General features: G+C 44.2%; 49 protein-coding genes and 1 pseudogene (1 of these 50 running past the window's edge). 29 read left to right on the forward strand and 21 right to left on the reverse strand.

From position 1 onward, the window contains the following. Positions 1 to 104: pseudogene (locus ACHA99_RS10780) on the forward strand (AsnC family transcriptional regulator); the annotation flags it as partial. Between the two features lie 269 nt (positions 105 to 373). Here the strand turns inward: ACHA99_RS10780 and nrfD are convergent. From nrfD to ACHA99_RS10800, 4 genes are all read right to left on the reverse strand, one after another. Next, positions 374 to 1,315 (reverse strand): cytochrome c nitrite reductase subunit NrfD, encoded by a 942-nt coding sequence (gene nrfD, locus ACHA99_RS10785; RefSeq protein ID WP_105250593.1) that lies wholly within the window; start codon positions 1,313 to 1,315, stop codon positions 374 to 376. After that, entirely contained in the window at positions 1,312 to 1,998 is a 687-nt protein-coding gene (locus ACHA99_RS10790) for a 4Fe-4S dicluster domain-containing protein (RefSeq protein WP_105250594.1), read from the reverse strand. The genes nrfD and ACHA99_RS10790 overlap by 4 nt, the downstream gene beginning before the upstream one ends. 4 nt (positions 1,999 to 2,002) lie before the next feature. Further along, entirely contained in the window at positions 2,003 to 2,467 is a 465-nt protein-coding gene (locus ACHA99_RS10795; RefSeq protein WP_105250595.1) for a cytochrome c3 family protein, read from the reverse strand. 76 nt (positions 2,468 to 2,543) lie between these two features. Continuing rightward, a complete protein-coding gene (locus ACHA99_RS10800) occupies positions 2,544 to 3,020 on the reverse strand; it encodes a DUF2726 domain-containing protein (protein ID WP_105250596.1) in 477 nt (158 codons plus the stop codon). Positions 3,021 to 3,429: 409 nt separating this feature from the next. Here ACHA99_RS10800 and ACHA99_RS10805 point away from each other — a divergent pair, with 409 nt between their 5' ends. From ACHA99_RS10805 to menE, 5 genes are all read left to right on the forward strand, one after another. Continuing rightward, a complete protein-coding gene (locus tag ACHA99_RS10805) occupies positions 3,430 to 4,398 on the forward strand; it encodes a LysR family transcriptional regulator (RefSeq protein WP_105250597.1) in 969 nt (322 codons plus the stop codon). 185 nt (positions 4,399 to 4,583) lie between these two features. Further along, positions 4,584 to 6,305, forward strand: coding sequence for a 2-succinyl-5-enolpyruvyl-6-hydroxy-3-cyclohexene-1-carboxylic-acid synthase (menD, locus tag ACHA99_RS10810; RefSeq protein WP_105250598.1), 1,722 nt, complete (start codon positions 4,584 to 4,586; stop codon positions 6,303 to 6,305). Next, positions 6,305 to 7,093, forward strand: a complete 789-nt coding sequence (gene menH, locus ACHA99_RS10815) for a 2-succinyl-6-hydroxy-2,4-cyclohexadiene-1-carboxylate synthase (protein ID WP_198572380.1) — start codon at positions 6,305 to 6,307, stop codon at positions 7,091 to 7,093. Before menD ends, menH begins: the two co-directional genes overlap by 1 nt. Positions 7,094 to 7,119: 26 nt before the next feature. After that, positions 7,120 to 8,220 carry an o-succinylbenzoate synthase gene (menC, locus tag ACHA99_RS10820; protein WP_393942665.1) on the forward strand — a complete coding sequence of 367 codons (1,101 nt, stop codon included), beginning with the start codon at positions 7,120 to 7,122 and terminating at the stop codon, positions 8,218 to 8,220. Beyond that, positions 8,183 to 9,628, forward strand: coding sequence for an o-succinylbenzoate--CoA ligase (gene menE / locus ACHA99_RS10825; protein ID WP_393942667.1), 1,446 nt, complete (start codon positions 8,183 to 8,185; stop codon positions 9,626 to 9,628). The genes menC and menE overlap by 38 nt, the downstream gene beginning before the upstream one ends. 4 nt (positions 9,629 to 9,632) lie before the next feature. Here the strand turns inward: menE and ACHA99_RS10830 are convergent, their stop codons facing one another. After that, positions 9,633 to 10,871, reverse strand: a complete 1,239-nt coding sequence (locus tag ACHA99_RS10830; protein WP_393942669.1) for an EAL domain-containing protein — start codon at positions 10,869 to 10,871, stop codon at positions 9,633 to 9,635. Positions 10,872 to 11,199: 328 nt separating this feature from the next. Between ACHA99_RS10830 and ACHA99_RS10835 the strand changes: the two genes are divergently transcribed. From ACHA99_RS10835 to ACHA99_RS10845, 3 genes are all read left to right on the forward strand, one after another. Continuing rightward, entirely contained in the window at positions 11,200 to 11,826 is a 627-nt protein-coding gene (locus tag ACHA99_RS10835; RefSeq protein ID WP_393942671.1) for a response regulator, read from the forward strand. A 196-nt stretch (positions 11,827 to 12,022) separates the two neighbouring features. Continuing rightward, the gene (locus tag ACHA99_RS10840; RefSeq protein WP_393942673.1) at positions 12,023 to 13,045 is read left to right on the forward strand and encodes a transporter substrate-binding domain-containing protein; all 1,023 of its coding nucleotides are present in this window, start codon (positions 12,023 to 12,025) and stop codon (positions 13,043 to 13,045) included. Continuing rightward, positions 13,024 to 15,399: an ATP-binding protein gene (locus ACHA99_RS10845; protein WP_393942675.1), complete on the forward strand. Its 2,376-nt coding sequence runs from the start codon at positions 13,024 to 13,026 to the stop codon at positions 15,397 to 15,399. The genes ACHA99_RS10840 and ACHA99_RS10845 overlap by 22 nt, the downstream gene beginning before the upstream one ends. Positions 15,400 to 15,419: 20 nt before the next feature. Here the strand turns inward: ACHA99_RS10845 and ACHA99_RS10850 are convergent, their stop codons facing one another. The 9 genes from ACHA99_RS10850 to ftsY form a co-directional block, all read right to left on the reverse strand. Then, positions 15,420 to 16,154 carry a molecular chaperone gene (locus tag ACHA99_RS10850; RefSeq protein WP_393942677.1) on the reverse strand — a complete coding sequence of 245 codons (735 nt, stop codon included), beginning with the start codon at positions 16,152 to 16,154 and terminating at the stop codon, positions 15,420 to 15,422. Further along, positions 16,120 to 17,457, reverse strand: coding sequence for a fimbrial protein (locus tag ACHA99_RS10855; protein ID WP_393942679.1), 1,338 nt, complete (start codon positions 17,455 to 17,457; stop codon positions 16,120 to 16,122). The genes ACHA99_RS10850 and ACHA99_RS10855 overlap by 35 nt, the downstream gene beginning before the upstream one ends. A 9-nt stretch (positions 17,458 to 17,466) precedes the next feature. Further along, complete coding sequence (locus ACHA99_RS10860; RefSeq protein WP_393942681.1) at positions 17,467 to 20,058, reverse strand: fimbria/pilus outer membrane usher protein; 2,592 nt, start codon at positions 20,056 to 20,058, stop codon at positions 17,467 to 17,469. Positions 20,059 to 20,084: 26 nt separating this feature from the next. Continuing rightward, a complete protein-coding gene (locus ACHA99_RS10865) occupies positions 20,085 to 20,825 on the reverse strand; it encodes a molecular chaperone (protein ID WP_393942683.1) in 741 nt (246 codons plus the stop codon). Between the two features lie 67 nt (positions 20,826 to 20,892). Continuing rightward, positions 20,893 to 21,423: a fimbrial protein gene (locus tag ACHA99_RS10870; protein WP_393942685.1), complete on the reverse strand. Its 531-nt coding sequence runs from the start codon at positions 21,421 to 21,423 to the stop codon at positions 20,893 to 20,895. A 1,529-nt stretch (positions 21,424 to 22,952) separates the two neighbouring features. After that, positions 22,953 to 23,810, reverse strand: a complete 858-nt coding sequence (gene rpoH, locus ACHA99_RS10875; protein WP_006079635.1) for an RNA polymerase sigma factor RpoH — start codon at positions 23,808 to 23,810, stop codon at positions 22,953 to 22,955. A 225-nt stretch (positions 23,811 to 24,035) separates the two neighbouring features. Continuing rightward, the gene (ftsX, locus tag ACHA99_RS10880) at positions 24,036 to 25,001 is read right to left on the reverse strand and encodes a permease-like cell division protein FtsX (RefSeq protein WP_393942688.1); all 966 of its coding nucleotides are present in this window, start codon (positions 24,999 to 25,001) and stop codon (positions 24,036 to 24,038) included. After that, positions 24,998 to 25,714: a cell division ATP-binding protein FtsE gene (gene ftsE, locus ACHA99_RS10885; RefSeq protein ID WP_105250626.1), complete on the reverse strand. Its 717-nt coding sequence runs from the start codon at positions 25,712 to 25,714 to the stop codon at positions 24,998 to 25,000. The genes ftsX and ftsE overlap by 4 nt, the downstream gene beginning before the upstream one ends. Before the next feature lie 3 nt (positions 25,715 to 25,717). Continuing rightward, on the reverse strand, positions 25,718 to 27,319 hold the full coding sequence (gene ftsY / locus ACHA99_RS10890) for a signal recognition particle-docking protein FtsY (RefSeq protein WP_393942690.1): 1,602 nt from the start codon (positions 27,317 to 27,319) through the stop codon (positions 25,718 to 25,720). 213 nt (positions 27,320 to 27,532) lie between these two features. Between ftsY and rsmD the strand changes: the two genes are divergently transcribed. Together rsmD and ACHA99_RS10900 are read left to right on the forward strand one after the other, a co-directional pair. Next, complete coding sequence (gene rsmD, locus ACHA99_RS10895) at positions 27,533 to 28,201, forward strand: 16S rRNA (guanine(966)-N(2))-methyltransferase RsmD (RefSeq protein WP_263196370.1); 669 nt, start codon at positions 27,533 to 27,535, stop codon at positions 28,199 to 28,201. After that, the gene (locus ACHA99_RS10900) at positions 28,176 to 28,460 is read left to right on the forward strand and encodes a DUF1145 domain-containing protein (RefSeq protein WP_173248200.1); all 285 of its coding nucleotides are present in this window, start codon (positions 28,176 to 28,178) and stop codon (positions 28,458 to 28,460) included. Before rsmD ends, ACHA99_RS10900 begins: the two co-directional genes overlap by 26 nt. Positions 28,461 to 28,545: 85 nt before the next feature. On the opposite strand, the gene ACHA99_RS10905 is transcribed toward ACHA99_RS10900, so the two are convergent. Then, the gene (locus ACHA99_RS10905) at positions 28,546 to 29,109 is read right to left on the reverse strand and encodes a NapC/NirT family cytochrome c (protein WP_105250630.1); all 564 of its coding nucleotides are present in this window, start codon (positions 29,107 to 29,109) and stop codon (positions 28,546 to 28,548) included. Positions 29,110 to 29,700: 591 nt separating this feature from the next. On the opposite strand from ACHA99_RS10905, the gene ACHA99_RS10910 reads away from it, so the two are divergent. The 4 genes from ACHA99_RS10910 (at position 29,701) to ACHA99_RS10925 (ending at position 35,393) form a co-directional block, all read left to right on the forward strand. Next, positions 29,701 to 30,138 carry a hypothetical protein gene (locus ACHA99_RS10910; RefSeq protein WP_393942693.1) on the forward strand — a complete coding sequence of 146 codons (438 nt, stop codon included), beginning with the start codon at positions 29,701 to 29,703 and terminating at the stop codon, positions 30,136 to 30,138. 278 nt (positions 30,139 to 30,416) lie between these two features. Further along, entirely contained in the window at positions 30,417 to 30,677 is a 261-nt protein-coding gene (locus tag ACHA99_RS10915) for a heavy metal-binding domain-containing protein (RefSeq protein WP_198572393.1), read from the forward strand. Between the two features lie 21 nt (positions 30,678 to 30,698). Further along, positions 30,699 to 32,240: an efflux RND transporter periplasmic adaptor subunit gene (locus ACHA99_RS10920; protein ID WP_393942695.1), complete on the forward strand. Its 1,542-nt coding sequence runs from the start codon at positions 30,699 to 30,701 to the stop codon at positions 32,238 to 32,240. 9 nt (positions 32,241 to 32,249) lie between these two features. Next, entirely contained in the window at positions 32,250 to 35,393 is a 3,144-nt protein-coding gene (locus ACHA99_RS10925) for an efflux RND transporter permease subunit (protein ID WP_393942697.1), read from the forward strand. Positions 35,394 to 35,466: 73 nt separating this feature from the next. Here ACHA99_RS10925 and ACHA99_RS10930 read toward each other — a convergent pair whose 3' ends face one another. Continuing rightward, on the reverse strand, positions 35,467 to 37,041 hold the full coding sequence (locus ACHA99_RS10930; protein WP_393942699.1) for a hypothetical protein: 1,575 nt from the start codon (positions 37,039 to 37,041) through the stop codon (positions 35,467 to 35,469). Between the two features lie 175 nt (positions 37,042 to 37,216). Here ACHA99_RS10930 and ACHA99_RS10935 point away from each other — a divergent pair, with 175 nt between their 5' ends. Further along, complete coding sequence (locus ACHA99_RS10935) at positions 37,217 to 38,383, forward strand: ribonuclease T (RefSeq protein ID WP_393942701.1); 1,167 nt, start codon at positions 37,217 to 37,219, stop codon at positions 38,381 to 38,383. A gap of 76 nt (positions 38,384 to 38,459) precedes the next feature. Here ACHA99_RS10935 and ACHA99_RS10940 read toward each other — a convergent pair whose 3' ends face one another. From ACHA99_RS10940 to plsB, 3 genes are all read right to left on the reverse strand, one after another. Continuing rightward, positions 38,460 to 39,233, reverse strand: coding sequence for a VOC family protein (locus ACHA99_RS10940; RefSeq protein WP_113940260.1), 774 nt, complete (start codon positions 39,231 to 39,233; stop codon positions 38,460 to 38,462). Between the two features lie 148 nt (positions 39,234 to 39,381). Next, on the reverse strand, positions 39,382 to 40,638 hold the full coding sequence (mtr, locus tag ACHA99_RS10945; RefSeq protein ID WP_105250637.1) for a tryptophan permease: 1,257 nt from the start codon (positions 40,636 to 40,638) through the stop codon (positions 39,382 to 39,384). Further along, on the reverse strand, positions 40,638 to 43,061 hold the full coding sequence (gene plsB, locus ACHA99_RS10950; protein ID WP_393942703.1) for a glycerol-3-phosphate 1-O-acyltransferase PlsB: 2,424 nt from the start codon (positions 43,059 to 43,061) through the stop codon (positions 40,638 to 40,640). Before plsB ends, mtr begins: the two co-directional genes overlap by 1 nt. A gap of 160 nt (positions 43,062 to 43,221) precedes the next feature. On the opposite strand from plsB, the gene lexA reads away from it, so the two are divergent. The 6 genes from lexA (at position 43,222) to ACHA99_RS10980 (ending at position 49,347) form a co-directional block, all read left to right on the forward strand. Continuing rightward, positions 43,222 to 43,842 (forward strand): transcriptional repressor LexA, encoded by a 621-nt coding sequence (gene lexA / locus ACHA99_RS10955; RefSeq protein ID WP_105250639.1) that lies wholly within the window; start codon positions 43,222 to 43,224, stop codon positions 43,840 to 43,842. Then, a complete protein-coding gene (locus tag ACHA99_RS10960; protein ID WP_173248214.1) occupies positions 43,839 to 44,351 on the forward strand; it encodes a cell division inhibitor SulA in 513 nt (170 codons plus the stop codon). Before lexA ends, ACHA99_RS10960 begins: the two co-directional genes overlap by 4 nt. A gap of 403 nt (positions 44,352 to 44,754) precedes the next feature. Next, a complete protein-coding gene (gene coxB, locus ACHA99_RS10965; RefSeq protein WP_393942706.1) occupies positions 44,755 to 46,290 on the forward strand; it encodes a cytochrome c oxidase subunit II in 1,536 nt (511 codons plus the stop codon). 9 nt (positions 46,291 to 46,299) lie between these two features. Continuing rightward, positions 46,300 to 47,892 (forward strand): cytochrome c oxidase subunit I, encoded by a 1,593-nt coding sequence (ctaD, locus tag ACHA99_RS10970; protein ID WP_105250642.1) that lies wholly within the window; start codon positions 46,300 to 46,302, stop codon positions 47,890 to 47,892. A gap of 1 nt (position 47,893) precedes the next feature. Further along, entirely contained in the window at positions 47,894 to 48,475 is a 582-nt protein-coding gene (locus tag ACHA99_RS10975; RefSeq protein ID WP_173497972.1) for a cytochrome c oxidase assembly protein, read from the forward strand. Then, positions 48,472 to 49,347 carry a cytochrome c oxidase subunit 3 gene (locus ACHA99_RS10980; RefSeq protein ID WP_105250644.1) on the forward strand — a complete coding sequence of 292 codons (876 nt, stop codon included), beginning with the start codon at positions 48,472 to 48,474 and terminating at the stop codon, positions 49,345 to 49,347. The genes ACHA99_RS10975 and ACHA99_RS10980 overlap by 4 nt, the downstream gene beginning before the upstream one ends. A gap of 4 nt (positions 49,348 to 49,351) precedes the next feature. Here ACHA99_RS10980 and ACHA99_RS10985 read toward each other — a convergent pair whose 3' ends face one another. Continuing rightward, positions 49,352 to 49,570, reverse strand: a complete 219-nt coding sequence (locus tag ACHA99_RS10985) for a DUF2909 family protein (protein ID WP_263182675.1) — start codon at positions 49,568 to 49,570, stop codon at positions 49,352 to 49,354. On the opposite strand from ACHA99_RS10985, the gene ACHA99_RS10990 reads away from it, so the two are divergent. The 5 genes from ACHA99_RS10990 to ACHA99_RS11010 all read left to right on the forward strand — a co-directional run bounded on the left by ACHA99_RS10990 (position 49,569) and on the right by ACHA99_RS11010 (position 53,546). Then, positions 49,569 to 50,333: an SURF1 family protein gene (locus ACHA99_RS10990; protein ID WP_263182724.1), complete on the forward strand. Its 765-nt coding sequence runs from the start codon at positions 49,569 to 49,571 to the stop codon at positions 50,331 to 50,333. The two genes, ACHA99_RS10985 and ACHA99_RS10990, sit on opposite strands and share 2 nt — an antisense overlap. Before the next feature lie 90 nt (positions 50,334 to 50,423). Beyond that, positions 50,424 to 50,969, forward strand: coding sequence for a hypothetical protein (locus ACHA99_RS10995; RefSeq protein WP_219234921.1), 546 nt, complete (start codon positions 50,424 to 50,426; stop codon positions 50,967 to 50,969). Continuing rightward, a complete protein-coding gene (locus tag ACHA99_RS11000) occupies positions 50,969 to 51,946 on the forward strand; it encodes a heme A synthase (protein WP_263201545.1) in 978 nt (325 codons plus the stop codon). Before ACHA99_RS10995 ends, ACHA99_RS11000 begins: the two co-directional genes overlap by 1 nt. Positions 51,947 to 51,960: 14 nt before the next feature. Continuing rightward, positions 51,961 to 52,866 carry a heme o synthase gene (gene cyoE / locus ACHA99_RS11005; RefSeq protein WP_168827217.1) on the forward strand — a complete coding sequence of 302 codons (906 nt, stop codon included), beginning with the start codon at positions 51,961 to 51,963 and terminating at the stop codon, positions 52,864 to 52,866. Between the two features lie 47 nt (positions 52,867 to 52,913). After that, positions 52,914 to 53,546 (forward strand): SCO family protein, encoded by a 633-nt coding sequence (locus ACHA99_RS11010; protein WP_393942711.1) that lies wholly within the window; start codon positions 52,914 to 52,916, stop codon positions 53,544 to 53,546. Here the strand turns inward: ACHA99_RS11010 and ACHA99_RS11015 are convergent, their stop codons facing one another. Continuing rightward, a complete protein-coding gene (locus ACHA99_RS11015; protein WP_393942713.1) occupies positions 53,547 to 54,593 on the reverse strand; it encodes a polysaccharide deacetylase family protein in 1,047 nt (348 codons plus the stop codon). 22 nt (positions 54,594 to 54,615) lie between these two features. Between ACHA99_RS11015 and ACHA99_RS11020 the strand changes: the two genes are divergently transcribed. Next, a complete protein-coding gene (locus tag ACHA99_RS11020) occupies positions 54,616 to 55,983 on the forward strand; it encodes an MATE family efflux transporter (protein ID WP_393942715.1) in 1,368 nt (455 codons plus the stop codon). Between the two features lie 80 nt (positions 55,984 to 56,063). After that, positions 56,064 to 57,671, forward strand: partial view of a S9 family peptidase gene (locus ACHA99_RS11025; RefSeq protein WP_105250652.1) — the 5' portion only. Its footprint extends 330 nt past the window's final position; the window shows 1,608 of its 1,938 coding nt (coding positions 1–1,608); it begins with the start codon at positions 56,064 to 56,066; the stop codon falls past the right edge of the window.

Below are 57,671 nucleotides of genomic sequence, written 5' to 3' on the forward strand. Positions count from 1 at the left end.
GCCGCCTGCATGAGATCCGTGAGTATATCGACACTCACACTGACATCATCAAGATCAAAACCCATGTGGTAATGAGTGAATGGATTAATAACCTCGGCGAGTAAATCGTGCCTCCCTAAAACAAGAAACGCCACCCTTAGGAATAAGGTGGCGAGGCCCGTTTGGAGGCAGGGCAAAATATTGAAGTGTAAAATATGGCATCCTTGCCCAGCGACCTCCCTGTTACACAACCAACCGCGGCTAGACTTAACCCTTGAGAGCTCAGCCAGCGCCGCAAGGGCCTCATCTACAATGTTTTCCTTTGACATTGTTTCCGCGATCCGTCGATTCCATTGATTATTATGATTTTTTCGTCATTAATTAACTGTACGCCTTAAGCGATCGTCATTTGTCCTGTATAGAGTATGAAGTTACGTAGCAGTAATACCCCGATCAAGCTCAAGCAAGCCGTCCCCGCCACGTAGGCCCATTTCCGTTTAGATGTCGCCGTCATAAACAGATTCATCGCCAATGGTCCAGACAAACCGAGTCCAATAATACCAAGCCAGAAAATCCATCCCCAGAAGCCATACCCTAAGGCATTAAAGGCGGCAATTTTACTCTGTCCACCTGTTAGCACTAAGCCCATAAAGAAGGTAAAAATCAGCACGATTTCGACTAAAATCAGTGGGATTTCAACCTTGTGGATAAAGTGCACCTCTTTGTCATTAGGTTTGCCATTCATCAACACGCCACCGAGTAAAGATGATGCCGCACCGGAAGACAAACCAGATGCCAAAAACAGCAGAGGTAACACAGGGTTTTTAAGCATGGGATAGCCTGGCAAGGCCGAGAGCAGGAAGCCTGTATACGCGCCCAATGCCAAGGATAGAATCACGAGCAATCCTGTAATTGTCGCTTCAAATCGAGCCAATAATGCGGTCAACTTAAGCACAATAGGAAAGCGTGTTTCACACCAAGCATCAACAGGTTTACGGAAGGTTAAACCAATCCACATAAACATGAATACTTGGTAAATCAGCAGAATAAGCACGCCCATCGACATGACAGATTTAGGGTTGTAGAACACCAAAATCTTCCAAAAATCGAGAGGTTTAGTTAAGTCTGCGACCAATATCCCTAACCCGGCCATCACAGCTACAGGCGCGACGATACAAGCGGCTCGCACAAAACCAGACTGATAGGCGTTTTGCTTCAAAACAAAATGTTTCAACAGTACGGCGAAGAACATGGCTCCCGCAGATACACCAGCTAAAAACAGGTAAATTGCAATCGGCCAATGCCACACTAAGGTATCAAAATGTAGGGCACTCATAGTATCACCTCCCCTGATTTTGCAACGATACGGAACAATTTAGGTCTCGTTCCAAGATCAACCTTAGTGCGCTGGGTTGGATTAGACCGCAGAACTTGAACAACCTCAGAAGTCGGATCTTTTAAATTACCGAACACGAGTGCCTTTGTTGGGCAAGCAGCAACACAGGCAGGTTGTTTACCTTGAGCTAGGTTAGTTTCTCGGCAGAAATCACACTTATCCGCCGCATGGGTGACAGGATTAATAAAACGGACTTGATAAGGACAAGCTGCAATACAGTATTGGCAACCTACGCATTTCCATGCATCGACAGAAACGATACCCGTTTCTTTATCAATAAATGCAGCTCCCGTTGGACATACATTTACACAGGGCGCGTCTTCACAATGCTGACAAGACTTGCGACTAAAGTGATAAAACTGATTAGGGTATTCGCCAAAGGGACCCGCTTGCTTAATTTGAAGCCTAGAAACACCTTCGGGTACATTATTCACCTCACGACAAGCCACCTCACACGCTTGGCAACCTATACACTTAGTTTCATCATGAATAAGTGCATATTTGACATCAGGTTCTGCTTTAACACTATCCGATGCATTCACTGTGGCGAGTAATGATGCACCTGTAGCGCCGGCAAATAAGGCACAGGTGCCTTTTAGAAATCTTCTTTTTGAATTTTCCATAACCTTACTCCTGCTTGCCAGTGTGGCAACTGCTACATAGCTCACTGCGAACCTTCGGCGTCATATCCGCCATTGGATCCGTTGGGCTATGTAATTTATGGCAGGCGGCACAAGGCACTTTTTGAGCATGTACGTTATGCGTCCAATCTGCTCCACTGAGTTTTTTCTTGGTATGACACTTCTGACACACTCTCAGCTGAACCGTCAGATCCGACGATTCTTCCATACCAAAGACCACCATATCATTCGGTTTCTTAGGGTGATCGCCCTTTTCTCCATGACAGGAAGAACAGCTCATTTTCATCGCATCTTGACCATGATGCCCTAACATTTGACCATTACGCTTGTGACACTTCATACAAGCATCACTGTTAATTTGATTGGCTGGCTCAGCACTCATTGCAGAAAAGCTTAAAAGCAACGCAGCAGCACCTAAGCGTAACGACCACAGCCATTGTCTTTTGGACATAGGAAGTCCTCACATTTATCCGTAGGAAGGTAAAGAAGGGGTCGAGTTCGGATAATTCCGAACCCGACGGTCAAGATCACACAGCCAAGGCTTGCTTAAGACTCTGAGTATCCCACTGTTTATGCTGGTTCATTTCAATGAAACTGATATTGAACTTGCTAAACAGTTTTTTCAGTGGTGAGTTCGTTTCTTTGCCAAAATCACTGATAACCATTTTCACTTCAGATGAATCATGGTCGATCAATACATAATCGAGTCGGCATTCATGATTTAATTCTGTATCATGTTTGTCCATCTCAAATACAGTGTCTAATGGCACGTTACAACAAACATCGTATTTACCTTCAACAACAGTTTTTAATGATTTAAAAAAATTGAAGCTTTGTTTATCAAACAATACTGGTTTAAGTTTCATCTCATGATGTGCGGCTTCATCAGGACCTGCTTTAAAAAACTTAATGCAAGTCATGACAAACATCACAAACACGAATGGTACTGCTACGAATAGTACGAAGTACATAAACGCATAGCTGAGAATGACTGAAGTATTCATACACGCCTCCAAAAACTAATTTATTTTTTGTTATCTCCTTTAAAGCAACTTTAGTATTATTTGAAAACACTTATCTTTTCTTGACGCATGTCACACTTGCAAATAACAACTTAAACATAAACAATGATTTACATGGCTCGTCACATTGCAAAATTATGTAAATCTTAAATACAAATATTGATACTTGATAATTCAGTATTTGTATTTTAAATATGTAAATATCTGTTTTTGAAATTTTAAATTTTATGAAAAACCATTTTAAATATTAAAAATAAAACAAAAAAACCTTTTATACACATAGATAAAATCTAGATCCAAAACTTGGGATTAGTTTCACATTAAAATTATTAATTAGCACCATAATTAGGCATTGATTTAAGTATTTGCTCAATATTAAGGAATATAAAAAATGCACATTAGTAACATGGATGGCCTCGATATTCTGAGTTTAAAAATACTTGTTTCATTATATGAGAACAAGTCAGCAACCTATGTATCGAAAGCGCTAGACATTCCAGCTCCTAAAATCAGCCGTAGCCTTAAAAATCTACGGGAAATTTTTGGTGATGAGTTATTTATTCGTCGTAAATATGGCTTATTCCCAAATGAGTTTGCTACTCATTTATATCCAATTGCAAAAGAAGCAATTGAGTGTACTGATAAGTTTCAAAAAGCCAGAATAGCAAACACTCGCCAAGTTAAGACACATGTCGAAATTGCAGCACCAGGGTTAATTGCCTACACCTTTCCTAAAGCCTTGATGCAGGCTATTAAAGAAGAGCAAAAACCCATGCACATTAATATAAACCCTTGGTCTATGCATACGACTCAAGACATTATTAATGGTGATACAACCCTAGGTATTTGTTGCAATAAAAGTGCTGCCGATGTTGCCGCCTTCGGCGATAAACTGCTAACGACAGAATTGCAACGTATGGACAAACTCTACCTGATTGCTAGCAGGCATCATCCTATTTTTAAACGGGAAATCACCCTAGAAACGATTGCGGAATACCCCTATGTCAATACGGATCTTGGTAATCCCAGCACCAAATTGAGTCCATACCAAGAGTTTTGCATAACGAATGGCATTAAACTCAATACTGAAATTACCATTACCAGTATTTCAAGTTTGTTTGAATATCTAGGCGAAAGTAATGCAGTCTCCCTATTGCCTTATCGGATAGTTTACGAAATGGTGAGCGATATTCCTGAACTGCATACGTGTCAACTATCGCAGTATGAAGCAGAACGTTTATATGCAGATACAGAAACCCCAACGATTTTCTTAGTGCAAAAAAATCAGCCTAATGCAATCAATGAGGACTTGAAATGGTTAAGCGGAGAGATTAAAAAAATCGTCGATCGTATTATCTAGCCAAGCAATAGCTCAACATATCCAAACAACAAACCACCGATACACGAGGTGACAGGCATCCTCTGCCTTAGCTTAGGCTCCACCTCAGCCCCCATGCGATCCACTCGAGAATTGTTAAACCAAGCATACATCTTGGAGCATAAACACGTTACACTAAGCCCATCTTTATCCTAATAGATTCAGCTATGCGGACCGAAAATACAGCCACTCTTAATCTTATTTGGGGCGCCCTTATTCTTGAGGAGTTAGCACGTCTTGGCGTGCAACATGTGTGTATGGCGCCGGGCTCGCGCTCAACACCGCTAACCCTCGCAGCCGCCCAGCAAACTAAACTCCAGCGTCACTTACATTTCGACGAACGTGGGCTCGGCTTTATGGCCTTAGGTCTAGCCAAAGCCAGCCGCGCACCGGTCGCCATCATTACGACCTCAGGCACAGCAGTCGCCAACTTGTACCCTGCCATTGTGGAGGCGTGGCTGACCCATGTACCTTTAATCGTCTTAAGTGGCGATCGTCCGCCCGAACTACTCGGCTGCGGTGCCAATCAAGCCATAGTCCAACCGGGAATTTTTGCGAATTACGCCACTCAAGTGAATTTGCCAACACCGGATACACATATCGCACCGCAGGCGTTGCTTACCACAGTGGATGAAGCGGTGGCGAATCAAACTCGCCCAGTGCACATCAACTGCATGTACCGTGAGCCCTTGTATCCGAGTGAACTCGGTGGCGCGATTCTCGATGCCGAATCACCCTACCTCAAACCATTGCAAACTTGGCTACAGCTCGCACGCCCGTATACCCAATACGGTAAGAGCAAACAGGTGAGCAGCCCAAGTGATGATGCCATTATGCGGTTCGTCCACGGTAAAGGGGTGATCGTTGTCGGTACTCTCACGCCTGAACAAGATCCACAGCAACTAATTGCCCTATCGCAAAAAATCGGCTGGCCATTACTTACCGATGCCCAGTCGCAACTGCGTCAGCATCCCGCGGCAATAGGTAATATTGATCAACTGCTGCAACATCCAAGGGCACGCAATCTATTGCAGGAAGCGGATCGTGTACTCGTATTCGGCGGCCGTTTATTATCAAAACGCTTGATAGGCTATCTCGCCGAGCAAAATTGGCACAGCTATTGGCAGGTTTTACCAGAACAAGACAGGCTTGACCCTAGCCACAATGCTAAACACATTTGGCACGCGAATGCACAGCAGTTTGCGGCCTTAAATTGGTATCGCTCATCCTCGGCAAACTGGGCGAATACCCTAATTACCTATAACGATGAATTGCATAACTTATTTGTGCGCAATATCGACCAAGGGGAATTTGGTGAAGCACAAGTTGTGCGCGCCATCGCCAATACTCGTCCGCTAGAACAGCAGCTTTTTATCGGCAACAGCCTGCCTGTACGCTTGTACGACATGTATGCCCCTGTCAGTTGTTGTACGGCAACCACTTATACTAATCGTGGCGCATCGGGTATTGACGGATTACTCGCCACCGCCTGCGGTATTGCGGCCCATGAAGGCAAACCCACGAGTTTAATCATCGGTGATTTATCACAACTGCACGATCTTAACTCGCTGGCCATCGCTAAAGGCTTAACCAGCCCGCTAGTGATCGTGATCCTCAATAACGATGGCGGTAACATCTTCAACTTATTGCCCGTTCCCAATGAACAAGTCCGTAGCGATTATTATCGACTCAGCCACGGTTTAGAATTTGGCTACGCCGCAGCTATGTTTAATTTGCCCTATAATCAAGTGGATAATTTAGCCGATTTTCAAGATAGCTATAATGAAGCGCTGGATTTTCAGGGGGCTTCGATCATTGAAGTCAATGTAAGTCAAACACAAGCCAGCGACCAAATCGCCGAGCTCAACTTGTGGGTGAAACAAAGCTAATGCCAACCATGGCCCGTTACGGCAACTCTTCACTACCGACCTTAGTGCTACTGCATGGATTTTTAGGCACTAAGACCGACTGGTTGCCGTTAATGCCAGCGCTAAGCCAGCACTTTCACTGTATTTGCTTAGATCTTCCGGGCCACGGGGATAACCAAAGGGAGTTGAAGCCAACCGAATTAGATGGATTTAACCAATGTGTTGAAGATGTGTTGGCACACCTGAATGGCCTTCATATTGGTCAATTCCATCTCTATGGTTATTCTCTAGGTGGCCGTATTGCTCTGCACCTTGCCAAAGCCTATCCAGAAAGACTTCTGAGCCTAAACCTCGAATCCTGCCATCCTGGACTTACAGACCCGCAAGAAAAACTTGCCAGAATCAAAAATGATACTCAGTGGGCCGAGCGTTTACTGCATCTGAATAGCAAAGACTTTTTAAGCTTGTGGTATCAGCAGCCCGTATTTGCCGATATGACGGCTACCAAACGAAAAACCTTAATAGAGCATCGTTCTGCAGCATTAGATCTGCATCCTAAACAGCGGCTTAAAGAGGTATTCATAGCCACCTCACTCGCACACCAAGCATCGATGTGGGATGTACCTTTGCAGCTTACCTGTGAGTGCCATTTCTTTGCGGGCAACCAAGATGCTAAGTTCCACGCCCTCGCCCAAGAGTGGCAATTACACGCGCCCATCCTCGTCCATAGTATTCACGGCGCCGGCCACAACATACACCAAGCCGCTCCCGAGGCATTAACCTCAAAAATAGTGAAGTTGCTAGGGTAATGACAGAATTAAAATGTAGGAAATATATGATATTAACTTCGCTTAACCTGTATCAATATCGACTACCGCTCGACGTATTATTGCCCGTCGGCAAGCAACGTATCGATCACAGAGCGGGATTAGTACTACAAGCCAGTGCTAATGTTGGTGGCGAGCATAGACAAGTCGAAGTTGAAATTGCCCCACTCTCTGGCATAGATGTCGATGAACAAGCCTTGATGGGGTTCAGCCGTGAAACACTCACTCAAGTGCAAACGGCTTTGACTGGATTATTACCCCAACTCTGCGGTCAGCATATTGATACATTGCTGGAATGCGCCGAGCAAAGCCCTTACCCTTCTTTGGCCTTTGGTTTAAGTCTGTTACATGCCAAGTTAATGGGCAAACTCGATGCCATCCGTCCACAAACGGCCACAGTCCCTTTGATTTATCATCCAACGGATGCCAGCAAAGACTTGCTCGATAGCAAAATTGCCGCCCTTGGCAGGAATGTTCGTTCGGTTAAAGTCAAAGTCGCGCAAACTTCAATCGAAGATGAACTAAGCCTGATTTATGGCATTTTACGTACCCGCCCCGATCTGAAATTGCGTTTGGATGCGAACCGAGGGTTTACACTTGAGCAAGCAATCGAATTTGCCGCTTGCTTACCCCTAGATACCATAGAGTACATTGAGGAACCTTGCCTGAATCCTCATGATAATCATGAATTTTATCAAGCAATTGGTATACCCTACGCCCTCGATGAATCGCTCAACGATCCAGAATACCAGTTTGTAATGCAAAATGGCCTGACTGCGCTTGTCATCAAACCTATGCTGCTCGGCAGTATCGAAAAGCTAGCTAATTTAATCGATACGGCGCAAAGCTATGGCGTACGTTGCATTATCAGTTCGAGTCTAGAGAGCAGTTTAGGCATTAATGATCTGGCTCATTTAGCCGCGATTCTCACTCCGGATGAAATCCCTGGGCTCGATACCCTCAGCGCCTTTAGCCAAGATTTAGTCGTGTCATCGGGCAAAAAATACTGCCTCACACTCGCGCAACTTGAGCCAATTGCACTGCACGCCATTGATTCAATGCAACAAAATAATGATACAGCTAAAAGTGAGGGAAACGAGTTTGTCTAATGCCAGCCTATCAAAACCGCTTGCACTGTCACCCGTGCACCAAGCTGCGCTTGCGTTTCCACAGCAGGCAGCCATCAAGTTGGCGGGGCAAGACATTAGCTACTCAGAGCTTAGCCAGCGCGTTATCGCACTGGCTCAGCAGCTAAGCGCTGCGGGGATCTCAAAGGGTGAACCGCTCGCCTGTATTGCTAGCAATAATCTCGAGATCATTTGTCTCTATTGGGCCGGCATCGATATAGGAGTAATCTTTTTTCCTATCTCGCCACGTTTTCCCCTCGCGCAGATCCAAGACTTAATTGATGAACATCAGATCCGCTATGTTTGGAGTGCTGAGGTTTGTGAACTACAGAATTGTCATCACTTGCGCTTAAATTTTAATAGCATTAGCAGTGACTTGGTCCAACCTGTCGACTTTACTCGTCCAGCTAATGTGATTTTAACTTCAGGCTCTAGTGGCTTTCCCAAAGCGGCGGTGCATTGCTTAGCGAATCATATTGCCAATGCCGAAGGTGCCCGCAGCTTAATCCCACTCGAACAAGGTGATGCCTGGCTACTCTCCTTGCCCTTATTCCATATTGGCGGTCTTGCGATATTAAACCGCTGTGCCTTAGTCGGTGCCAGTGTTGTCATACCAGATCAAGCGCTTAGCCTTGGTCAGCAGATTGACCAAGAACAGTTGACTCACATATCTCTCGTTCCCACACAACTGAGCAAGTTACTCGCCGATACGAGCAGCAAGCTTAAAAGTATCAAAGCCTTATTACTTGGTGGCGGCGCAGTCTCAATCGACTTACTCCAACAACTTAAGCAACGCAATATCGCCAGTTACACCAGTTACGGCATGACGGAAATGGGCTCGCAGATCACCACAGGTCACGCTTTAAGCGACGGTAGCAGTGGCAAACTACTCCCCAAACGTGAGCTCAAAATCGAAGACGGTGTAATTTTGGTGCGCGGCGAATGCCTGTTTATGGGCTATCTCACCGCGGATGGAATACAAAAGTGCGTTGAACAAGACGGCTGGTTTTACACCAAAGACAAGGGCGAATGGGACGAAAATGGTAATCTGCACATTCTTGGCCGCGTCGATAATATGTTTATCTGCGGCGGCGAAAACATCCAGCCAGAAGAAATCGAAGCCGCGCTTAAACAACACCCACAAATAGACGATGCAATCGTTTTCGCCATACCAGATGTACAATTTGGCAATCTCCCTGCCGCCATCATTCGCGGCAGTTTAACCCACCACCCAGAGTCGATTGCAAATACGCTTGAACTATTCCTTGCCAACAAAATCGCCCGATTCAAACGTCCAAGACAATATTATTCATGGCCAGAAAATAATGAACAAATAGGACTGAAAGTGAACCGAAAATCCTTGATCAGTGAGCTAACAAAAACAAGTTAGTCCACTAAAACTCAAGGCTAAGCTCCTGTAATTCTTTAAGCTGTAAACTCGCAGGGAAAAAACGTTGGATAAATGTTTGCTCATCAATAGGACGAGAAAAACAAAAGCCCTGTCCAATCGTACAGCCAAGCTGTTGCAGCAATACTAATTGGGAATTTGTTTCAATACCTTCTATCACTAACTCCATATTAAGTGCTTGTGATAACGCTATCACGCTGGAAATTGCGGCTTGGCACCTAGGCTCAACACTAAGTTCACGCACAAAACAACCATCTAATTTAATTTGTGAGAAAGGTAATTCGCATAAACGTGCCAATGAAGAATGTGCAGCACCAAAATCATCAATCGCCAATTCAAATCCTAGCATTCGCAAACGGATTAAATTCTCCATATTCACTGCTGGCGCAGCCAACAAACCCGTCTCAGTAATTTCGAGGGTAATGCACTGAGGAATAATGTTAAATTTCTTTACCATATCGACAATCTGATACACTAATTTAGTCGAATTAAGTTGAGAGATATCGAGATTATAGGCGAGAGAAATTAGGCTTTCATGTTGTTGTAAACGCTGTTGTAAAGCGCAGCCTTGCTCGAATAACTGTAAGAATAAATCGTCAAGTAAGCCATGTGAAATTAACCGGTCAATGAAAGTACTGGGATTTAACAATCCAAAATCAGGATGATGCCAGCGTGCGAGCATTTCTGCCCCTTTCAAGTTAAAGCCTGCAACATCAAACTTGGGCTGATAAAAACCCACGAACTGCCTTTGCTTCAATGCTTGTTCAAAATCCTCAAATACAAAATTTTCGGGGCACCTAGCAGCGATAAAACCCGAAGAAATTTGACTCCTTTGAATGCGACTGTTGGTAAATCTATCTAACATACGCTGCAGATTATCCACTGATGGGCACTTACTTAAATCTCCAAGATATTCAAAATTAAGCATTTTAATCATCTGCGATACAGACCGCCTGAGTTCCTTATCAATACAACTAAATAATGCAACTGAAGCTATATCGTATTTTGCTTTTGCTTTGCGCAAAAACGATAGACCATCAATACCTGCCATCATAAGATCGCATATCACTATGTCCGCACTATGATGCTCATCGAGCCAAACAAGCGCATCTTGTGCTGCCCCAAAAGCAAACACCTCAACGTTGGTAAGAGATGCAAGATTATGCTCAAGTACTGCACGTTGAAAGGGGTGGTCTTCTAAGACAATCACTCTAACCTTACCCATTGAATACCCTTTAAAATTAAAATACTAATAGACAAATGCCTGTTACGCCCTTGTCGCAAAAAAGCTGCAACGCCGAGATATAGATAGTCAGCTATAATTTAAATCGCTAGAAGATCAAACTCGAGATACAAATATACACAGGTGTTTATGAATTAAAAATAATGAGAATGCCTATGATTAAATTTATCTGCCTTCCAATATTTTACGACGATTATTTAAAAGAAATTGCTGAAAAAGATGTAGGAAAAATCTTAATCACGTAGTTTTATTTCACTCTAGTGGCTTACAAAGGATAAAATCTATACTCAATAGTTACGGAGTTGCATGAATGAAAAGAAAAATATTAATTGTAGATGATCATCCGGTTGTTGTTTTAGCACTAAAAATCATTTTAGAACAAAATGGCTTTGAAGTGATGGCAGAAACCAATAATGGTGTAGATGCATTAAAACTCATTAAAGAACTCTCACCCGATGCAGTGATACTCGATATCGGCATACCATTATTAGATGGGTTAGAAGTGATAATAAGATCAAGAAAACTCGTAAAGAGCCCTCCAATTTTAGTATTGACGGCACAACCATCTGATCACTTTGTTTCCCGTTGTATTCAAGCCGGAGCCTCAGGTTTTGTCTCTAAACAAAAGGACATGAATGAAGTCACTGGCGCACTTAGAGCAATTCTCAGTGGCCACTCCTATTTTCCGATTATAAGCAGTAAAAACATGATTGCTAAATCGAGCCAAGACGAGACTGAACTCGTAAAAAAGCTTTCAACTCGCGAAATGGTAGTATTACAACAGTTAGCAGTAGGGCTATCTAATAAAGAAATAGCTGAGCGTATGCTGCTAAGTAACAAAACCATAAGCACATATAAAACAAGAATACTTGAAAAATTAAATGCAAAGAACTTAGTGGACATTGTTGATATTGCAAAAAGGCATAATTTAATATGAAATTTACCCTCTATATCTTTGCAATTATTTTTTTTCTAACAATTTATACTCGCAAGAATTTTCATATTATTATCGGGCAGATTACCCAAAAGAAAAAACCCCAAAGATAACGTTAACACCAGAAGAACAAAAAATAATAAATAATCACAAAGTATTAAATGTCGGGATATCTTCACCAGACTACCCACCTTTTGATATGACAGTTAATGGTGAAAAACTGCTGTACAAAGGAATTAGTGCAGACTACATATTTATGATTGCTAGGATGTTAAATATAGATGTAAAAATTAAGCGTTATATGTCACGAGAAAAAGTGATAACCGCAGTACTCAATGGAGAAGTAGATCTAATCACTACTGCGAATAACTTTGAAAAAATGCATGGAATGATACTTAGTCAGGCATATTCAATTGATAAACCATCTGTATTTAAAAACACAAAAACTGACACTAATGAAAAAATTAAGTCAATGTCTATGGCTTATGAATACCTACCCGACGAAGCAATAAAAAATATTTACCCTGATAGAAATTTAATAAAATTTTCATCAAGACAAGCGGCTGTAGCAGCAGTCCTAGGGCAAGTAGATGCCGTAATAGTCGACCACGTATCAGCTAACTATCTAATAAATAACAATTTTTCTGGCAAGCTAAAATTAGACACTCACTTAGCCATAAATTCATACGGCAATGCATTTGCAGCAAAGGAGCAAGATAAGGCTTTAATTGATATAATAGACAAAGCGATTAGTCATATTACGATTGAACAGAAGAAATTAATTAGAAAACGTTGGAGTGGCGGTGGAAGCACAATTCCATTTCCATCAGAACTTCCAACGTTCACAACAGATGAAATTAATTGGATTGAAAAAAACCAAAAAATAAAAGTAGCCATAAACAAATATGCAGCACCGTTAACATACCTTGATGATACAAATCATGTAGAAGGATTTGGCGTTGAGATTCTAGATTTAGTTCAAATGTATTCAGGGCTAAAGTTTGAATACATTATAAATAATAGATTCTCAGAACAAATAAGCTCAATACTTAACCACAAAGCTCATATGACAATATCCTCACTAAATGACGATATCACTAATATTATTTTCACTAAAGAGTTTTCAAATTCACCTTTTGTTTTTGTGACAAATAAAAATCAAAAAAAATCGATGATAATACAATCGTCATTCCTGATGGAATGTTTAGTGACACGATACTAAAAATTTTTCAAAATACAGAAATAACTATCACTGATAATTATCTAGAAGCTTTAAATGACATTGCGACTGGCGCAGTAAAAACGACTATCGCACCGCTAGCTTTAGCAGATTTCTATGTAAATAGTTATTTTAATGATACATTAGAAGTAAGTAAGATCATAGATGAATTGCCAAGAGCGTCTGTGGCATTCGGAATGGCGAGTTCAAATAAACTACTTAAGAGCATACTGAATAAAACATTGACTGTTATTCCTCCTGACGAGTTACAAATGGCAGAAAATCGTTGGCGTCGAAATGCATTACCCGCCCGTCAAAGCTGGAAGGACTATAAATACACTATTTACACTGCAGTGATTGCCTCAACACTCATTATATTAGTCTCTATTATTTGGTCTCTTTATACACGAACTCATTACCGCAAGCGCCTCTTAGCTAAAAAAGAACTTAATCAGCAACTACAATTCATGCAGTCCATCGTTGATGCAATCCCCCATCCCATCTATGTGAGAAATAAGCATCGTGAGCTTACCATGTGTAACGAGAGTTACCTTAACGTTTTCCAAGCGACAAGAGAAGACCTACTTTATACGACTACAGTTGAAAGTATTCACCGCACTAAAGAAGTATATGACGTTGATAATGAATACATTCAAGCCTTAAAGGATGGTATTCAAGTATTTAAGGATAGAGAACTTCATATATATGGAAAAAAATACAGTATCTACCATTGGTTTAAATCCTATGGTGACGAAACTGGAAATGTCGAGGGAATCATTGGCGGCTGGATAGATATCAGTGATCGAGTCAAGCTTATTGAAGAGTTAGAAAATGCTAAGGAAGCCGCAGACAGTGCAAGCCAAGCAAAGAGTACTTTCTTAGCGACCATGAGCCATGAAATCCGTACACCAATGAATGCCATCATAGGTATGTTAGAACTGGTACTAAAACGTACAAATTCACAACAGTTTGATTTAAATTCAATTAAAGTTGCCTATGATTCCGCTAATGATTTACTTGAACTTATTGGTGATATTTTAGATATTGCTCGTATTGAAGCTGGTCAGCTGTCTCTTTCACCTATTAGAACCAATCTTAGAACTATTGTAACTTCTATAGTAAGAGTCTTTGATGGATTAGCAAGGCAAAAAGGAATCACTTTACAGTTAGATTTCGATCCTGTTATTGCGAATGATGTACTCGTTGACCCTATGAGAATTAAGCAAATACTGTCAAATTTGATTGGCAACGCGATTAAATTTACAGATAGTGGTTCAGTAAGAGTAAAAATTCAATCCGATACTATATCAGGTAATCAACATACTATTCTATTTACGGTAATTGATACTGGAATAGGTATCTCAATAGATGATCAGCAGAGACTATTCACCCCCTTCAGTCAAGCAAAAGGCTCTAATAATACCCATAGGGGAACTGGACTTGGGCTAATGATATGCCGATCCCTGTGTGAAATGATGGATGGAAAATTGACTCTAGAAAGTGTCCCAAATCAGGGGACAAAAATAAGCTTGATGCTAACTTTATTACAATTGGAGGATGACACTTCGACTACGTCAATAGCAACTCAGACAGAGATGAGCACAATTACTCCTTTGGATATACTCATTGTAGATGATCATCCCGCGAATCGTTTATTGCTTGCACAACAATTAAACTATCTTGGTCATAAAGTTGAAGAGGCTAAAAATGGAGTTATAGCATTAGCCATGTTCGAGGATAAAGAATATCAGATGATCATTACAGATTGTAATATGCCAGAAATGGATGGTTATGAGCTATGTCGTAATATCCGAATTTTAGAAAGTAAACTATTACGAACCTCTACCATTATTGGTTACACTGCAAATGCCCAAAAAGAGGCTAAAGAGGCCTGCTTGAATGCAGGCATGAATGATTGTCTCTTTAAGCCAATTAGTCTCGCCGAACTTGATCGAATGATTAAGTGTTTTTCGCCAGACCAAAAAATAATAACCCATCCTCATTTCGAAGCTAAATCTGTTGAAAAACTAACAGGTAATAATGCCGAATTAATAAGTAAGATTCTTAATGAGTTACTCAAGAGTAATCAAATTGACTTTAATTCTATGTGCAGAGCAATTGAAGATAAAGATCTCAGTGCAGTAAAAGATCTTGCCCATAAAATAAAAGGTGCGGCAAGGATAATTGATGCTAATAGACTTGTATCTATATGTGAGAAATTAGAAGATCAAAATAATATTAAAAATATCGAGAAATACACTTCACAGTTAAGCATGGAAATATTTAATTTAGAAAATGAGATTATGGAATATATAACAAAATCAAAAACAAGAAATAACCACAGCGCTTTCATTTAAACAGAAGCGCTGTATGAACCTCAATAAAAATGTGAGCTGAACTTTTGAAAATTACCATCGTCATCAATGTATTCCGCATTAATAATGGCCAAATATTTATTTGAACTTCCTACATCTTTTATTAACGTTTTTTCAACGGAATAAGGGGATATCATGCCATTATAGATTGAACTTTCAACTCCATTAATATTTATGCTAATATTTTTGTAGGTCACAAAATACGGTGTATCATTTTCAATATTTATACTATCTCCTTCAAACGAAAATTTCTGATATTTTGCGATTTCATTAGGCTCGATTGCAAGCTTTTCAGGCCTAATAAACACTTTCATTTGCGTACGCATTGTTACAATCAGTAACTGCCCTTTTTTTATATCAATATTCGTTGATGGTGAAGGTGGAACTTCATATAAATTCAACCAATAGACCTGCTCTTGTTTTTCAGGGGCGTGCTTAGAAATATTAACAAGGCTGATATGTTTATGCTCCTTTGGAGAAAAATGTAATAAACCTGGATGTGGTAAAATCGGCGCATTAGCGATATCAGGACCAGAGTTAACATCGCCTTCATCTACCCATAATTGCATGACCACGGGATATTCATTAGTATTCATTAATGATAGCCCCTGCTCTCTTTGTGAGGCGGCAAATATTATCCGACTTCTATCGGCTACAACACCTGCAACTGCACTCTGAAGCATAATCGATAACAAAAAAAAACTATTGAACACGAATAAGCACTTCTGCTTTAGCATAAAATCTTCCTGTTGTAGGGATCATTCCTGGCAACTTACCAAACGTAACTTGATAGGAATCAGAATATTGAATACTGCCGTCGGCCTCACCGACCTTATTCCCAAATAAATGTCGCCAACCATCTTTTGATGCATTATATTGCGGTGCTAAATTAGTCCTACCTTCAAAGTTTAAAAATGGCTGTTCAATGCCATCGCTACGAACTAGCTTTACACCAACACCTTTTGCTATATCATTACTTCCATAGTTATCACTCAGTAAATATTTCGCGGCATCCAAATCCATAAAACCAAAAGATTTTGCTACTTGATAATTACTAGTGCCTATTTTAAAAGCAACTGCGATACCATTCACCGCGGGGCCCGCATTAATATTTGCAGTTTTTTCACAACGATAATTAATATTAATAGTTGACTCACGGGTAATCCCCTTATGTAACTCATCCATAGTGAGGGGCGCAAAATACACATAAGGAGTGACACGAGTGACAGCACAACCACCGGTTCTTCTGGTATAAAGCTGATTATATAAACTAATGTTTCCAGGCCAATTTTTATAATAACCAGGTCTATGTGTAATATGATATACTCCCTCATCAGGGTAATCTAATCCTGGTCCGCCAAATGCGATATATGCTGATGGCTGATTAAAGCTGTAGGGTTTTAAATGAGACTCAACCTTTCCCCTTTTAGTTCCAATACGAAATAATTCAACGGTTATATCTGTGAAATTTTTTGCTTTAACGAGTATTCGATTCTTTTCATCACGGTCCAATCCCTGCAGAGCACGATATTGCCATGGTCCAGCAAAATATTGTCCAGTCGAGTTATTTTTCACTCTAATCGCCATATTTTGTACATAGGTTGCATACCCCTTTGTAACTCCGAATGCAGCGCCATCTTCATTGTATCCACCATATTGCTCCCCTCCATTTACTGAATAAATTTCGTAAAGCTTGCCATCGTCGGTGGCATCACAACGAAAAAGTACCTGTTCAGGATCATAACCCTTTTCCTGTCCATAGGTAGTGAAGGGGACTGTACTTGACTGCAGCAAGGTACCATTCGGTTGAAAGCTTTCATCGGTAATATTGACTACAGATAGGTTAAGCATTCCTCTGTTAGTCAATGAGGCCCCCTCCCACACTGCAGTTTTACCATACAAGGGATTAACATAAGCGGGATCCCAATCAACCCCTGATGATGTCGATATCCTCTGGCATTTAGCAAACACTGGCTGGCTAATTATAGTTATCAAGCAAAGATATAAAACAACCCACCAATTGAATATTGAATTTCTCATATTTATCTCTTAGCTTTGTTGACCGCATGTGACTTGCAGGCGTTGCAAAAGATCCACTTCAAGCTCTAATTCATAGTCAAAGTAGCACTGTTCAGCATTTTCATCTCCCCATTGAATAATGAGTTTCCCCTCTGCTTTAGATGCTCTGACATATGCTATTCCAGCCTGACCAACCATACCTAATACCGAGCCATTCTCATCAGTAACCTCGGCACCAATTGGAATCACACCACCATCGGCTAGTTGTGTAATAAACAAAACAGGGATGCCAAATCGGGTATCGAACTTCATTTTAACAATAGCCCCTGCATAAGGTATAACCTGTTGCTGCGCATTGAGAAGTTCGGTACTACCTCGCATATTACCAGTATCTAATGTGATGCGATTTGACCGATATGGCGTAAGTGAAGGAATAATGGCATAGCCTCGGTTATCGATTTCTGTCCCCCAGTTATTAGTCACCCTTGCCCCAGTTGCACCATCGGCTTCAACAATTGCGAAAGTGTCACTTAAATTTTGACTCAGAGTCATGCCGCCTGAGTGTGCAACAATGGCACCTGTCATACCTGCACTCACCTGCTGATATGAATCAGCAATAGAGTAACTTCCTGAAACTGCCACTTGGCTAAAACGTTTTTGAGTGTTCAAACTCAAACTCTTACTGGTTTCGTCAAATTGTTGCACTGTAGTATTCAAGCCATATGTCCACGCCTTATCATCTGAAACTATACCAGACAGGCCTAAACTGTAGTTATCGCTCCCTTGGGATGAATGGCTATAGCCTGTGCTCAGCATATTAGTCTGACGGCGACCCAACGGGATGGAAATATTTAAACTTAATAAATCCTCTTTTATTCTGCCAATATCGAAACCACCCTCTCTTGCTAGTCGATAACCCTCAATTCCATTCTGTAATGGTACCTGACTCATATATTGACGCGAAAATGTTAATCCAACGTTCCAATCACCTAATGCCACCGAGTAACCTATTTGTAGCTGATCATCATCACGGCCATCTCGATATTGCCGCTTAGAACCACTCAAGTAAACATATCCAAAATCATCAAAACTCTGATTAAGGCTCAAACTCATTTCTACTCTTTGTCGGTAGGTTTCTGACTCAAAAAAGTTACCATTTTCAAATGCCTTTCTTAAACTCAAAATATCATTTAATTCTCTATAAGATTCTGTTGAGTAATGATAACCAGCAAGTGAAAGAGATGTTCCACTACTAAAAGAACGGCTGTAATTCAACCCTAAACGCCACCCATTCCTCCAATCATTGAAACTCTGTTCATTTAAAGTCCTAGAGATTGAATGTACCGCCATTACACCAAAGGCTCCCCATTCTGTCCCAAGCACAGAACCAATACTCAAAGCTAAGTAGTCATCAGCTAATCGAGCACCACTATTAAGAGTAAGCGCATTACTCAAACCATACTCAAAAATTGCATCTGCAAAATAATCACCAGACCCGAAGTTAGTGGCTTCACCGAACGAAAACGCATATTGGGAGTGGCCCTCACGGAGAGATCCTGGAACAGCACTAAACGGCACAGTAAAATTTGAGACTTTACCATCGGCTTCCGTTATTTCTACTAAAAGATCGCCTTCATAACTTGTAGGATATAAGTCGCTAATGATAAAAGGACCTGACGCAACAGTTGTCTGATATATGTTCACATCATTCTGCTTGATCACCACTTTTGCAGTGGAGTTAGCTAGACCTCTGACCACGGGCGCATATCCTCGCTGAGAGTCTGGTAGCATACGATTATCTGTATATAACTGAACACCTGAAAAACCTAAACTACCAAAAACATTACCACGGGTATAAGTGTCACCCAGCAATAACTCACTGCTTAGCTCGGGTAAAACCCTTATTGCAAATGTTCGTATTGAATTAAAACGGTCCTGTGAGTTATGGTTAACTTCACTATATTGATAATTTGACTGATTTCTTAATCGCCATAACCCCAAATTAATACCAGAGTTGAGTCCAGTATAGAAAGCACTCATATCATGGCCCATACCACGACTGTTAGTTTGATAAAAATTACTGTTATAACTAATAAACCCAGCACTTTCACCTGCATCCCAAGAGGTTGACTCAACAAAGCCACGCGGAGCCTGCTGTAGATAGGCTTGAGGAATAGAAATATCTAATCTCAACTTTTCTGAATTAAATAATGTCGTTACACCATTGACAATTAAGTCAGGTAACTCGCATTGTGCTTTTTCAAGCAACGCTTCATTGATATAGGTTGAAATAACGTTTGCTTTCTTCCAAAATTTAATGTCTAAGCAAGGAAATATTTTTTTTGAGTCGCTAATATAAAAATCTATAATTTGACTATTTAAGTACGTATTATTAATATAAATATCGACTTGATATTGACCTGGAATTTCCTCCGCAGCACTGTTAAAACGAGAAATATAGTTATCACCATAGCCACCGAATAAAAGACTATCATCAAAAGTAAACTCTTGAAAGTCGTCCTCACGTAAGTCATCAGCCAAAAGTAAAAATGGCAAAATGTACATTAAACAGATAAATTTAACGCCAAATGACTTAAAAATAAACTTCATAGAAAACTTCATAACAGACTCTATTCTATTTCTTTAAATTATAGATTTATTTTATATTCACTCTTCTCAAATCCACCGTAATCATTGACAAGGGTAAACTCAATCTTCATAGACTCCACAATAACAAACTGTTTATTAAAAATTTCAATTATTTTACTTGACTTAGGCTCTATCATATCTATTGGTATTATTAGCTCTTGTTTTCCCGCAATAATTTTCGCCTCAATAAATGAGGCAAAGAATGCAGAACTATTATCAACTAACAATTCAATTCCATTACTGTTATATTTTAAAATAAAAGTAATATTTTTTGCTGTATCAAATGAGCTAGTTCTTATTTCAGCGGGCCGATAAAATATTTTCACCCTATTTTTTAACATCAACAACATCTGATTCTCACCAGAATTAGCTTTAGATAATGGTGGGATCTGTAGAAAATTTAAATAAAACAAACTCTCACGGTCTTTTGGCAACTCACCGCCGCTATAAATTAAGCGAATTAACTGCCCTCGCTTAGGCTCCATTCTAAAAATAGCCGGTAACGCCAAAAATGGGCCATCAGCATTCTCAGGTGTTGACTCAGGGTTATTAATATCAGTCCATACTTGAACGATATTTGGAAAATCATCATTATTTGTTAATTGCACACTACGCTCTTTAGCGTCACTAGGATAAATAACCCGAGTATTTGTCACGACTACACTAGCGCTAGCAGAAAAACTTAAAATAAATAGAGAAAACAAAAATAATTGACGAAAAGGCGATGATGAAATGTGCATATAATTTCCGTAAAACAAAAACGCTCACTCAGAATGCTGAGTGAGCTTAAAGCAGCTCAGCTACATATTACTTATAAGCAATCTGATACTGAATAGAACCAATGACTGTACCCGCTGTTGCATTACCTGCTACAGAAACATACTGGACAGCAAAATCATGACTACCAGTAGACTCCCCAGCAGCGACACTTAAGCCAGAAGCAGCAGCACCAGCGCTAACATCTATTGCATTACCACCTACAGCATCTAAAATCTGAAGCTCTACATTATTTGCTGAACCAAAGTTTTTTAAATTACCTTTTGCGGTGACATCATTACCAAAGAACACAGTTTTAATTGGTAATGCTTCAGAACCATTTACGGCGCAGCCACTCACTGAAATAGTGAATGGTGTTTCCCCAGCGACAGATCCGGGGTCCTTTAGATCAGTTTTTGATACCAATGGCAGCAAAACAACTGGTCCATTGACGTTACCACTAAGATCAACTTGACACGTTTGTTCTGTCACTTCCCCACTGAAGCTAATGGTATTGTTAGCCTGTGCATTAGCTCCCAAAAGAGCACTTAAAGCTAAAACTGATAAAGTTAACTTGTTCATCTGAAATCCTATTTCTGTTACTGCATGGAAATATTTATATATTTACTCTTCAAAGCCGAGTACACAATAACAACCACAACAGCAATCAAATATAGGAATAGACTCGCCATCGTGTAGGAAATTTCCGACGAAAGATTTTTAAAGTAAAGAATGGGAAAGGCGATTCTAAATATTAAAATCGCTTTTTAAAAATTAATACTTAATTATAAATAATAGACAGAATTGACGTATTACTATCAAGTCTATAAATAACTAACTTATTGATTTGTGCTAACTTACTAGCAAATACTTTATTGTCATGATTAAGCATATCACTTAGCAATACTTCAAGATGTATATCCTGTGAAATGAATTTCTCACTTTTTTGGTTATAACAAGAAATGGTAGATAGATCGGAGTAGCAACTTGGTTCTGCTATCTCACCTTGAAAAGAAAGAGTTCTAAACTCAGTTTTTGCTATCACGTTACAGCTTATCACCGCGCTCAACATGACTGTAGTTACGCCGAATAACGATACCTTTAACATCTCATCACCCATTTCGATTTGTAGGACACCTCCTAACTATCGACCAAGATTGGATGTTTTGAAGTATATTTACTGGCAATAAATGTACTTATTGATAAGTTAAAAATTTATAACTAACTAATCACACTTATCTAGCTTAAAACACTACTCATTCATATAAAAATGTCATGGCAAGAATAAGCATTTAAAAAAAACAGTAGTCAGCACAGGTTTGGTTAAGGTCAACCGCTATACTATTCTTCCACTGCGCATAGAAGATTGTTGATACATTGCGGGGCAGCAACCATCGCACTTGGCTATCGTCTTGAAAATAATGAATATTATTTTTTAAGCAGCTCTATTAAAACTCTCGTCTCGAATTGACATTGAATAACTTCAGATCCCAATGTGTAGCTGAGTTTTAAGTCAGCATTATCAAAAGCGATACCCTTGCAAACTAACCAAAACAAGCTCTGCTGACATACTTCGACGCCCCCATTGACACGAAATGCAGTACCCCAACCAGATTCTGATGATAGGGCTAACTTAGTGATCATTGAGAACATAACTTCCCACCTTTGTAAGCATTAAAAAAAACGCATAATGAGTATCTATCGTAAATTGGCGGGTATCCCTTCTAACTTAAATGCTTTCCTTGGTACATAATCCATCGCTACCCGACCAAATCTTCCGTGCTCAATATCCATATCAACTTTGCTTAAGGCGATACTCAAAATGCGGAGGAACAAACCGTTCGATAATAAGCATCGAAAATAACTTTCGAATTGAGGCTCAAAAGTTAGCGATATATTAACTATTTATAACGGCTCTAAATGTAGGATAAATCCGATGTCTTGTGGTGAAATCAGCCATAGTCGCGTACGTTTCTATACGATTGAGCTTTATAGCTATAGCGAAATTCACTTTAAATAGCGCGATTAAATCCATTCTTTCTCCCATAAAAAAACCTGCCGCAGCAGGTTTTTTTATGGCTAAGTTAAAATCACTTTACACGTGACGCAACTTAGGCTTCCATACAAGCTTTTAGCTTGTTCATGGCATTTTTCTCAAGTTGGCGAATACGTTCGGCCGACACTTGATAAGTCTCTGCAAGTTCTTGCAGTGTGGTTTTATCGTCATCTAACCAACGGGCGCGCAGAATATGCTGGCTACGTTCATCTAAGGTTTTGATGGCCGATAATAAACGACCTTGAGCATTCGATTCCCAGTTGTCGTTTTCAATATTTTCCGCTAAATCCGATGAATGATCTTCCAAATAATGAACGGGGGCAAAATCATGCTCCTCGTCTTGATCATTGGTTAAATCAAATGCCGGATCTTGCGCTGCCATACGTGATTCCATTTCGGTCACATCGGCCTTAGACACACCTAAATTTTCAGCCACCATAGTGACTTCTGCATCGCTGAACCAACCTAAGCGTTTTTTCGCTTTACGGATATTAAAGAACAACTTACGTTGTGCTTTAGTGGTCGCGACTTTAACAATGCGCCAGTTTTTCAGCACATATTCATGAATTTCAGCTTTGATCCAGTGCACAGCAAAAGACACAAGACGCACGCCAACATCGGGATCGAAGCGTTTAACCGCTTTCATCAAGCCTATGTTGCCCTCTTGGATCAGATCTGCCTGTGGCAAACCATAGCCTGAATAGCCTTTAGCAACGTGCACTACAAAACGTAAGTGCGACATAATCAGTTGCTTCGCAGCTTGTAGATCACCAGTTTCCTGTAAACGCTTGGCTAACTCATACTCAGCCTCAGCGTCCAGCATGCTGATGCTAGTCACTGAATGGATATAAGCTTCTAGACTACTGGCGCCCTGTGGGACTGTCAGTGCCATTGATTGCGTTTGAAAGGTCATTCGCTCTCCTACATTTATCAGACTACTTAACGAGTGCATTCTTAGGTTCAACAACAAAATACCCTAAGAATAAGCTCACGAACTATCGGCTAATTGACAGAGTATGTCAACCTCAGCTCGTTTGCGGATACCCTTTTTACCTCGCTGAAGTAGACATTGCAAGTGAACAAAAGTTCATTCCTCAGCATTTTTTTCGTCACTTTTTTTAGTTTAATCGACTGATTATTATGAAGGTTCAATCGACCGTAAATGCTGACGTACAGACAAATACGAACCTAACCAACCTAAAAATGAGGCAAGTCCAACCAATTGCAGCAGTTCAATAAAAGTGAGTGATTTCATTTCAAGCTGACTGCCATACAAGCCTAAAAGCTCGGCAAGGGCGGAATCGAGATACCACACTAATAAGTTGATGATAAGCCAAGCCAATATGCCGCCAATAACTCCGTACCAAATCCCTGTGTAGAGAAATGGACGCTGGATAAAGGCTTCAGTTGCTCCGACTAGCTTCATCACTTCAATTTCGCTGCGCCGATTCATAATTGCCAAGCGAATCGTATTACCTATCACTAAGACCACTGCCAGCACAAGTAATGCAGCAATCGCCATCACAGTGCGTTCGAGTAGACGCACTACTGCCTGTAACCGTTCTAACCATTCAATATCTAAGCGGCCAAAGCTAATCTCAGGCTCGCGCTCTAGTTTAGTTAAGAGTTCACGGGCGCCCACCGGCGTTGAGTAACGCGGCGTAGGCATGACAGTAATAACCGCTGGCAAAGGATTTTTATCTAAATAGGCCAAGGCCTCACCAAACCCAGATAAGCGTTGGAATTCTTCTAGCGCTTGATTTTTATCAATATATTGCACTTTATCCACTTCGGGATATGTCCGAATGCGAGTCAGCAGGCTCTGAATCGTTTGTTCACTACGATTATCGTCGATAAACAAGGAGATCTCTGCCGCGCTGTTCCAGGAACTGGTAATGGTCTCGGCATTTTTAACTAACACTTGCAATGCTGCAGGCAAACTTAGGCTCACACCTAAGACAGCCATGGTCATCACAGAGGATATTGGGTTGCGCCAGAGCTCTCCCATGCTCGCCATTGCTTGCTGCGCATGGCGAATAAAAAACATCACAATCCGACCAGACAAAGGCAGCTTGCTGCGAGTTAATTTTGCGCTATCGCTCATTGCCCTTCACCTCTGTTCGTCGGTGCACTGCGAGTGTGCACATTAGGATGCAACTCTTGTGCACCTAACATACGGCCCTGTTTGAGGGTAAAAGTGCGATATTTCATTCGTGCGATAAGACCTAAATCATGGGTGGCGATTAATACGCTGGTTCCCGCATCATTAAAGGTTTCAAACAGACGCAAAATATCCATAGATAATTTAGGATCTAAGTTACCCGTAGGCTCATCGGCGAGCAGTAAGGGCGGCTTGTTCACTATCGCACGGGCAATGCCAACACGTTGCTGCTCACCGCCGGACAACATAATCGGGTTATGCCGCTCCTTGCCATATAAACCCACCATGTCGAGGGCACCCGCAACACGCTTACGGATTTCACCGTGTGAGAATCCCTCAATCACCAGTGGTAAAGCCACATTGTCGAACACACTTCGGTCCATCAATAGGTGATGGTTTTGGAAAATCATCCCGATATTGCGGCGCAAATAAGGCACATGTTTAGGGCTGACTTTAGCGATATCGTGACCGTTAATCGCGACGCGCCCCGTTGTTGCCCGCTCGATTACCGTGATTAATTTCAACAGCGTACTTTTACCCGCCCCCGAGTGGCCGGTTAAAAATGCCATTTCACCTTGCTGTAGATGAAAATTCACATCCTCCAGCGCCATTTGGCCGCCAGGATAAATCTTACTGACCTGCTGAAAATCAATCATAAATTAGCTATCCGCTTTTTCTTGAGTGAACAAGGCATCGATAAATTCTTTCGAATTGAAGGTACGCAAATCGTCAATTTGCTCACCCACACCTATGTAACGGATCGGAATATTAAACTTATCAGCAATCGCAAATACCACGCCGCCCTTAGCCGTTCCATCTAACTTGCTGATGGTAATACCCGTTACACCTACGGCTTCCTGGAATAATTGTGCTTGGCTAATCGCGTTTTGCCCCGTGCTCGCATCTAATGTCAGCATGACCTCATGTGGCGTATCTGGGTCGAGTTTCTTCATCACTCGCACGACTTTCTTCAATTCTTCCATCAAGTGCGCTTTATTCTGTAAACGACCAGCAGTGTCGGCAATCAATACATCCACTTTACGCGCCTTGGCTGCTTGCAAAGCATCGAACAACACAGAGGCACTATCAGCACCTGTATGCTGGGCAATCACTGTAATATCATTACGTTGACCCCAAACCTGTAGCTGCTCAACCGCTGCAGCACGGAAGGTATCACCCGCGGCTAACATGACTGACTTACCTTGGCTCTGATATTGTTTGGCCAATTTACCAATAGTGGTAGTTTTACCCACGCCATTAACGCCAACCATTAAGATAACAAATGGGCCATTAGCATTGTCTGGTACTAACGGGATAGCGACGGGATCGAGTGTTTTTTGCAACTCATCCCGCAGCAATTCATATAAAGCTTCGGCATCTTTAAGCTGCTTACGTGAGGCATGCTCTGTCAAATTCTTGATTAATCGCGTAGTGGTTTCGACACCAACGTCGGCGATTAATAATTGTTCTTCGAGTTCTTCAAACAGATCGTCATCGATTTTCTTGCCGCGAAATAGGCCGATAAAACCACTGCCGATATTCTCGCTGGTACGCATTAAGCCACGTTTCAGGCGAGCAAAGAGCCCTTCCTTAACGGGTCTAGCCTGCGGCTCAGGTTGTAATTCAGCAACTGCTACAACAGTTTGCTCAATTTCAGCTTGTTGCTGGACTAAAGCCTCTGCTTGCTCACGTGCTAGTGCTGCGCCAGCAAGTTGTTCTGCCGCTAAGGCTTCAACAGCATGCTGTTCGGCGGCCAAACGGGCAAGTTCCGCTGCGAGTAATTCTGCTTCTAGCTGAGCGGCAACTACACGCGCCGCCTCTGCTTGAGCTAATTGCTCTGCGGCGGCTTGCTCAACCGCTAACTGCTGTTCTGCCAATTGTTCTGCAATGCGTTGCTCTGCTTCTAACTGTGCTTCGGCTAACTTCTCTGCAGCATGCTTTTGTGCACTAAGTTGTTCAGCAGCCAAACGTGTCGCTTCAGCTTGCTGATTAGCAAAATGCAACGATTCAATTCGGGCATGCTCAAGGGCGAATTGCTCGGCTTCGGCTTTTGCCTGTGTTTGTTCGGCCGCTAACTGTTCTGCAGCCTGTTTTTCAGCATGAGCTTCGGCCTCGATGACCCCTTGTGACTCTACTTGTTCCGGCGCTACACACTGTGCTGCATCAGTATCTTGTGTTGGAGTAACAACTGGCGTTTCAGCGACGACCTCATCTTGTGACTTATCTTTACGAAACCAAGAGAAAAAACCTTTCTTTGCCATGTGTGATTCCAGCGCTCTACTTCAGTATTGAATTTTGAATAAGACCCTGATGTTATACCAGATTGCCTCGGCAATTACGCCCAAAAAGTCGGCAATTAGCTAAGCTCAGTTAGCCTTCTCACCTTTTAGTGAGACTTTGATATAAAATAGCGGCCTTTATTAAGGTGGCACAGTCTACCACTTTCTTTCTTCAGGCAAAATCACGGGGGCACTTTGGTTAATCATCGAACGGTCAAAAATAATGTGACCAAGGGTCAAACAGCCAAAAATAAACCCGGCAGTGGACAAGTGCGGATCATCGCAGGCCAATGGCGCTCGCGTCGTCTACCTATCCAAGATCTCGAAGGTTTACGCCCGACGACAGACAGGGTTCGCGAAACACTCTTTAATTGGCTGGCTAATGATTTAGTCAATGCACGTGTACTCGACTGTTTTGGCGGTAGTGGCGCTTTAGCTCTCGAAGCCTTGTCCCGCTATGCCAGTTTCGCCAAAATTATCGAGTTGCAACGCGGCGCAGCCATGCAATTAAAAGAAAATCTACAAACCCTTAAATGCGATAAGGCCGAAGTGCTCAATGCTGATACGTTAGTGGTACTGCAAAGGGGATGCGAGCAAGGTTTCGATGTGGTGTTTATCGATCCACCCTTTCGTAAGGGATTGGCAGAAAAGACGATTCAACTGCTAGATACTCAAGGTTGGCTCAATGATGGTGCGCTGATTTATGTCGAAATCGAGTCTGAATTGCCGCAACTTGCTATCCCTTCTCGCTGGCACGCCTTAAAAGAAAAGAATGCAGGGCAAGTGAGCTACCGTTTATATCAATATCACTCAGAAACCACTGTTGAGCCCATCGAAGATGAAAACCATGCCCTTATTAATTAACTTAGGTAAAGCCATCACTCTGATTGCTTGGTTGATGATGGCCTACAACTTAGTCATCCCCTTTGAAGGCAATGTGGCGATTACTTTAAATATCCTGTTTGCCATTACCTGCATGATGCATTGCTTCCAAGTCGCGATTTTCCACATGCTGTTTAAGACCTTGCTGCCATTAACGCAACAAGATTATCTACAAGTGTTTATCTTCGGAATTTTCAGCCTGTTAGCTTATCGGCAACGGGTGATGACTCAAGCGAATTAACCGAGCACTCAGACACAGACAGCAAAAAAGCCCTCTATTGAGGGCTTTTTAATAGCTATCAATTAAGAAACTTAATCGCTAAACCTTATCCTTTTGGATATGGGTGTGCTACGCCTTTATGGCAGTCAACACAGGTCTTTCTCGCGTCAGGTTCTTTCTTGAAGTTATTTGAGTGCATTCTTACAGCCATTTTACTCATAGTTTCTGGCTGATTTTCGTAAATACGAGTGTGGCAATGCTGACAGTTAGCAGAATCGTTAGCACGGAAATAATTCAGCGCTTTATCCGCTTGTTCTTTACGATTTTCATCTAACCAGGCTTGAGTGTTAAAGCCATCAATTGTCATGAAACCATATAAATCTTTAGATACGATGATTTTTTTGATCAAATAATCGACTGGACCATGGGGTAAGTGACAGTCTTGACACTGAACCGTAATCCCCGCTTTGCCGCCGCCATGGGCAGAAGCCAACACTTCATCCTTCAGCGAATGATTGCTATGGCAAGACATACAGAACTCATCTGTACTGGTCGCGTGTAATGTTTGTTGAGTGGTAAAGTACCCCACAACACCCACTACAATACCGACGACCAGTAGCGCCAGGATTGAATATTTCGCGCTAGGTTTAAATAGTGCACGCCAGTTCATCACTCTATCTCCAAAATTGTCAAAATTAGTTTTTATAAGACTAGTTTATGCTCTTTCATTTATTAGAAATTTGATTTTAAGCCGAAATTTGCTGATTAAATTAACCTTAAAAGCGCAAAATGAGACTTAGCTCTAACTATTTGGACGTCATTTGGTAAAAACCGCTAGCTGAACTGTGATGCACTTTAACTAAAGCTAATGCAATCACCCGATAATCGCAAGTTACCGATTTTTTATAGTTAGGTTTTCCCTTGATAATCTAGAACTAGAAATTTATTTTCTAGAAAACAGAAATGTGATCACGCCAATGTTTATTGCACCTTAAGAGTGAAGCAGAAATAAATGGTAAAACGCAGGTAAGCCGAATAATACTGTTCGAAATGAAACTTTCTACGATCAATTTGAGTCTCTTAAAATACGCAGTCATATTCATGATAAGCCCGTTGAAGGCAAAACTTCGAGTCAGAGATTTTATTTGCTAATTTAGATTAATTAGATATTCAAATTGAGGCGTTAACTGAAATGTGAGTTAAATCATTACAGCTAAACATCGCTATGCTAGAATCGAGCAGTTCATCATTTGGAAGACTTATGCATCACACACTCGGTCGTTATTTTTTAGTCATATTCACTCTACTCGCACTCGTCGGGCAAAGTGTCGTGTCTAATGGTCACGCCATAGTGCCACACACCATGGATATGAGTGCGATGAATCATGAGGTTTCCTCCCAAATGCACCACGCTACAATGATGCAGATGGACACGGAGAACAGTTCTGACTCACATTCAATGGCCAACACGGATTGCTGCAACGATAAAATGCTTCCCGGCGCGAAACAGCATTGCTGTGATGGCACCACATCATGTTCAAATGATTGTGGTCATTGTTTGACGATTTCAGTCGCTGGCACTCTATTCAGCCCACACCTCTGGCCAAGTGTGAGCATGAGCGATACTGCAATGGCCACTCCTATGCCTCATTTCCACTCTATCTCTTTGTCTTCGGCCTTTAAACCACCGATAGCCTAGCTCTACTTTGTGCTTATTGGGCAAATAAACCCTTAAAAAAAGCCAAACGACCAAGCTAAAACGACAATGCTGTTAGCCCTAAGCTAACGCCCTATTTAGCCGTTTATTGTGGTGCCTTATCATTAAATCGTGCACCCGAGTCTAGCAAAACGTTGATTACTGAGCCGAATGCCAAATTGTGGCATCAATTCGTCTATCGAAGCGAACCGCTTTGATCCACTGTGCTCACTGACGTTTATGCGCTCGTATTCGGCCGTTAATCCGATGGAGTGAATAATATGAAAACACTAACTAATCTCGCCTTAATCACATTCTTGCTGACCAGCACAAGCGTGTTTGCGACGGCCGCGCCGCACGCACATCAACACGACAATGCCAATCCACAGGAACAAGCACATACCCATGTTTGCCCTATGCACCCTGAAGTGACTGGCAGCAAAGAGGATACTTGCCCTCAATGTGGTATGAACTTAGAGCCAAAGGCAATAGAAGCAAAACCGGCTGAAGGTGCGGCAAAAAACGCCCACAAACACCACTAAGCTAGGCTGGAGATGAGGCATATGAATTCATTTAAAACCGTAAAAAAGCAGACCCCTAAAGCCGTACTGATCTTGAGTAGCTTACTCTTAGGTACGCCTTGGTTGAGCCATGCCCAACTGGCGAGCACACAAGAGCCCGTGGCGACCGAAGCTGCAGTAAATTCTGCAACAGCGCCTAAAAATAATTCGTTAAATCAAGTAAAAACCTACACTTGCCCTATGCATCCCGAAGTACTCAGCCATGAGCCTGGTCGCTGCCCTAAGTGCAATATGTTTTTAGTTGAGAAACAAGATACCGCAAACTCTGCGGCCGAGCATGCACAGCATCAAGTCGCAGATCACCAAGCCTCTGAGCATGGACAAATCTTGGCAGCGAAAGCTTCGAGCCAGGTATTCGATACCCCAACACCTAAGGCCGACAGCTTAGTTAAAGCCCAAAACCACGTGACAACAATCAAGTACGTTTGCCCTATGCATGCTCACATCATCAGCGATGTGCCCGGCACTTGCCCTATCTGCGGCATGAACTTAGAAAAAGTCGAAACGGGCGGCAATACCCAAGAAATCAATATCAATGTTTCCGGCAGTATGCAGCAAGCGCTGGCACTCAAAGTCGCCAAGGTTGAACGCGACACACTGTGGAAATTTGTCGAAACCGTCGGTCAAATCGATTACGACGAAAGCCAGATCACCCATATCCATGCCCGCGTCACTGGCTGGATTGAAAAACTGATGATCAAATCCGTGGGCGATACCGTTAAGAAAGACCAGCTTATCTACGAGATCTATTCCCCCGATTTAATTAACGCCCAAGATGACTACCTGCTCGCCATGGACACCGCCAAAGCAAACGGCCAAGGCCGCTACAAAGATTTGGTGCGCAATGCGGGTTTACGCTTATCTTTCCTTGGTTTTAACGACAGGCAAATCAAACAATTAGCAGAGTCACATCAAACCCAGTATCGCGTACCTTTCTACGCCAAAGAGGATGGCATAGTTAAAGCCCTCGACGTTCGTGATGGCATGTACATTCAGCCTTCGACCGAAGTCATGTCCCTAGTGGATCTCTCTAAGGTATGGGTGATTGCCGATGTATTCGAGAATGAGCAAAGCTGGATTGCTAAAGGTCAAAAGGCCGAAATTGCCGTTCCCGCCATGAATATCAGTGGCATCGAAGGCACGATCGATTACATCTACCCTGAGCTTGACCCAGTCACTCGCAGCCTGCGAGTTCGAGTGGTTCTCAACAATGCCGACGTAGATTTAAGACCTAAAACCCTCGCGAAAGTCTCGCTATTCGGTGGCCCGAATAAAGATGTGCTCGTGATCCCGCAGGAAGCTTTAATTCAGACGGGTAAAGAAAACCGCGTGATCGTCAAACAAACCGATGACAGCTTTACCGCCAAGGCCGTCACAGTCGGCATGATGAGCCAAGGTAAAGCCGAGATTATTTCAGGCCTGAATGAAGGTGAACGGGTGGTGATTTCGGGGCAATTCTTACTCGACTCCGAAGCCAGTCTCAAGGGCAGCTTAATGCGTTTAAGCAGCGGTCATCAGCACTAGGAGCGCGTTATGTTGAAATATATTATCGAGGCGTCAATCAGGCAGCGATTGATGGTGCTGATTATCGCCATCATGATCACTGTTTGGGGCGTACAGGAGCTGCGCAAAACGCCGCTTGATGCGCTGCCGGATTTATCCGACGTACAAGTGATCATTAAAACCCCTTACCCGGGCCAAGCGCCAAAATTGGTTGAGGAACAAGTGACTTATCCCTTGTCGACCGCCATGTTAGCTGTACCTGGCGCCAAAACCGTACGTGGTTATTCCATGTTCGGCGACTCCTATGTGTATGTGATTTTTGAAGATGGCACCGACATCTACTGGGCACGCTCGCGAGTGCTCGAGTACCTGAGTCAAATTAGCAGCCGTTTACCCCAGGGCGTACAACCTTCACTCGGTCCCGATGCATCCGGTGTCGGTTGGGTGTATGAATATGCGCTGGTCGATCGTTCTGGCAATTTAGATTTATCGCAACTCAAAAGTCTGCAGGATTGGTATCTCAAGCTAGAGCTGCAAAGCGTGGCAGGCGTGTCTGAAGTTGCCACCGTCGGCGGCATGGAGCAAACCTATCAGATAGTGCTTGAGCCCGATAAAATGGCGATCTATAAACTCGATATCGCCAGCATTAAACAAGCGATCGATAAAGCTAATAGCGAAGCTGGCGGCTCAGTGATCGAAATGGCCGAAGCCGAATACATGGTGCGCGCCAAAGGCTATCGCCAGACGCTAGAGGATTTTCGTGAAATTCCCCTTGGTATCACCAGCCCTTCTGGTACAGGTTTATTACTCAAAGATGTCGCCACTGTGCGCAAAGGCCCAGCCTCACGCCGCGGCATAGCCGAACTCGACGGTGAAGGTGAAGTCGTTGGCGGAATTGTGGTGATGCGTTACGGCGAAAACGCCTTAGCGACGATAGATGCGGTGAAAGCTAAACTCGAAGAACTCAAAGCGGGCCTGCCCGATGGGGTTGAGATTATCCCAACCTATGACAGATCCCACTTGATTCTTAAGTCCGTCGACAACTTGTTTAGCAAGGTCGTCGAAGAAATGTTGGTGGTTGGCTTAGTCTGCTTACTGTTTTTGCTGCATGCGCGCTCCACACTCGTGGCCGTGATAACCCTGCCGCTATCCATCCTTATCGCTTTTATCGTGATGAATAAGATGGGTGTGAACGCCAATATCATGAGCCTTGGCGGCATCGCCATTGCTATCGGCGCCGTGGTGGATGGCGCGATTGTGATGATCGAAAACCTGCACAAACATTTAGAACATTTCAAAGCCGAACATGATCGCGAACCCGATACTAAGGAGCATTGGCGCATCGTCACCGAAGCGTCGATTGAAGTCGGCCCTGCGTTATTTTTCTCATTGATTATTATCACCTTAAGCTTTGTGCCTGTGTTTGCACTCGAAGCGCAGGAAGGTCGATTATTCGCGCCACTGGCCTATACCAAATCCTTTGCTATGGCCGCTTCCGCATTATTAGCAATCACATTAGTGCCAGTCTTAATGGGCTATTTTATTCGGGGAAAAATTCCGAGTGAGCATAAAAATCCCATCAGTCGCGTGCTGATCGCTTTATATAAGCCATCGCTTAATCTGGTACTTAGGTTTCCTAAAATCACCTTAGCATTAGCGTTGATTGCCTTAGTCAGCGCTTGGTATCCGATGACGCGCATGGGCAGTGAGTTTATGCCCGAGTTAGAAGAAGGCGATTTACTCTACATGCCAACCGCGTTACCAGGACTCAGTGCGGGCAAAGCCGCCGAAGTGTTACAGCAAACCGATCGTTTGATTAAAACCGTCCCCGAAGTCGCCCGCGTATTTGGTAAGGTGGGCCGCGCCGAGACTGCGACCGATCCCGCGCCGTTAACTATGCTCGAAACCACCATCATGCTTAAACCCCATGAAGAATGGCGCGAGGGTATGACCTTAGATGGCATCATCGCTCAACTGCAACAAACGGTGAAAGTGCCGGGTATCACGAATGCTTGGGTTCAACCCATCAAAACCCGTATCGATATGCTCTCGACTGGGATAAAAACCCCCGTTGGCATTAAGATCACCGGCGCCGATGTGAACGAACTACAAAGCCTAGGAGCAGAAATAGAGGCCATTCTCAGTAGAGTGCCACACACTAAGTCGGCCTATGCCGAACGCAGTGGCGGCGGGCGTTATATCGATATCACCCCCAAACTCGATGTGGCTGCACGTTACGGTATGTCATTGCAGGATATTCAAGATGTAGTACGTTACGCCATTGGCGGTATGGATATTGGTGAATCGATACAAGGGGCTGAGCGTTATCCCATCAACCTACGTTATCCCCGTGAGCTACGCGATAATATCGAGAAGCTACGTGAACTCCCTGTGATCACTAAATCGGGAAATTACCTGCCACTGCGAAATTTAGCGGATATCGAAATCACCGATGGCGCACCTATGCTCACCAGTGAAAATGGTCGCTTAATCTCTTGGGTGTTTATCGATATTGAAGGCACGTCTATCGGTGAATACATTACTACTGCCAAGCAAGCATTAACTGCCGAACTTAAAGTGCCCCCGCGCTACAGCTATACCTTCGCAGGCCAGTATGAATATATGCAACGGGTAGATGCAAAACTGAAGCAAGTGATCCCTATGGCCTTAGGTGTGATATTCATCCTGTTGATGATGACATTTGGCTCTACTTTGCAGGCGAGTATTATCATGCTCAGCCTCCCATTCGCGCTGGTCGGCAGCACTTGGCTATTGTATCTACTGGATTACAACATCTCAGTCGCCGTCGCAGTCGGTATGATTGCGTTGGCGGGCGTTGCCGCGGAGTTTGGGGTAATCATGCTGATTTACCTTAATAATGCCATTAAGCACAGGCAAGAGAAGAATAACTATCATACAGTAACCGATCTCAAAGAAGCCTTAATTGAAGGTGCTGTTATGCGTATTCGCCCCAAAGCGATGACAGTCGCCACTATCTTTTTTGGCCTACTGCCCATTATGTGGGGCGCAGGATCGGGTAACGATGTGATGCAGAAAATTGCCGCACCTATGGTCGGCGGCATGGTTACGGCCCCATTACTGTCACTGTTTGTACTACCCGCGCTTTATCTACTGATTTATTCGCGTAAATTAAAGAAAGACGCAGTTCAGTAATAACACATACATAAAAAATCCCCCAAACCGAAATAGTCTGGGGGATTTTTTATTCAACGGTCTTTAAAGAGAGTTATTTATTCGTGCTAACAAACAAAGGGTTAGAATAGAACCACAGGTCGTTATAGTTACGATCATTAATCTTGTTATACCAAGCCTGAACCGATTCATCTTCGGCTTGATTAATCACAGCTGATTTTAAAGGATTACCTTTTTCCGTGAGATTAGCTTGGTTGTAATCTAGATTAGTACCGCGCAAACGGAAATATTGAGGCTTATCAGCAATAAAGCTGTAGCTCATGCTGTAGTAGCCATCAGCATCTTTTTGCCAATCAGCACTGGTAAAAGTCTTAACCACTAAGGTTGAATCGTTAGTTTCCTTTTCATATGCCGTTGTCCCCGCTTCAGCGCGCGGACCCACATTGCCCGCAATCAAGTCGATGTGGTGTACACCAGGGTTAATGCCGGCATAAACTTCATTACCTATATCCGACTCTTTATTATTCAAGGCCGGACTTTTAAAGCGAATAGTGAGCGTTAACTTGTCGCCCGCTTTCGCTACCAAGGTTTGCCCCATAGTGACACTATTCTTATTGCTACTTTCGAGCTTAAAATCCAAGGCATCAATCAAATCGCCAAACACAGAAAAGCTATTACCTGAGCGTAACCCCTTCAAAAGCGCCGTGGTATCTTGACCATCGACCCAAGTGTAGCTTTTCGCATATTCACCGGGATAATAACTACTTGCATAAGGTGGGCGCGTTTTGAAATGGATATCTGAGTTACCCATATTCCAGATCTGGCGACCTTCGCCTAACAGCGCATCCCACCAACCGCCGACCTGCGCTACCACAGGGTCGACTCCACCATATACACCGCTACTGCGCTCAGCATAATCGCCGCGATTACCGCTAAATTGTCCGCCAACCAGACCTTCAACTAAAAAGAAGACATTGGGTGCAGCATCATTCAGTTCCCTTACATCTTTAATGGTATAGCTGGTTAAATAGCGACGAGGATGATTTAACATCCCATAGCTGCTATCGGGATAATGAGTCTCTAGCCATTTCAACGCCGCAACGGCATCTTCATGAGTCTGGTTTTGACGGGTATAACCCGCAGCATTCCAAGCGGCGATATCTTGGGGATCAAAGTCTGCAATGTCATTTTTACTACTAAATCTGTACTCGAAGGTTTTAATCGCCGACAAGACTTTAGCTTCATCACCTAAAATACCGATATTAAAGTGCTCATGGGTTGGCATATCCCACTCGAAACTCGAATAGGCAATTTTGCCCTCATAGTTAGGCATGGCCTTTTTTAGACCAGGCATTTCATACTGAGTTAATGCGTCGTAATAAAGCAAACCACCTACGTCGTTATCATCATTATCTTGACTGTTATTACGCATATGATTCGATAAGGAAACATAGTCTAAACCGAAGTCATCAAAGGCCCACTTCAGAATATCAGACTGGGTTTCGCGAGCATCCTGCGAAACTGCGGTGTGTACATGTAAGTCACCTTTTAACCAACGCCCAGTTGGTTCAATCGGTATGGGATTAGTATCGTCAGAGTCAGAATTACAACCCGATAGCACCACAAGAGACGATAACAAAACAGCATTTAGATTGATTACCTTACGCACGAATAACCTCTTTATATTCACAAGTAGAAACCTGAATATAAGTCGAATCACCATAATTACATGGGTATTCGCTATCCATAAAATAAGCCTCTAAGTTTATAGCGCTTATGTGTACCATTGACTCAGTGCCACGCAGAATTGACTCAATTCACTGCCGCAGGAAGGATCCCATCACATGACCAAGTCATTTTGTTTAACCATCAGCCAGATATGGCCGCAAGCACTTTCCCTTAAAACCCCATCACGCGCATTACTTGCCGCATTCGGTTTATGCTCTGCGCTCATCATTACAGCACCCGCCTTTGCCGCACCTGCAACTGGTGAATTCGTTGCCGACAAACGCTGTGAGCTATTTCAATCGAAAAATAAGCAGACGAATCCAGACCAATGGCAGAGCAACATTGGTGAGCGCTACCCTGTACTTGAAATCCTCGGCAATAGCGCTAAACCTGATTGGCTAAGAGTGCGCACCAATGCGGTGAAGTCTCCCATGCGTTGGATCAGCGGCGATTGTGGTCAATATCTATCTAATGTTGCTGGCAGCAATTTATCAACACCTGCAACGGCGGCGGAACCGGCGCAAACAACCACGGCATCGGACATCAAAGCAAAAAGCCGAGATAGCCTTAAAGAGCATGGTACCCCAGAGAAACGCCAAGGGAATCAATGTCAAATCGGTGGCGAATTCGATGCTAACGTGCTCGCATTAAGCTGGCAAAGCACCTTTTGTGAACTCTATGGCCGCCGTAAAGCCGAATGCCGCGCCCTCAGCCAAACGCCAGAATCGAGCCAATGGCAACACTTCAGCCTGCACGGACTGTGGCCGAATAAACAACAATGCGGCACGCGATATGGCTATTGCAGCACAGTCAAACTGCAACCGAATGATTTCTGTACTTATCCGGAGTTTGAACTGAATCCATCGGTGCGCAAAAATTTAGAAGAAGTCATGCCAAGCGCCCAATATGGCACCTGTTTAGAACGCCACGAATGGTGGAAACACGGCACTTGCCGTAACCAAGACCCTAACGAGTACTTTTTATTGGCAACCCAGCTGACCCAAGCGGTCAATGCCTCGGCATGGGTACAAAAATTTATCCATGACAACATAGGTAAGAGTGTCAGTAAAAGTGAGTTAAACCAAAGTTTTGATAGCAGCTTCGGTCAAGGCGCTCACACTAAAATGAGTCTTGAATGTGGCAAGGGATTACTGAGTGAAATCCGCATTAACTTGCCCGAAGTCATTAAAACCTCTGACTCTTTACCTAGCCTACTCGCCAAAGCCAATAAGGCCTCAAAAGGCTCCTGCCCTGAAACAATCATGATTGATAACGCTAATTAAACAAATAGTTAGGCAAATAAAAACGGCGATTTAGCGTCGCCGTTTTTAACCTTAATGACAGTCCTTAATATGGCTGTCACATCTGATTAAGCTTGATCACCGCAAAGGTAGCGCCTTGGGCGTCAGCAATGACAGAAAATCGTCCCACATCAGGGATATCACTAGGCGGAATGCACACTTGCGCGCCTAAGCTTTGGGCTTTCTCAGCAAACGCATCGCAATCCGCCACCACAAAATAGAGCAGCCAGTGGGGAGAAATATCGCCCCATTCAGGCATTATCGTCATCATACCGCCGATGGATTGACCATCAAGCTGCCATTCTGAGTATTCAATGTCAGGCATGTCACTTGGCATGTTGGTCCAAGGGAAGATTTTGCAGTAAAAGGCTTCTTCAGTACGCGGCTCTTTGCAAGCCAGCTCAACCCAGCAAAGGGTATTGAGTTCACCCTGACGGCGAGCACCTATGTGGTTCTTCGCTTGCCACAAAGCAAAGCGTGCGCCTTCAGGATCGCTGACCTGCGCCATCACGCCCGCATCACCCACAATATGCGGCCCCATGTGCACTTGGCCGCCCGCCGCTTGAATCGCTGCAATGCTGGCATCGATATCATCGACGGCAAAGTAGATACGCCAGTGGCTGGGGATATGTGCTTCCGACTCAGGGATTTGATACATGGCGCCTAAGTCATCTCCCGCTAAATTAAATAGCGAAAAGTGACCTTCAGGGATCGGCATTTCGACCGAGTTCCAACCAAATAACGCTTGGTAAAATGCTGTAGCCCCCTGCCAATCATGGCTTGCAAGTTCAACCCAACATGCATGTCCTTGTGCGTACTGAGTCATTTTCATTATCGGCTCCTTTGTTTTAACAATCATTCGAGTTAAGCCTGAGTTTGTATTTTTGTCCAGTATTCAGGTTAAAAAGATCTGTAAGACAAAACTCAACCGCTAAAGACAAAAAAGCCCTCACATGGAGGGCTTAAATCATCACAACAAATTAGGAATATTGCGGCAGTAAATTTGCCATCGCGAGCAGATGACATGCACCTGTGACTATGCCAAATAACACCACAAGAATAATCAGCGGTGTACCGCCTATCACTCTAAAACCTGTGCTATCGGGGAACAACTGCCGCGATTTATAGGCCATCAGCGCCGGGACGATTACCGCCCACACAGTTGCCGCTAATGCCGCAAAGCCAATCGCCACTAAGAAGCCGTCGGGAAACAGTAATCCTAAAATCGTTGGCGGCACAAAGGTCACTAACGCGGTTTTCATTCGGCCAGAGCGTGAATCATCAAAACCAAACAAATCAGCAAGATAATCGAACAGACCTAAGGTCACCCCTAAGAAAGATGAAGCCACGGCTAAGTTAGCAAACAGGGTCAACATACTGTTTAACCAGCTACTCGCCATCACCTCAGACAAAGCGCCCACCAACACACCCATATTGCCGCCTTGGGCAATAATGTCGATAAACTGGCTGCGGGGAATATTGCCCATAGTCGCCACTAACCAACAGACATAAATCACCAGCGCGATAAAGGTGCCGACGAAAATCGCCTTGATAATGGTGGAGGAATCTTTGCCGTAATACTTCACTAAGCTGGGGACGTTACCATGGTAACCAAAGCTAGCGAGACCAAAGGGCAGCGCCGCCCACAGATAAGGTGAAAAGCTGTTATTACCATCGGGTTCGAGCAACTTAGTCACATCAATTTCGATCAATAAATTGCCGATAGCGAGGAAGAAGGTAATGATCATACCGCCGAGCATAATCGTGGTAATCCGATCCACGGCTTTAGTACTGATCAACACTATGCTCGCCAATACTATGGCGAACACTAGCCCTGCCACACTTTGCGGTAACTCAATTCCCATGCCCTGCAAGCTGTGATTCACAATCGAACCACCGCCGCTGATATAGGCATAAGTCAAAATATACAACACAAAAGCGATAGAAACGCCGTTCACTATCCGCCAAAACTGCCCAAGAGTTTGCTTGCTTAAGGTATCGAAGCTAGCACCGGGTTCGAAATGTAAATTGGTTTCGAGCAACAATAAACCCGACATCAACATGCAAAACCAAATGCCCAATAACATCAAAATCGAATAGCCAAACCACATACCTGCACCGACCACCGGCAGAGAAAACATCCCAGCACCTACGGTCGTGCCAGCAATAATCATGGCACCACCGAGCAAGGACTTACCTGCGGGCTTATGCTTAGCCGCATTCATATGATTTGCCATTAAACTGTGTGCTCCGCGGTGACACTCGCCACTATCGTTTGTCTCACTGACGGACGTAATAAGCTATTGGCCTGATCTCGTATGCGATTGATATTGGACTTATCTTCACTATCCGCCAGATATCCCAATTCTTTAAGCTTCACGCTCAAAGTACCGTAGAGTTTTTTATCGTAGAACTCAGGCGCGGTAATACCATGTAAAGCCCCTAAACGCTGGGCGAGTAAATGGCTCTCAGACTCAAGTTCTGAGCGCTCCATTTTAGGTCTGTTCGCTAACAGATTGAAAATAATAGCGTAGCGTTGCAGAGTTTCACTCACTGAACTGGCTAACAACAATAATTGGCTTGAGTGCTCAGGCACGACAGTTAAGGTATCAGTCTCAACCACTAAATCTTGCCCAATCAGGAAATCCAGCACTTGCTCAACATAGGCTGGTAAGTCTTTAATTCCCATGAAGAGTTCGGCTTTTAGCAGTGGATAAAAATCGGCAACGATTGAAACCACTTGCTGGCGCAGGATCTGTTCATTATGGGTTAAACAACTCGCAATTAATGAAGGAACAATAAATAAGTGAATGATATTGTTACGATAGTAAGTCATAGACACAGCCTGACTCGCTTCAATAGACACTATTTCCCCTAAAGGATCGGCACTAACAACAAACTTGTTCAGCTCTAAACCTTGCTGCACTAAATGCTTACCATCACCTTCGGCAACAGATGTATAAGAAGTGTAAGGCACTTTTTTGAGTAGGGTCAGATACAAATCAAGCTGACGCTCCAGCAGACTACGTTCTAAGGCGTTTTGATCTGTCGCCAGTAAAACTAAGCTAGTCAAAGTCACAGAACTCGCGGCTGCGGCATCATTGATACGCGTCATCACCCGATTAGCCAGCACGTTTACCGCTGGCGTTAACCAACTTGGTTTCTGCTCGGGATCATCGGCCAACTCAGCACGCCAGTTTGGCGCACGCTCATTTAAGAAATTTTGCAGGGTAATAGGCTCGCCAAAATTCACATAACCTTGGCCAAAATTACCTAATTTGCGAATGGCACCGAACACCTGCCACACAGATTCTTTTTTCTTTTTCTTACCGCTTAACTCTTTATGGTAAGTCGCCACTTCCATCACATGGTCATAGCCTAAATACACAGGCACAAGTGTGACAGGACGTTCAATACCGCGCAGTACGCTGTTCATCGTCATGGCGATCATGCCAGTTTTCGGCGCCAACAGACGGCCAGTACGTGAACGGCCACCTTCGGAGAAGTATTCCACTGAATAACCTTTAGCAAACAGCTGATCTAAATACTCACGAAATACTGCGGTGTACAGCTTGTTACCATTAAAACTACGGCGGATGAAGAAGGCACCACCGCGACGGAACATAGGTCCCGCGGGCCAGAAATTGAGGTTAATGCCAGCAGCAATGTGCGGCGGAACCATGCCTTGATAATACAAAATATACGATAACAGTAGGTAATCCATGTGGCTACGATGGCAAGGCACATAAATAATTTCGTGGCCGTCGTGGTGCAGCTGGCGAACTTGCTCGGCACCTTTAATGTTGATCCCGCTGTAAAGCTTGTTCCACAGCCAAGTTAAGAAACGCTCAGCAATACGCACTAAACTATCTGAGTAATCGGCAGCGATTTCATCGAGATACTCAATAGCCGTCTCGCGCGCTTGGGTCTCAGAAATCTTTTTACTGGCGGCTTCTTCTTGAATCGCTTTGCGCAGCGACTCAGATTTGAGCAACGAATGAAACAGTGCTTGGCGGTTTGGCAGCACAGGCCCTGTCATTACCTTACGTTGACGACGGAAATGCACGCGCGCAACCCGTGCTAACTTATGGGCAATCCCCATGTCGGTGCCATGTTCGTCAGCCATGTAACGCAGGGATACGGCATTCGAAAACTGCACGAAGTTATGTCGACCTAAGAACAGAATCATCAAGCACTTGCGTAGCCAAGTCGGGTTTTCCCGCTCAAATACGGCCGCCTTCATAGTGTCGTCTTCTTTCCCTGGCGTTCGACCCCAATACAAGCTCACGGGCACAAGTTGAATATCCAATTCAGGACGTTCCTTATGCACGGCTAACAAACGCATAAAGCATTCGAGGAAAGGCTCATTACCAGCACGTTCGCCAAACAGTGGCTTACGTCCTTGAAGACAGACAACCCGAGGCGCAATCACACCATTAGCCACTAGAGGCTCATAAGGGCTTGGTAAGCCTAACTTAGCCGTTATTTCGCTCAAAGCAGCGATGTCACTGAGGGATTCTGTTTTCATCACATAAACAAGGGGTCTGGAAGCATCCAGATTCAGATCGGCAAAGGGATCCTGAGGCACCACAATAGTGTGCACTAAGTGTTTTTGGATCCAACGTAATGATTTCAACCAAAGAGAGTCGTGTTTAGGCATTATTCTTATGCAATTAAGTGCGTTTACTAGCCCGATAGAATACCAGACTATGGGCAATATTCGCTAATTCTCTCCAACATAGCTAAAAAGTGGTTAATACTTGCGCTGCAAATAATACTGTATATACTAACAGTAACTGTATAGAAAAACAGGAAACACCATGAGACCTTTGACGCCACGCCAAGCTGAAATTTTAGAGCTAATTAAACGAAATATTGCCGATACTGGCATGCCACCCACTCGGGCAGAAATCGCAACCCGTTTAGGTTTTAAGAGCGCCAATGCGGCTGAAGAACACCTTAAAGCGTTGGCGAAAAAGGGCTGCATTGAGATCATGCCTGGCACATCTCGGGGCATTCGTCTGCCTGCGGAAATCGAAGATTTGACTGAAACAGGTTTACCGCTCATCGGCCAAGTGGCCGCAGGTGAACCTATCCTCGCCCAAGAACATGTTGAACAGTACTACCAAGTCGACCCAAGCATGTTCCATCCCGCCGCCGATTTTTTACTGCGAGTAAAAGGCGACAGCATGAAAAATATCGGCATTCTCGAAGGTGATTTACTGGCAGTTCATAAAGTAGAACAAGCTAGAAATGGTCAAGTGGTTGTCGCTAGAGTCGATGACGATGTCACTGTTAAACGTTTCGAAAAAAAAGGTAATGTGGTCTATCTACATGCCGAAAATGAAGATTACTCCCCGATTAAAGTGGATTTAGGCTTCCAAAGTTTAACAATTGAAGGACTCGCCGTCGGTGTGATCCGTAATGGAGATTGGCTATGAATAAACTACTTGGCAATGCCCCCCGCCATCCGGGCTTGTGGCTCGATGAAGTCCGTGATGCCGACTATGACTGGCACCATGCGCCTATCGCCTGCATGCCAACTAAGACTCAAGGTCGCCAAGAATTAATTCATCTGAGTGCACAACTCGCTCAGTTAAGCCAACAGGGCCGTTGGTTAGTGCTCATCAACCCACCAAGTATTGGCTACAAGCAAACGCTCGCTAACGCGGGTGTGCGTATGGATAGAGTTTTGCTGGTACATGCTAAAGATGAAGTCGAAACCCTGTGGGCGATGGAAAAAGCCCTGACAAGTGGTACGTCCAGTGCAGTCATTACTTGGACTCAATCATTAGATGCGCGGGATAATCGACGCCTACAAATCGTGGCTAAAAGTGCCAGAGCTATGGGCATAGTGCTTGAAGACGTAAACAGTCACTTACATGCAGACGTACGTATTGAGCAAGGCAATCTCTTCGGCCAGCAATCTTTTTTTAGCGCTGTACACTAAATATTCATTTAATTTTTTACCTTGAAAGCCGCCTCACCTATGAATGTGAGGCTTTTTTTTGGCAATTTTTCAGATAATTAGATAAATAAGTGATCTTGATCAATATTTAAACAGCAAGTATGGTTGATTAAGTCGGTGATGATATATCACCCACCGTGGTCAATGAATCGAGTATTTATCGAACTCGAAGCGCCACTAAAAATAGAGAACAGATTTATTTCAGCAGTATGTGCCAGCGTGGCTAATTACCAGCAGTAACAATACTTGATTAAAAGTAACAGCCGCCAACGCACGTTGAAGTCAAAAAAGCTTTTTTGGGAACTGAAGAGTTTGCATAGAGTTGAGACTTACTGTGTTGCTCTTCTTTGTAGTTGCTATTCGCAATTGGCAGAGGAGAAGTCTTGTGAAGCAATTGTTGTATTGTTTACTCGTGGTGCTTTTCGCACCACCGTTGACCGCCGCAGACATGCGGTTCAACATGACCCCTGGCGTGACCGAGATCAGTGGCAAGGTTTATCACTTGCACATGACCATCTTGTATATCTGCTGCGCAATAGGCCTAGTGGTCTTTGGCGTCATGATTTACGCCATGATCAACCACAGAAAATCCAAAGGCGCTGTCGCGTCCCACTTTCACGAAAGCACTAAAGTTGAAATCGCTTGGACGATTCTGCCATTTATCATTTTGATCTTAATGGCGATTCCAGCGACAAAAACTTTAATCGCAATGGAAGATCCCAGCAACGCCGATCTCACCGTAAAAGTCACGGGTTCACAATGGAAATGGCATTACAGCTATTTCGATCAAGATATTGATTTTTATAGCATACTGACAACACCCAGAGCACAAATCGAAGGCACCGAAACCAAGGGTGAAAACTATCTATTGGAAGTCGATAAACCGCTCGTTCTACCAATAAACCGCAAAATCCGCTTTCTGATGACTTCAGAGGATGTCATCCATTCTTGGTGGGTACCCGCCTTTGCAATTAAGAAAGATGCCAACCCTGGATTTATCAATGAAGCTTGGACTCGCATCGACAAACCCGGCATTTACCGTGGTCAATGCGCCGAGCTCTGCGGTAAAGACCATGGTTTTATGCCTATCGTAGTACAAGCGTTACCCGAAGCCGAGTTTGAGGCTTGGGTCACAGAGCAGAAACAAGCCGCAGGTGCTGCGGCTGAAGCCGCTCAAGCCGCTTTATCACAAACCCTAAGTAAAGAAGAGTTGATGACTCTAGGCGAACAAGTTTACCTCGGGCACTGCGCAGCCTGCCACCAGCCCAATGGCGAAGGGTTGCAAGGCGTATTTCCGCACCTTAAAGGTAGCCCGATTGCAACAGGACCACTCAGCGGTCACCTTGAAATTGTGCTCAACGGTAAAACGGGTACAGCCATGCAAGCGTTTAGTAAGCAATTGACTGCACAAGAAATCGCGGCAGTGACTACCTACGAGCGTAATGCTTGGGGCAATAATACTGGCGATGCAGTGCAAGCCAAAGACGTAAACGAGTACATGAACGGCAGTTCTGCACAAACATCCGCCGCGGTACCAAGCAGTACAACCCCAACACCCGCACCTGCAACAGACGTCTCAGCTGCAGTCGATCCCGCAAGCCTCCCCACACTCAGCCATGACGCCCTCATGGCCGAAGGTGAAACTGTCTACGCGACCTTCTGTGCTGCCTGCCATCAAGTGACAGGTGCAGGAATACCACCCGCCTTCCCCGCGCTAGTGGGTAGTGCTATCGCCATTGGACCAGTCGCCAATCACATCGATATTGTGATGCACGGCAAAACGGGCACGGCTATGCAGGCATTTGGCAAACAGCTTAGCCCACAGCAACTTGCAGCAGTCATTACCTATGAACGCAATGCTTGGGGTAACAATACCGGCGATACAGTGCAACCTGCTGATATCGCAAGTCATGGACAGTAGGGGATAATGATGAGCACTACGACTCAAGATCAAACCGCAGCCCATGATGACCATCATCATGGTGCGCCAAAGGGCATCATGCGCTGGCTGCTAACCACCAACCATAAAGACATAGGTACTTTGTATTTATGGTTCAGCTTCATTATGTTCTTAACCGGTGGCGCTATGGCCATGGTGATCCGCGCTGAACTCTTTCAACCTGGATTACAATTGGTCGAGCCCAACTTTTTCAACCAAATGACAACTGTTCATGGGTTGATCATGGTATTCGGCGCGGTAATGCCGGCCTTTACAGGGCTCGCTAACTGGCTGATCCCTATGATGATAGGAGCGCCCGATATGGCGCTGCCACGGATGAATAACTGGAGTTTTTGGATACTCCCCTTCGCCTTCACTATTCTTCTCAGTTCGCTATTTATGGAAGGTGGCGGACCTAACTTTGGTTGGACCTTCTACGCACCACTATCAACAACTTATAGTCCAGATAGCACGGCGCTCTTTGTATTTTCTATTCACATCATGGGGATTAGTTCGATCATGGGCGCGATCAACGTGATTGTGACCATAGTGAATTTACGCGCGCCAGGCATGACATGGATGAAGTTACCATTGTTTGTCTGGACTTGGCTTATCACGGCATTCCTCCTGATCGCGGTTATGCCCGTACTCGCGGGCGCAGTGACTATGGTGCTGACCGATAAGTTTTTCGGCACGAGTTTCTTCGATGCGGCTGGCGGCGGCGATCCTGTGATGTTCCAGCATATTTTCTGGTTCTTCGGCCACCCTGAAGTCTACATCATGATCTTGCCGTCCTTTGGCATCATCTCTGCCATAGTCCCCGCCTTCAGTCGTAAACCCTTATTTGGCTATGCATCCATGGTTTATGCTACCGCTAGTATTGCAATTCTGTCGTTCCTCGTATGGGCGCACCATATGTTCACCACAGGTATGCCAGTGTTTGCCGAGCTGTTCTTCATGTATTGCACTATGTTGATTGCAGTGCCAACTGGGGTGAAAGTGTTTAACTGGGTTGCCACTATGTGGCGCGGCTCACTCAGTTTCGAAACGCCCATGCTGTTTGCTGTAGCCTTTATCATACTCTTCACTATTGGCGGTTTTTCGGGATTAATGCTCGCCATTACACCCGCCGACTTCCAGTACCACGATACTTATTTTGTTGTGGCACATTTCCATTATGTACTCGTAACTGGTGCGATTTTCTCCATCATGGCAGCGGCCTATTACTGGCTACCTAAGTGGACGGGACACATGTACAACGAACGACTGGGACAATGGCATTTCTGGTGTTCGGTGATTTCGGTCAACGTGCTGTTTTTCCCGATGCATTTCCTTGGGCTGGCAGGAATGCCAAGGCGTATCCCTGACTACTCGATTCAATTTGCCGATGTTAATCAAATCGTCTCGATTGGTGGGTTTGCCTTCGGCTTATCGCAATTGATTTTCTTAGTTTTAGTAATTAAGTGCATCCGTGGCGGCGAAAAAGCTCCCGCTAAACCTTGGGAAGGTTCCGAGGGTTTAGAGTGGACATTGCCAAGCCCTGCGCCTTACCACTCCTTCACGACACCACCTGAGGTGAAATGAAATGGCAACCCAACACCAGCAAGATAAACCTAAGTCAAATCGTAAACTTATCAGCATGTTAGTTCTCGGCTGTATTGGCATGTTTGGCTTTGGATTCGCGCTGGTGCCGCTCTACGATGTGTTGTGCGAGCAACTCGGTATCAATGGAAAACCCTCCAATACCGCGAGTAGTTATCAAGCAATCACAGTAGATACAAGCCGAATAGTGACTGTAGAATTTATTTCTCAGGTACAAACAGGCATGCCATGGACATTTGCGCCACAAACCAAGCGGCTCGAAGTTCACCCTGGCGAGCTAATTCATACGGCATTTTTGGCGCGCAATATGTCCGCTAAAGCAACGATTGGCCAAGCGATACCTTCAGTTTCGCCCGGACAAGGTGCCGCTTATTTTAATAAAACAGAATGCTTTTGCTTTAATCAACAACCCTTAGCGGCGGACACTAGCGCTGAGCTGCCGCTCATTTTCTATGTGGATCCTCAGTTACCTGAGTCTATCCACACTCTGACCCTCTCTTACACTCTCTACGACATTACCGACAAGCAGTTAGCGTCTGCCATAGAGCAAGGAGCTGCAAAATGACAACGAAACATCAGTCTTACTACGTTCCATCCCAAAGTGTCTGGCCTATTGTAGGTGCCATTGGCTTGTTCTTAATCGCCTCTGGTGCAGGCCTTTTCGTGCAACAGTTGAAATCAGGTGCATCCGGTGGCGGTTATGTGCTGCTGGTTGGGATAGCTGTGATCCTATTCATGCTGGTAGGTTGGTTTAGAACCGTGATCCAAGAGTCGATGGCAGGGCTCTATTCTAGCCAAATGGATCGATCGTTTCGCCAAGGTATGAGCTGGTTTATTTTTTCGGAAGTCATGTTTTTCGGAGCTTTTTTCGGGGCACTATTTTATGCCCGCATGTTCGCAGTGCCTTGGCTCGGTGGCGCATCGAATAATGCCATGACCCACGAAGTGCTCTGGCCTCAGTTTGAAGCTATTTGGCCGCTCATTACTACGCCAGATGGCACTAAAACCCAAGCTATGCCATGGACTGGACTGCCATTAATCAACACTATCGTACTGCTAACCTCCTCAGTTACCTTACATTTCGCCCATGTCAGCCTAGAAAAAGGTAAACGTTCTGCCATTACTCTCTGGCTTGGTATCACCATACTCTTGGGTATGGGTTTCCTTGCCTTACAGGCAGAAGAATATATGCATGCCTACCGGGAAATGGGACTCACCCTAACCTCTGGGATTTATGGCAACACCTTCTTCCTGTTAACTGGCTTTCACGGCATGCATGTCACTCTGGGGACTCTCTTTTTATTCGTGTTGTTTTTCAGAGTGTTGAAGGGGCACTTTAGCGCAGATAAACATTTTGCGTTCCAAGCGGGGAGTTGGTATTGGCACTTTGTGGATGTGGTCTGGCTGTGTTTGTTTATTTTCGTTTACGTTCTCTAGTGCTTTAGTAAGGCGTGGGATTGGGGCTAATTAACCCAGTCCCTAAGGCCACCAGCAATAACAGGATAACGAGCACGGAGAAAATCACTCGCCGCCCAAGATAACGGCTCATAGACACTTTTTCATCACCTTTCCCCATAATAAACAAGGCGCGACCTAGATTAAAAATGATGAATAGCAACAGCAGAACTAAGACCAACTTAAAAATGAACAGGCTATTCATACAATATCCTCATGTTCTGCTGAATAAATTAACGGTTTTTCTACTGATATTGACTGTGGCTGTATTAACTATATTGGTCAAGTTGGGTTTATGGCAGTTAGCCCGTGGTGAAGATAAAACGACGCTTTTAGCCCAAATGGAAGCAAGGCAAGCTTTGCTGCCATTAAGTTTTGAGCAGCTCCAGCTCAAGGTCAGCAAAGAAGGCGTAACGGGTTATCGACTGCAAGTACGCGCCACTCCCGCAAGCTCACAAATCTGGCTACTGGATAATCAAATCTATCAAGGTCAAGTGGGCTATTTAGCCTTCCAACCATTGCAAGTAGAAGTTGAAAAACCTTGGTTGCTGGTCGAGTTAGGCTTTGTTGCCGCAGGCTCCCATCGGGATGAGTTGCCCCACATCACTCCCCTAAGCGGGGCATTAAATATCGAAGGCAGGCTTTATCAAAAGCAAATCAATCCCTTGAGCCAAGCTTTAATGGCAGAAACAGGGACAAGTATTCGCTTTCAAAATTTAAATATGCCCGAAATGGCTAAGGTATTAGGGCACCCAGTGTTACCTGTCGTGTTGCAACCAGAGCAATTACCTTCCCTCACATTGCCCCATCCTTGGCAACCTTTCCCACTGTCAGCACAAAAACATTGGGGCTATGCATTGCAGTGGTTTTCGATGGCAGCCGTATTTGCAGGGCTAATGCTGTGGCAAGGGATTAAATATGTAAAACGCCATAGCACCCAAACAGTCGCAAACTCAAGGAGCAAATAGGGAAATTCGTACCATACTTAGCAAGACACTAATAAAACTAAATAAATATAAAACAATAAATTAGGGATAATTTGAATGAGAGGAGCAAGCATGAACTCCCAGAACAAATCTAAACACAAAGCATTAGGGCTATTACTGCTGGCGTTTATTGCCCCCGTAGTGATTGCTAAGCTAGTGCTGAGCCTGAATTTATACCATGGCGGTGCCACCAATCATGGCGAGCTGATCAGTCCCGAAACCAGTTATGCCAGCCTTGGGGTTGAAAATTCTAATCCCAAAGAATGGCAACTACTGTATTTATTGCCCGCCAAATGCAACGATACTTGCCGCGAACGCCTGTATATTTTGCGCCAAAGCCACACAGCGCTAGGGCCAGATCAGGCGCGAGTAGAACCGCTCATCCTCACCCATCCCGACAGCGATCTTAACGCCTTAAGCACCTTTAACTTCAATACTCGTCCTGCCAATGCAGACTTAAGCAAATGGTTAGATGAACAGCAGCTAATCATAGTCGATCCCTTAGGCAGCTTAGTCCTGCGCTATCCTCAAGTGCAGGGCAAAGAAGCGCATTTAGCTCAAGGCAAGGCGCTGATTGCAGATCTGCGTAAGTTGTTAAAACTGTCGAGGGTAGATTGATGCAACTAACTTGGATCCTACGCTTAACCTTAGTCTTTACCCTATTGGTGATTTTAATGGGCGCTTACACCCGTCTATCGGATGCAGGGCTTGGCTGCCCCGATTGGCCAGGCTGCTACGGCCATATTAAAGTGCCCACCCAAGACCATGAAATCGCCCATGCGCAAACTATATTCCCAGATCACGATATCAATCCAGAGAAAGCTTGGCTGGAAATGATCCACAGATATATCGCAGGCGGACTTGGCTTACTGGTGTTGTTCATCTTAATTTTGTGCTTAAAAACACCGGAAGCACCCAAAAAGTTACCGGTCATCATAGTGCTGCTGATCCTCTTTCAAGGAGCGCTAGGCATGTGGACTGTGACCATGAAACTCATGCCAATAATTGTGATGTCGCATCTTATTGGTGGCTTTAGCCTAATCTCGCTGCTGTTACTCCTTTACCTGCGAACCCGACCTCGGCGTATATTTAATAGCGAAACCCATCCTCGACATCTCGCACCGTTAGCGTTGGTGAGCCTATTCGTCCTTGTGGGTCAGATTATGTTGGGCGCTTGGACATCATCGAATTACGCGGCGCTCGCCTGCACCTCTTTACCCATCTGTGAGGGAAATTGGGTAGATAACTTAGCAATAGCCGAGGCATTTTCACCGTTCCAAGGCCAACACCCTAGCTTCGAATTTGGGGTACTCGATTACCCTGCACGAATGACTATCCACGTAGCCCACAGAATTGGCGCTATCGTCACTGCCAGCTTGTTACTCGTGCTCGCCTACCGATTATTTGTGGGCGCTACGGGACTTAAGGCTTTAAGCCTTTTATTAGTGGGACTAGTCATACTACAAGTGAGCTTAGGTATTTCTAACGTAGTGATGCATTTGCCACTCGGTATTGCCGTGTCTCACAACGGTGGTGCGGCACTACTGCTACTGACCTTAGTCACAATCAACTATTTTTTATGGCGCAAAGCATAAGCGAGGGATCCAAGATGGCAAAACCACTCTCAATCACCAGTAGCCTGCCCACTTTCAGCGTAACATGGCGCGCCTATTTTGAAATGACCAAACCTAAAGTGGTTGCACTGATGCTGCTCACAGTCTTAGTCGGCATGTGTCTTGCTGTGCCCCATGCAGTCCCCGTTCAACCTTTAATCGCCGGTATGCTGGGTATTGCTATGATGGCGGGTTCTGCGGCGGCGTTGAATCATCTGATCGATCGCCGTATCGATGGCTTAATGGCACGCACCTACAATCGCCCGCTACCCAAAGGGCGTATTTCGGCCACACGCGCGTTAATTTTCGCCGCTAGCTTAGGTAGTCTTGGCTTTATCGTCTTATATTCCTTAGTCAATCCACTCACAGCTTGGCTGACCTTTGCCAGCCTGATTGGCTATGCCTTGGTTTATACAGCCTATTTGAAACGCGCAACATCACAAAATATTGTGATCGGCGGCCTTGCGGGAGCCATGCCACCCTTGCTGGGATGGACGGCAGTAACGAACGAATTTCACGGCCATGCGTTATTGCTAGTGATCATCATTTTTACGTGGACGCCGCCACATTTTTGGGCACTGGCCATTCACAGACGCGCCGAATATGCCAAAGTAGATATTCCCATGCTACCAGTCACCCACGGTGTCGAATTTACGAAAACCTGCATCTTGCTCTACACAGTATTGCTGGCGATTGCTTGCCTGTTACCTGTGCTGGTTGGTATGTGTGGGCCAGTGTATTTCGTCAGCTCGAGTTTACTCAGTACGGGATTTATCTATAAAGCATGGCAACTTAAATATCGGGATCATGATGGCTTAGCGATGCAAGTGTTCCGCTTCTCTATCTACCATTTAATGTTGTTATTTATGGCATTACTGCTAGACCACTATTTGTGGAACTAGTGTATGGAACGAGTTTGTCGCGCTAACCTGTATTTATGGAGCGAATAATGCAGAAAAGAATTTTAGTCATCGCCATTTTGTTGTTCGGTCTTGGCGGCCTATTTGCGGTGAAATTTAATCCCCCAAAACCTATCGAGTTAGAGAGCGGTTTTCTGTTTCCACAGGCCTATGAATTAGCGCCCTTTGAATTGGTTGATCAACACAAGCAAGCTTTTACCAATGCCAGTTTGCAGGGAAAATGGAGCTTATTCTTTATCGGTTTTACCTTTTGTCCCGACATTTGCCCTACGACCTTAAATAAACTCGCGGCGGCTTATCCCGATCTAAACAAGATCGCGCCATTGCAGGTGGTGTTTTTATCCGTCGACCCCAAACGGGACACACCGGATAAACTCCTGACCTATGTTAATTTTTTCAATCCAGAATTTAAAGCGGTCACGGGCGAGCAGACACAAATCTTCCCACTCACCCGCAGCTTAGGGCTGACCTATGCCATGGTCGGTGAAGGGGAAAACTACCAAGTCGACCATAGTGCGGGTTATGTGTTGGTGTCGCCGCAGGGAACGCGAGTTGCGGTATTTAAACCTACGGCAGCGTTAGGCAAACCGCCGCAGGTGTTAAATGATGAAATGATTAGCGATTTTGAAAAAATAGTGGCGCAATACAAACCTAGCCGTTGATCACTCTTTGACCCAAGAGCCATCGTCCTTTGGCCTTACCCAAGGCTGAGAAAACCAATAGTAGCCATTGCGCGCCTTACTCGGCGCTGTGCAGTTATAACGCGAGCGCCCCGCAGGCAAGGCTAAATCCGCTTGAACACTAAACTCGTTTTCATTGAGCCAAGTCGGCTGTTTTGAGCCTTGACCTTGGATGTAACACATCACTTGCTTAGCAGAGATATCACTCATATCGAGGGTCACTTTAAGCTCTGGACGCCAATGACCACCCTTTAACTCAGGATCACTTGGGGTTTGTGCAATCACAGGCATATTTAAGCTGTATAACTTTGCCTTAAGGCTTTTTAGGTCAGCATATTGTCCAGCAACGGGGAAACGCGGCAGGGCCGTTAATGGCGAATAGGGCCCCGCGGCACCGGACTGTTGCCCAAAGGCGACAAAGCCGTTCTCAGTTAACATATCCTGCAACGCTTGATTGTACTCACCATATGGATACGCCAACATTTTAAAATTGTGCCCTGTGGCATCTGCAATCGCTTTTTCTGTCTCTAAGATATTGGCTTTTATCCGTGCTAACCACTGCGCCTGTGATTCGTTTTCTAAGGCGCGGATCAAATGTTCGTGCGCCCAACTGTGGTTAGCAATATCGGCGCCTTCCTTGGATAATGTGATGAGTTCATCCCAAGTCATCATCTCGGTAAACTTTTGTTTAATCGGCTCAATTGCCACAAACAAGGTGTAGGGGAATCCAAATTCCTTTAGGATAGGATGCGCAGTAGTCGCTATACTGCGATAACCATCATCGAAGGTAATTGCGATTGTTTTAGCGGGTAAATCTTGTTTTTGCTTGATCGCTTCAACCACTTTAGAAAGCGGGATCACCTTAAAGCCGTCATCGACGAGAAACTGCATTTGCTCACGAAATTGCGCGGGCGTAACGCTGGTTGCCGCCGGAGTGGTTTCTGACACATGGTGATATTGCAGAATGACCACGGCATGGGCAGAAAACGTCATTAGCCCTATGAGTGCCAACAGCACACGTTTAACCATAATGTGAACACCTCTGAAATTAATGAATACTGCTAAATCAACTTGGCTCGACCTCATGCTCAACGGCGCGAAAAATCGCCAGTTACTAGCGCTCGCCCTGCCGATGATACTCTCCAATATCACTATCCCGCTGTTGGGCTTAGTCGATACGGCTGTTATAGGTCATCTGAGTGAGGCCTATTATTTAGGGGGAGTCGCTGTCGGGTCAACGATTATCACATTAATCATTTGGTTATTGGGATTTTTGCGTATGGCGACGACAGGTTTAGTCGCGCAAGCCTTTGGTGCTGACGATCTTCACGCCCAGCACAAACTCTTAGTCCAAGGCGCTATGCTAGCGATGTTATTGGGCGCAGGCGTTATCGCACTGCAAGTCCCGATATTGAATTTAGCGTTAGGATTATCCGAAGCGAGTAGCGAGGTCGAACGTTATTGCCGCGAGTATTTTCAGGTACGGATTTGGTCAACGCCCTTCGCCCTGCTCAATTTAGTGATGTTAGGTTGGCTCTTAGGGCGACAACAACCTAAAGCCGCCATGTGGCAGCTGATTTTAGCGAACCTTGCCAATATTATTCTCGATGTAGTGTTTGTCCTCGGCTTGGGCTGGGGCGTTAAAGGCGCAGCCCTCGCCTCAGTATTTGCCGATATCACCGCTTTCTCAGTCGCACTCACTATGGTGTTACAACAACTCAAGCGCGCACCCGAGTTTCACTTATCTCAGCTATTTCCCCATGTCACCTTAACGGGTTATGGCAAATTACTGAGGCTCAACACAGATATTTTTGTCCGCAGTCTCTGTTTGCAGGCAGCTTTTGCCTTTATGACATTCCATGGTGCAGGTCTAGGTGATAATACCGTTGCGGCCAATGCCGTGTTACTGAATTTACTGCTGTTAATCTCCTATGCACTCGATGGCATTGCCTATTATGCCGAGGCAGAAGTCGGTCGAGCCTATGGGCAAAAACAGGCAGAACAATTGAGGGAAGCTGTGATCTTAGCTTGGTGCTGGTCGGCCATAACGGCACTAGGATTCTGCGCTGTATTTAGTCTTTTTGGCAGCAATATTATCGCGTTATTGACCAGCATTAATGAAGTCAGAGCCACTGCGCAAACCTATCTTATCTGGCTAATATTCTTGCCTTTATGGTCCTTTAGCTCGTATTTATTCGATGGGGTTTACATAGGTGCCGCTAAAGGAAAAGTGATGCGCAATAGCATGATACTCGCCACCTTTGGCGCGTTTTTCCCAACATGGTATTTACTGCAGCTGCTATTACTACCAGAGCAAGGCAACCATGCCCTCTGGGCCGCGATGAGTGTCTTTATGATCATCAGAAGCCTAACGCTCGCAGGGCATTATTATTTCAGTCAGGCCTTTTTACATAAATAAATCTGTAAAGACAGTAGTTTACTAATCTCAAAATCATTATTATGTTGACTTTACAAATGTAACAAAGATGTGAATCGATAATGAAAAGGATTTTACCGCTGCTATTGCTGTGGCTATGTAACTATACGGTTGCCAACACTGCGCCACAATTACCCGTTGAAGCCTTTGCAAGCATCCCAGATGTTAGCTCTGTGCAGCTCTCGCCTAATGGCAAAAAAATCGCTTCTGTTGTACGGGTCGATCAAGCCAAACTCAAAGGTACTGTCGTTAGTATCCAAGATATAGAAACAGGCGAAAAAAGCATTCCGCTGCACACGGATAACCAAAAATTTGTCATCCTGTCTCTGCAGTGGGCAAACGATAATATCTTACTGATCAGTGCTAAGTTTCCGGCTAACCGTTACGGTACACCTACAACCGAAACCCGCCTTGTTAAGTATGATTTGACCACGAAAAAGACCTCGAGTGTCCTTCCGCGCAGCGTCTTAGACCGTCTTAATTGGATCCCGCAACATCAGGGGCAAATTATCGATCTTATGCCAGATGATCCCGATAATATTTTACTGTCATTAGACGGAATGGGAGAAAACGTAGGCGAAGACAGCGTTCTGAAAGTCAATTTAGCGCAGGGGAAATCCAGTTACACCCAAAATGCTAAAAAGAAGATTATAAGTTGGATTACCGACAGGCAGCACAAAGTCCGAATTTCTATCTACAACGATGATACTGAGTACCGCATTTATGAACAGGCCGAGCAAAAGAGTGATTCACGCTTGCTTTGGACCTTTAAAGCCTTCTCTGAGGACACGGTTTGGCCATTAGGTTTTGATGCAGACCCTAATATCCTCTACGTTCGCGCCTATCACCAAGGTTTCGAAGCCATTTTTAAAGTGAACCTGACCGACCCTAATCTTACAAAAGAGTTAGTTTACGCCAATGAAGCAACTGACGTCGAAGGGGATTTACTCTACTCGCAATTAAAGAAAAAAGTCATTGGTATCAGTGAAGGCGACGGCGAGGAATACACCTTCTGGGAAACAGAATATGTCGGACTACAAAATGGTCTTAAGGCTGTATTACCCGATGCTCACAACTATATTACTCAATTCAGTGCAAATGAACGCCGCTACATAGTGTATTCCACCAGCTCAACCGAGCCTGGCACTTATTACTTCGGCGATAGGGACGAAAAAACGCTTTATCCCATCGCTAACCGATACGGCAAGCTCAATAGTGAGCTACTCGCCAACACCCAACATCTAACTTACGAAGCAAGGGATAAGCTCAAAATCGATGCTTACCTAACAGTACCAAAGGGACTCGAAGCTAAACAGCTACCGACGATTATTTTCCCCCATGGCGGCCCGATCAGTTATGACAGTAACGACTTCGACTACTGGGCACAGTTTTTCGCTAATCGGGGTTATGCGGTATTTCGAATGAATTTCAGGGGGTCGGCAGGTTACGGCTATGAGTTTATGAAGGCTGGCCTAAAAAGCTGGGGTCTCGAAATGCAAAACGATGTTGAAGACGGGACTCGTTACCTAATAGCTCAAGGGATTAGCGATCCTAAACGCATTTGTATTGCCGGTGCGAGTTATGGTGGTTACGCGGCCTTAATGGGGGCTGCTATGACTCCCGATCTTTACCGTTGCGCCATCAGTGTGGCTGGTGTGACCGATGTGGCC

It is taken from the genome of Shewanella sp. S23-S33 (genome assembly GCF_043359565.1).
GTDB classification, from domain to species: domain Bacteria; phylum Pseudomonadota; class Gammaproteobacteria; order Enterobacterales; family Shewanellaceae; genus Shewanella; species Shewanella oncorhynchi.

Bases quoted from the DNA above. Each gene is read 5' to 3' on its own strand.
- nrfD (WP_105250593.1), bottom strand. From the start codon at position 1,315: ATGAGTGCCCTACATTTTGATACCTTAGTGTGGCATTGGCCGATTGCA.
- ACHA99_RS10790 (WP_105250594.1), bottom strand. From the start codon at position 1,998: ATGGAAAATTCAAAAAGAAGATTTCTAAAAGGCACCTGTGCCTTATTT.
- ACHA99_RS10795 (WP_105250595.1), bottom strand. From the start codon at position 2,467: ATGTCCAAAAGACAATGGCTGTGGTCGTTACGCTTAGGTGCTGCTGCG.
- ACHA99_RS10800 (WP_105250596.1), bottom strand. From the start codon at position 3,020: ATGAATACTTCAGTCATTCTCAGCTATGCGTTTATGTACTTCGTACTA.
- ACHA99_RS10805 (WP_105250597.1), top strand. From the start codon at position 3,430: ATGCACATTAGTAACATGGATGGCCTCGATATTCTGAGTTTAAAAATA.
- menD (WP_105250598.1), top strand. From the start codon at position 4,584: ATGCGGACCGAAAATACAGCCACTCTTAATCTTATTTGGGGCGCCCTT.
- menH (WP_198572380.1), top strand. From the start codon at position 6,305: ATGCCAACCATGGCCCGTTACGGCAACTCTTCACTACCGACCTTAGTG.
- menC (WP_393942665.1), top strand. From the start codon at position 7,120: ATGATATTAACTTCGCTTAACCTGTATCAATATCGACTACCGCTCGAC.
- menE (WP_393942667.1), top strand. From the start codon at position 8,183: ATGATACAGCTAAAAGTGAGGGAAACGAGTTTGTCTAATGCCAGCCTA.
- ACHA99_RS10830 (WP_393942669.1), bottom strand. From the start codon at position 10,871: ATGGGTAAGGTTAGAGTGATTGTCTTAGAAGACCACCCCTTTCAACGT.
- ACHA99_RS10835 (WP_393942671.1), top strand. From the start codon at position 11,200: ATGAAAAGAAAAATATTAATTGTAGATGATCATCCGGTTGTTGTTTTA.
- ACHA99_RS10840 (WP_393942673.1), top strand. From the start codon at position 12,023: ATGACAGTTAATGGTGAAAAACTGCTGTACAAAGGAATTAGTGCAGAC.
- ACHA99_RS10845 (WP_393942675.1), top strand. From the start codon at position 13,024: ATGTTTAGTGACACGATACTAAAAATTTTTCAAAATACAGAAATAACT.
- ACHA99_RS10850 (WP_393942677.1), bottom strand. From the start codon at position 16,154: ATGCTAAAGCAGAAGTGCTTATTCGTGTTCAATAGTTTTTTTTTGTTA.
- ACHA99_RS10855 (WP_393942679.1), bottom strand. From the start codon at position 17,457: ATGAGAAATTCAATATTCAATTGGTGGGTTGTTTTATATCTTTGCTTG.
- ACHA99_RS10860 (WP_393942681.1), bottom strand. From the start codon at position 20,058: ATGAAGTTTTCTATGAAGTTTATTTTTAAGTCATTTGGCGTTAAATTT.
- ACHA99_RS10865 (WP_393942683.1), bottom strand. From the start codon at position 20,825: ATGCACATTTCATCATCGCCTTTTCGTCAATTATTTTTGTTTTCTCTA.
- ACHA99_RS10870 (WP_393942685.1), bottom strand. From the start codon at position 21,423: ATGAACAAGTTAACTTTATCAGTTTTAGCTTTAAGTGCTCTTTTGGGA.
- rpoH (WP_006079635.1), bottom strand. From the start codon at position 23,810: ATGACCTTTCAAACGCAATCAATGGCACTGACAGTCCCACAGGGCGCC.
- ftsX (WP_393942688.1), bottom strand. From the start codon at position 25,001: ATGAGCGATAGCGCAAAATTAACTCGCAGCAAGCTGCCTTTGTCTGGT.
- ftsE (WP_105250626.1), bottom strand. From the start codon at position 25,714: ATGATTGATTTTCAGCAGGTCAGTAAGATTTATCCTGGCGGCCAAATG.
- ftsY (WP_393942690.1), bottom strand. From the start codon at position 27,319: ATGGCAAAGAAAGGTTTTTTCTCTTGGTTTCGTAAAGATAAGTCACAA.
- ACHA99_RS10900 (WP_173248200.1), top strand. From the start codon at position 28,176: ATGAAAACCATGCCCTTATTAATTAACTTAGGTAAAGCCATCACTCTG.
- ACHA99_RS10905 (WP_105250630.1), bottom strand. From the start codon at position 29,109: ATGAACTGGCGTGCACTATTTAAACCTAGCGCGAAATATTCAATCCTG.
- ACHA99_RS10910 (WP_393942693.1), top strand. From the start codon at position 29,701: ATGCATCACACACTCGGTCGTTATTTTTTAGTCATATTCACTCTACTC.
- ACHA99_RS10915 (WP_198572393.1), top strand. From the start codon at position 30,417: ATGAAAACACTAACTAATCTCGCCTTAATCACATTCTTGCTGACCAGC.
- ACHA99_RS10920 (WP_393942695.1), top strand. From the start codon at position 30,699: ATGAATTCATTTAAAACCGTAAAAAAGCAGACCCCTAAAGCCGTACTG.
- ACHA99_RS10925 (WP_393942697.1), top strand. From the start codon at position 32,250: ATGTTGAAATATATTATCGAGGCGTCAATCAGGCAGCGATTGATGGTG.
- ACHA99_RS10935 (WP_393942701.1), top strand. From the start codon at position 37,217: ATGACCAAGTCATTTTGTTTAACCATCAGCCAGATATGGCCGCAAGCA.
- ACHA99_RS10940 (WP_113940260.1), bottom strand. From the start codon at position 39,233: ATGAAAATGACTCAGTACGCACAAGGACATGCATGTTGGGTTGAACTT.
- mtr (WP_105250637.1), bottom strand. From the start codon at position 40,638: ATGGCAAATCATATGAATGCGGCTAAGCATAAGCCCGCAGGTAAGTCC.
- plsB (WP_393942703.1), bottom strand. From the start codon at position 43,061: ATGCCTAAACACGACTCTCTTTGGTTGAAATCATTACGTTGGATCCAA.
- lexA (WP_105250639.1), top strand. From the start codon at position 43,222: ATGAGACCTTTGACGCCACGCCAAGCTGAAATTTTAGAGCTAATTAAA.
- ACHA99_RS10960 (WP_173248214.1), top strand. From the start codon at position 43,839: ATGAATAAACTACTTGGCAATGCCCCCCGCCATCCGGGCTTGTGGCTC.
- ctaD (WP_105250642.1), top strand. From the start codon at position 46,300: ATGAGCACTACGACTCAAGATCAAACCGCAGCCCATGATGACCATCAT.
- ACHA99_RS10975 (WP_173497972.1), top strand. From the start codon at position 47,894: ATGGCAACCCAACACCAGCAAGATAAACCTAAGTCAAATCGTAAACTT.
- ACHA99_RS10980 (WP_105250644.1), top strand. From the start codon at position 48,472: ATGACAACGAAACATCAGTCTTACTACGTTCCATCCCAAAGTGTCTGG.
- ACHA99_RS10985 (WP_263182675.1), bottom strand. From the start codon at position 49,570: ATGAATAGCCTGTTCATTTTTAAGTTGGTCTTAGTTCTGCTGTTGCTA.
- ACHA99_RS10995 (WP_219234921.1), top strand. From the start codon at position 50,424: ATGAACTCCCAGAACAAATCTAAACACAAAGCATTAGGGCTATTACTG.
- ACHA99_RS11000 (WP_263201545.1), top strand. From the start codon at position 50,969: ATGCAACTAACTTGGATCCTACGCTTAACCTTAGTCTTTACCCTATTG.
- cyoE (WP_168827217.1), top strand. From the start codon at position 51,961: ATGGCAAAACCACTCTCAATCACCAGTAGCCTGCCCACTTTCAGCGTA.
- ACHA99_RS11010 (WP_393942711.1), top strand. From the start codon at position 52,914: ATGCAGAAAAGAATTTTAGTCATCGCCATTTTGTTGTTCGGTCTTGGC.
- ACHA99_RS11015 (WP_393942713.1), bottom strand. From the start codon at position 54,593: ATGGTTAAACGTGTGCTGTTGGCACTCATAGGGCTAATGACGTTTTCT.
- ACHA99_RS11020 (WP_393942715.1), top strand. From the start codon at position 54,616: ATGAATACTGCTAAATCAACTTGGCTCGACCTCATGCTCAACGGCGCG.